At 34.5% G+C, this 57,671-nt stretch carries 57 protein-coding genes (2 of these 57 running past the window's edge); 41 read left to right on the top strand and 16 right to left on the bottom strand.

Annotated elements, in window-relative coordinates; all coding sequences use genetic code 11:
* The 5 genes from N4T20_RS02930 to N4T20_RS02910 all read right to left on the bottom strand — a co-directional run.
* A protein-coding gene (locus N4T20_RS02930) for a hypothetical protein (protein WP_260671631.1) crosses the window boundary here: on the bottom strand, positions 1–1,101 show its 5' portion. The gene continues 2,334 nt to the left of window position 1, outside the view; 1,101 of the gene's 3,435 nt are visible here — the first part of the coding sequence; the start codon lies at positions 1,099–1,101; its stop codon lies beyond the left edge, outside the window.
* 128 nt (positions 1,102–1,229) lie between these two features.
* Positions 1,230–1,463 (bottom strand): DUF2007 domain-containing protein, encoded by a 234-nt coding sequence (locus tag N4T20_RS02925; protein WP_260671630.1) that lies wholly within the window; start codon positions 1,461–1,463, stop codon positions 1,230–1,232.
* 82 nt (positions 1,464–1,545) lie between these two features.
* Complete coding sequence (locus tag N4T20_RS02920) at positions 1,546–2,091, bottom strand: hypothetical protein (RefSeq protein ID WP_260671629.1); 546 nt, start codon at positions 2,089–2,091, stop codon at positions 1,546–1,548.
* A 140-nt stretch (positions 2,092–2,231) separates the two neighbouring features.
* On the bottom strand, positions 2,232–3,200 hold the full coding sequence (locus N4T20_RS02915; RefSeq protein ID WP_260671628.1) for a DUF6438 domain-containing protein: 969 nt from the start codon (positions 3,198–3,200) through the stop codon (positions 2,232–2,234).
* An 11-nt stretch (positions 3,201–3,211) separates the two neighbouring features.
* Entirely contained in the window at positions 3,212–4,609 is a 1,398-nt protein-coding gene (locus tag N4T20_RS02910; protein ID WP_260671627.1) for a hypothetical protein, read from the bottom strand.
* Positions 4,610–4,823: 214 nt separating this feature from the next.
* Between N4T20_RS02910 and N4T20_RS02905 the strand changes: the two genes are divergently transcribed.
* Entirely contained in the window at positions 4,824–5,180 is a 357-nt protein-coding gene (locus N4T20_RS02905; RefSeq protein WP_260671626.1) for a helix-turn-helix transcriptional regulator, read from the top strand.
* Positions 5,181–5,514: 334 nt separating this feature from the next.
* Here the strand turns inward: N4T20_RS02905 and N4T20_RS02900 are convergent, their stop codons facing one another.
* Positions 5,515–6,774, bottom strand: coding sequence for an aspartate kinase (locus N4T20_RS02900; RefSeq protein WP_260671625.1), 1,260 nt, complete (start codon positions 6,772–6,774; stop codon positions 5,515–5,517).
* Between the two features lie 131 nt (positions 6,775–6,905).
* A complete protein-coding gene (locus tag N4T20_RS02895) occupies positions 6,906–7,394 on the bottom strand; it encodes a GNAT family N-acetyltransferase (protein ID WP_260671624.1) in 489 nt (162 codons plus the stop codon).
* 171 nt (positions 7,395–7,565) lie between these two features.
* Between N4T20_RS02895 and fbp the strand changes: the two genes are divergently transcribed.
* Both fbp and N4T20_RS02885 read left to right on the top strand, forming a co-directional pair.
* Positions 7,566–8,573, top strand: coding sequence for a class 1 fructose-bisphosphatase (fbp, locus tag N4T20_RS02890; RefSeq protein WP_260671623.1), 1,008 nt, complete (start codon positions 7,566–7,568; stop codon positions 8,571–8,573).
* 212 nt (positions 8,574–8,785) lie between these two features.
* Positions 8,786–9,199: a hypothetical protein gene (locus tag N4T20_RS02885; RefSeq protein ID WP_260671622.1), complete on the top strand. Its 414-nt coding sequence runs from the start codon at positions 8,786–8,788 to the stop codon at positions 9,197–9,199.
* A 109-nt stretch (positions 9,200–9,308) separates the two neighbouring features.
* Here the strand turns inward: N4T20_RS02885 and N4T20_RS02880 are convergent, their stop codons facing one another.
* Positions 9,309–9,740 carry a TerB family tellurite resistance protein gene (locus tag N4T20_RS02880; protein ID WP_095928262.1) on the bottom strand — a complete coding sequence of 144 codons (432 nt, stop codon included), beginning with the start codon at positions 9,738–9,740 and terminating at the stop codon, positions 9,309–9,311.
* Between the two features lie 166 nt (positions 9,741–9,906).
* On the opposite strand from N4T20_RS02880, the gene N4T20_RS02875 reads away from it, so the two are divergent.
* The 5 genes from N4T20_RS02875 (at position 9,907) to N4T20_RS02855 (ending at position 13,305) form a co-directional block, all read left to right on the top strand.
* Positions 9,907–10,500 carry a HupE/UreJ family protein gene (locus N4T20_RS02875; protein WP_260671621.1) on the top strand — a complete coding sequence of 198 codons (594 nt, stop codon included), beginning with the start codon at positions 9,907–9,909 and terminating at the stop codon, positions 10,498–10,500.
* 5 nt (positions 10,501–10,505) lie between these two features.
* On the top strand, positions 10,506–10,937 hold the full coding sequence (locus tag N4T20_RS02870) for a deoxycytidylate deaminase (RefSeq protein WP_260671620.1): 432 nt from the start codon (positions 10,506–10,508) through the stop codon (positions 10,935–10,937).
* Positions 10,937–12,514 carry a S41 family peptidase gene (locus N4T20_RS02865; protein WP_260671619.1) on the top strand — a complete coding sequence of 526 codons (1,578 nt, stop codon included), beginning with the start codon at positions 10,937–10,939 and terminating at the stop codon, positions 12,512–12,514. Before N4T20_RS02870 ends, N4T20_RS02865 begins: the two co-directional genes overlap by 1 nt.
* A 16-nt stretch (positions 12,515–12,530) precedes the next feature.
* On the top strand, positions 12,531–12,896 hold the full coding sequence (locus tag N4T20_RS02860) for a nuclear transport factor 2 family protein (RefSeq protein ID WP_260671618.1): 366 nt from the start codon (positions 12,531–12,533) through the stop codon (positions 12,894–12,896).
* A gap of 91 nt (positions 12,897–12,987) precedes the next feature.
* On the top strand, positions 12,988–13,305 hold the full coding sequence (locus N4T20_RS02855; protein ID WP_260671617.1) for a hypothetical protein: 318 nt from the start codon (positions 12,988–12,990) through the stop codon (positions 13,303–13,305).
* Between the two features lie 117 nt (positions 13,306–13,422).
* Here the strand turns inward: N4T20_RS02855 and N4T20_RS02850 are convergent, their stop codons facing one another.
* The 3 genes from N4T20_RS02850 to N4T20_RS02840 form a co-directional block, all read right to left on the bottom strand.
* On the bottom strand, positions 13,423–14,025 hold the full coding sequence (locus N4T20_RS02850) for an FAD-dependent oxidoreductase (RefSeq protein WP_260673089.1): 603 nt from the start codon (positions 14,023–14,025) through the stop codon (positions 13,423–13,425).
* Position 14,026: 1 nt separating this feature from the next.
* Positions 14,027–14,230, bottom strand: a complete 204-nt coding sequence (locus tag N4T20_RS02845; RefSeq protein ID WP_008465053.1) for a hypothetical protein — start codon at positions 14,228–14,230, stop codon at positions 14,027–14,029.
* 107 nt (positions 14,231–14,337) lie between these two features.
* Positions 14,338–14,916: a MarC family protein gene (locus N4T20_RS02840; RefSeq protein ID WP_260671616.1), complete on the bottom strand. Its 579-nt coding sequence runs from the start codon at positions 14,914–14,916 to the stop codon at positions 14,338–14,340.
* A 291-nt stretch (positions 14,917–15,207) separates the two neighbouring features.
* Here N4T20_RS02840 and N4T20_RS02835 point away from each other — a divergent pair, with 291 nt between their 5' ends.
* The 23 genes from N4T20_RS02835 (at position 15,208) to N4T20_RS02725 (ending at position 41,039) form a co-directional block, all read left to right on the top strand.
* On the top strand, positions 15,208–15,990 hold the full coding sequence (locus N4T20_RS02835) for a hypothetical protein (protein WP_260671615.1): 783 nt from the start codon (positions 15,208–15,210) through the stop codon (positions 15,988–15,990).
* Between the two features lie 86 nt (positions 15,991–16,076).
* Positions 16,077–16,646 carry a DUF3109 family protein gene (locus N4T20_RS02830; RefSeq protein WP_260671614.1) on the top strand — a complete coding sequence of 190 codons (570 nt, stop codon included), beginning with the start codon at positions 16,077–16,079 and terminating at the stop codon, positions 16,644–16,646.
* A 337-nt stretch (positions 16,647–16,983) separates the two neighbouring features.
* Entirely contained in the window at positions 16,984–17,961 is a 978-nt protein-coding gene (locus N4T20_RS02825; protein ID WP_198855471.1) for a ribonucleotide-diphosphate reductase subunit beta, read from the top strand.
* 263 nt (positions 17,962–18,224) lie between these two features.
* Entirely contained in the window at positions 18,225–20,618 is a 2,394-nt protein-coding gene (locus tag N4T20_RS02820; protein WP_260671613.1) for a ribonucleoside-diphosphate reductase subunit alpha, read from the top strand.
* 118 nt (positions 20,619–20,736) lie between these two features.
* Positions 20,737–21,114 (top strand): hypothetical protein, encoded by a 378-nt coding sequence (locus tag N4T20_RS02815; protein WP_260671612.1) that lies wholly within the window; start codon positions 20,737–20,739, stop codon positions 21,112–21,114.
* A 195-nt stretch (positions 21,115–21,309) separates the two neighbouring features.
* The gene (locus N4T20_RS02810; RefSeq protein WP_260671611.1) at positions 21,310–21,534 is read left to right on the top strand and encodes a hypothetical protein; all 225 of its coding nucleotides are present in this window, start codon (positions 21,310–21,312) and stop codon (positions 21,532–21,534) included.
* 179 nt (positions 21,535–21,713) lie between these two features.
* Positions 21,714–23,111 (top strand): DUF1800 domain-containing protein, encoded by a 1,398-nt coding sequence (locus N4T20_RS02805; protein WP_260671610.1) that lies wholly within the window; start codon positions 21,714–21,716, stop codon positions 23,109–23,111.
* Positions 23,112–23,122: 11 nt separating this feature from the next.
* Positions 23,123–24,286: a DUF1501 domain-containing protein gene (locus tag N4T20_RS02800; protein WP_260671609.1), complete on the top strand. Its 1,164-nt coding sequence runs from the start codon at positions 23,123–23,125 to the stop codon at positions 24,284–24,286.
* Between the two features lie 57 nt (positions 24,287–24,343).
* Complete coding sequence (locus N4T20_RS02795; protein WP_260671608.1) at positions 24,344–24,550, top strand: addiction module protein; 207 nt, start codon at positions 24,344–24,346, stop codon at positions 24,548–24,550.
* Between the two features lies 1 nt (position 24,551).
* A complete protein-coding gene (locus N4T20_RS02790; protein ID WP_260671607.1) occupies positions 24,552–24,851 on the top strand; it encodes a type II toxin-antitoxin system RelE/ParE family toxin in 300 nt (99 codons plus the stop codon).
* A 416-nt stretch (positions 24,852–25,267) separates the two neighbouring features.
* Complete coding sequence (locus N4T20_RS02785) at positions 25,268–26,095, top strand: prephenate dehydratase (protein WP_260671606.1); 828 nt, start codon at positions 25,268–25,270, stop codon at positions 26,093–26,095.
* A 178-nt stretch (positions 26,096–26,273) separates the two neighbouring features.
* A complete protein-coding gene (locus tag N4T20_RS02780) occupies positions 26,274–27,419 on the top strand; it encodes a pyridoxal phosphate-dependent aminotransferase (protein WP_260671605.1) in 1,146 nt (381 codons plus the stop codon).
* A gap of 92 nt (positions 27,420–27,511) precedes the next feature.
* The gene (locus N4T20_RS02775; RefSeq protein ID WP_260671604.1) at positions 27,512–28,372 is read left to right on the top strand and encodes a prephenate dehydrogenase; all 861 of its coding nucleotides are present in this window, start codon (positions 27,512–27,514) and stop codon (positions 28,370–28,372) included.
* A gap of 11 nt (positions 28,373–28,383) precedes the next feature.
* Positions 28,384–29,466 (top strand): bifunctional 3-deoxy-7-phosphoheptulonate synthase/chorismate mutase type II, encoded by a 1,083-nt coding sequence (locus N4T20_RS02770; protein WP_260671603.1) that lies wholly within the window; start codon positions 28,384–28,386, stop codon positions 29,464–29,466.
* A gap of 257 nt (positions 29,467–29,723) precedes the next feature.
* Positions 29,724–30,701: a ribosome small subunit-dependent GTPase A gene (gene rsgA / locus N4T20_RS02765; protein ID WP_260671602.1), complete on the top strand. Its 978-nt coding sequence runs from the start codon at positions 29,724–29,726 to the stop codon at positions 30,699–30,701.
* A 141-nt stretch (positions 30,702–30,842) separates the two neighbouring features.
* The gene (dtd, locus tag N4T20_RS02760; protein ID WP_260671601.1) at positions 30,843–31,295 is read left to right on the top strand and encodes a D-aminoacyl-tRNA deacylase; all 453 of its coding nucleotides are present in this window, start codon (positions 30,843–30,845) and stop codon (positions 31,293–31,295) included.
* Between the two features lie 64 nt (positions 31,296–31,359).
* Positions 31,360–33,267, top strand: a complete 1,908-nt coding sequence (locus N4T20_RS02755; protein WP_260671600.1) for a DUF3857 domain-containing protein — start codon at positions 31,360–31,362, stop codon at positions 33,265–33,267.
* Between the two features lie 34 nt (positions 33,268–33,301).
* Positions 33,302–35,317: a DUF3857 domain-containing protein gene (locus tag N4T20_RS02750; RefSeq protein WP_260671599.1), complete on the top strand. Its 2,016-nt coding sequence runs from the start codon at positions 33,302–33,304 to the stop codon at positions 35,315–35,317.
* A gap of 196 nt (positions 35,318–35,513) precedes the next feature.
* A complete protein-coding gene (locus tag N4T20_RS02745) occupies positions 35,514–35,840 on the top strand; it encodes a nucleotide pyrophosphohydrolase (protein WP_012022600.1) in 327 nt (108 codons plus the stop codon).
* Positions 35,841–35,974: 134 nt separating this feature from the next.
* A complete protein-coding gene (gene aroA / locus N4T20_RS02740) occupies positions 35,975–37,204 on the top strand; it encodes a 3-phosphoshikimate 1-carboxyvinyltransferase (protein WP_260671598.1) in 1,230 nt (409 codons plus the stop codon).
* 365 nt (positions 37,205–37,569) lie between these two features.
* Entirely contained in the window at positions 37,570–38,619 is a 1,050-nt protein-coding gene (gene queA / locus N4T20_RS02735; protein WP_008465005.1) for a tRNA preQ1(34) S-adenosylmethionine ribosyltransferase-isomerase QueA, read from the top strand.
* A gap of 450 nt (positions 38,620–39,069) precedes the next feature.
* Positions 39,070–40,344 carry a kynureninase gene (gene kynU / locus N4T20_RS02730; protein WP_260671597.1) on the top strand — a complete coding sequence of 425 codons (1,275 nt, stop codon included), beginning with the start codon at positions 39,070–39,072 and terminating at the stop codon, positions 40,342–40,344.
* A gap of 269 nt (positions 40,345–40,613) precedes the next feature.
* On the top strand, positions 40,614–41,039 hold the full coding sequence (locus N4T20_RS02725) for a YMGG-like glycine zipper-containing protein (RefSeq protein WP_260671596.1): 426 nt from the start codon (positions 40,614–40,616) through the stop codon (positions 41,037–41,039).
* Between the two features lie 55 nt (positions 41,040–41,094).
* Here N4T20_RS02725 and N4T20_RS02720 read toward each other — a convergent pair whose 3' ends face one another.
* On the bottom strand, positions 41,095–42,891 hold the full coding sequence (locus tag N4T20_RS02720; protein WP_260671595.1) for a hypothetical protein: 1,797 nt from the start codon (positions 42,889–42,891) through the stop codon (positions 41,095–41,097).
* A 677-nt stretch (positions 42,892–43,568) separates the two neighbouring features.
* Positions 43,569–45,125, bottom strand: coding sequence for a hypothetical protein (locus tag N4T20_RS02715; protein ID WP_260671594.1), 1,557 nt, complete (start codon positions 45,123–45,125; stop codon positions 43,569–43,571).
* Positions 45,126–45,231: 106 nt separating this feature from the next.
* Here N4T20_RS02715 and N4T20_RS02710 point away from each other — a divergent pair, with 106 nt between their 5' ends.
* Positions 45,232–47,622 carry a penicillin acylase family protein gene (locus tag N4T20_RS02710; protein ID WP_260671593.1) on the top strand — a complete coding sequence of 797 codons (2,391 nt, stop codon included), beginning with the start codon at positions 45,232–45,234 and terminating at the stop codon, positions 47,620–47,622.
* 157 nt (positions 47,623–47,779) lie between these two features.
* Here the strand turns inward: N4T20_RS02710 and N4T20_RS02705 are convergent, their stop codons facing one another.
* From N4T20_RS02705 to N4T20_RS02695, 3 genes are all read right to left on the bottom strand, one after another.
* Positions 47,780–48,220: a hypothetical protein gene (locus N4T20_RS02705; RefSeq protein ID WP_260671592.1), complete on the bottom strand. Its 441-nt coding sequence runs from the start codon at positions 48,218–48,220 to the stop codon at positions 47,780–47,782.
* A 161-nt stretch (positions 48,221–48,381) separates the two neighbouring features.
* Positions 48,382–49,830, bottom strand: a complete 1,449-nt coding sequence (locus tag N4T20_RS02700) for a serine hydrolase (RefSeq protein ID WP_260671591.1) — start codon at positions 49,828–49,830, stop codon at positions 48,382–48,384.
* A gap of 779 nt (positions 49,831–50,609) precedes the next feature.
* Positions 50,610–51,308, bottom strand: coding sequence for a helix-turn-helix domain-containing protein (locus N4T20_RS02695; RefSeq protein ID WP_260671590.1), 699 nt, complete (start codon positions 51,306–51,308; stop codon positions 50,610–50,612).
* A 114-nt stretch (positions 51,309–51,422) separates the two neighbouring features.
* Between N4T20_RS02695 and N4T20_RS02690 the strand changes: the two genes are divergently transcribed.
* The 9 genes from N4T20_RS02690 to N4T20_RS02650 all read left to right on the top strand — a co-directional run.
* A complete protein-coding gene (locus N4T20_RS02690) occupies positions 51,423–51,611 on the top strand; it encodes a hypothetical protein (protein ID WP_260671589.1) in 189 nt (62 codons plus the stop codon).
* Positions 51,612–51,646: 35 nt separating this feature from the next.
* Positions 51,647–53,779 carry a hypothetical protein gene (locus N4T20_RS02685; RefSeq protein WP_260671588.1) on the top strand — a complete coding sequence of 711 codons (2,133 nt, stop codon included), beginning with the start codon at positions 51,647–51,649 and terminating at the stop codon, positions 53,777–53,779.
* Entirely contained in the window at positions 53,776–54,714 is a 939-nt protein-coding gene (locus tag N4T20_RS02680) for an ATP-binding protein (RefSeq protein WP_260671587.1), read from the top strand. Before N4T20_RS02685 ends, N4T20_RS02680 begins: the two co-directional genes overlap by 4 nt.
* 1 nt (position 54,715) lies before the next feature.
* On the top strand, positions 54,716–55,357 hold the full coding sequence (locus tag N4T20_RS02675; protein ID WP_260671586.1) for a bifunctional adenosylcobinamide kinase/adenosylcobinamide-phosphate guanylyltransferase: 642 nt from the start codon (positions 54,716–54,718) through the stop codon (positions 55,355–55,357).
* A gap of 3 nt (positions 55,358–55,360) precedes the next feature.
* Positions 55,361–55,714 (top strand): hypothetical protein, encoded by a 354-nt coding sequence (locus N4T20_RS02670; RefSeq protein ID WP_260671585.1) that lies wholly within the window; start codon positions 55,361–55,363, stop codon positions 55,712–55,714.
* A gap of 13 nt (positions 55,715–55,727) precedes the next feature.
* A complete protein-coding gene (locus N4T20_RS02665) occupies positions 55,728–56,024 on the top strand; it encodes a hypothetical protein (protein ID WP_260671584.1) in 297 nt (98 codons plus the stop codon).
* Between the two features lie 207 nt (positions 56,025–56,231).
* The gene (locus N4T20_RS02660) at positions 56,232–56,921 is read left to right on the top strand and encodes a DUF3164 family protein (RefSeq protein ID WP_260671583.1); all 690 of its coding nucleotides are present in this window, start codon (positions 56,232–56,234) and stop codon (positions 56,919–56,921) included.
* Positions 56,922–57,239: 318 nt separating this feature from the next.
* On the top strand, positions 57,240–57,602 hold the full coding sequence (locus N4T20_RS02655) for a hypothetical protein (protein WP_260671582.1): 363 nt from the start codon (positions 57,240–57,242) through the stop codon (positions 57,600–57,602).
* Positions 57,589–57,671: the beginning of a hypothetical protein gene (locus N4T20_RS02650; RefSeq protein ID WP_260671581.1), read on the top strand. It continues 262 nt past the right edge of the window; only the first 83 of its 345 coding nucleotides appear in the window; its start codon is at positions 57,589–57,591; its stop codon lies off the right edge, out of view. Before N4T20_RS02655 ends, N4T20_RS02650 begins: the two co-directional genes overlap by 14 nt.

Genomic DNA, 57,671 nt, shown 5'->3' with positions numbered 1-57,671 from the left:
ACCGCCAAAACTCCAGTTTTTGTTTTCGTGCGTTGCTCCCGCATACGTTACAAGACGATTGTAATTTCGTTCTGAATATTGGTATTCTACATTAATACGCATTTCTGAAGTGATGGTGAAAAGCGAAGTAAAAACAATTTCTCCTGCATTATAGTCAATCACATAATCATTGTTTTCGCCTCTTTTTAGCAAAACGCCGTTTACATAAACTCGTTCTGAACCCGAAATCACGAGAACATACAACTCGCCATTTTGACCTTTCAATTTGTACGGACCTTGATTGCCTTCTTGACCTGTAAAGGTACTTTTGGCATATTGGCCTTTTACAAAAGCGACTGAAGCAAAAACATTTGTTTTGCTTTTTCCGGTGTCAAAATCAAAGTTGGCAGAAAGTCCTTGAACCTTTTTGTTGAAGCCCAAAAATTGGGTTTTTCTATTTTCTAAAAAAACATCGCCTGCACGAATGTTCCAATCATCACTAAAAAGTTCTATGAAAATATTATCAAACTGATCGAGTTTTTGCGAATAGCCACCATCTTGCAGCGGAATATTATTGTCTTGAAGAGAAGCTCTTAAGCTTACTTTGTCTGAAAGTTTTCCTGTAATCTGTAAATCTAAATTGGAGTTTAAAACCGTGCTCTGGTTATTGCCGACCGTAACGCCTCGGGTAATGCTTCCAGAAGTTTCAAGACCATCAAAAGGCGTTGCTTTTTTGGCGTTTGAAGCGTTATCTATTCGGTACAATTTGTCTGTTCCAACATCACCGCTCACAATCTGATCCGATTTGTAAAGACTATATTCTCTCGTTAAGAGATCTGGATAATTGAGATAATTGACAATTAAAGTATCTGAAACCGATTGGAAATTTTCATTTAGAAGAAGAAAACCTTTTTGAAAATCAACCTTGTAAGAAGTCGAATCGATTGGTTCATTTCTAGTATTCAGAATTTGGAAAAAACCAGAGTTGATGGCCACTTTTTCGAGATGGATAGTGTCTTTTGAAACGATTACTTTTTTGGTTTTGTACAGCGATTCGGTCTCCTGAGCCTGAAGCGCAGAAAACCAGAAGAAAACCGTCAAAAACAGTAATTTTTTCAACATAAATACTTTAACTCTAAAAAGTCAAAAGTAGTATTTATAATCAAGAAATCGTGAGGCTTTTGTTTATAGGAAAACAGATAGATTATTTTCCATTTCAAAAGGTTTGTATTGTAGGATTTAGATTGAAATTACACATTAAAATCGTATTCTCCTTCATTGCAAGCGTCAATTATTTTTTTGCTTTTTGCCAAATTTTCTTCAAGTACTTTTAAAATTGCAGCGCCATTGCCTCCAGCAGAAACAGACCACGGCTGGATATTTGACATATATTCATTGGCGGTAAAAACTGAAATGCCGTTATTCTCTAATAAATTTTTAATATTCATCGCTTCCATATAAGAGCCTTTAAAAATTTCAATCATGACTTTGTGTGTTTTGATGGGATGTATTAGAACTTCACATTGTCTTTTTGCCTATATGAAGCCTTGGTTTTGGCTAAACTGATTAATTGTATAAATAAGGATTCGACCATTCAGACATTACAGTCCATTTACTTTTTACTTTTTCCATTATTACAATAGTTATTCTTGCTCCTGACATAAATAATGCTTCTGCTGTAAAAACAAGATATTTTTTGTTTTGATAATAAATAGGCTCAGAAAATGCATATACTCTGCCGTGGTATTTATACGTAAGATATTCTTGATTCTTAACCGTATTCATACTTTCTAAAAGAACCTTTTTATATTTAAAATCATTAGTCTCCCAAAAAGCGTTACTGCACCACCAGACTCTTTCACTTGGTGTGCAAGTATTTTTGTATTTCTTCTTCATTTTTTCAAAATCTCTCCAATTAAATAATTTAGTGTATGCTTTGCAATTATTCACTGGATCATTAATCATTTTGACATTTGACTCGAAGATGGTTAAAGTTTCATTAGAATTTATTTTTTCCTTTGCAACATATATTGTTTGTGCGGTGTCTTTTACAATTGTTTCAAAATAAGTGTTGAGGGCTTCGTATTTATCCTTTTTTTTCTGTGCAGACAAAGAGGCTGAAAAATTTACTGTTAGCAGTAATATGAGTGAGCAAAAAAAGTAGTTTTTCATCTTTTCTAAAGCTTAGTTGTATTTTTTTCTGCTATTTTCTAAAACTTATAAAATCTTGATACATTTTAAATGTAAAAAAGCTATTCCCAATTTGTTGCACTTGCAATTTTAAATAAATTAGAATAGATCAAACGTAAACCAAAGGTGCCTTGCATTCCATAATCTCTAATTTCTTTAACACTCCCATCGGAAAAAGTTATTTTTAGAATAGTAGTTTGGCTATCTGTCCAATCGACATCATAATTATTATTAAGTTCTTTTACTTTAATGTATTCTAATATTTTGACAAGTTCTGTAAAATAAGATAAGGCAATTTTTTTTGTTGAACTTCCTTCAAAATTCATAAAACTTTTCCCTTTAAAATCTGCTTGCCCATCTTGGTTAATTTTTAAGTCATAGGAAGGACAATCTCCAAAACAACCATTTGTATTTATTTCTATGGATATAACATCATATCGAAGTTTATTGCCAGTATTTATCTCAATAAAGTCATTAAATTTATAAGTTAGAGTGTCAATTTGCATGACTCTTGGTAAATCGGTGAACCCATTATTCGGAATTGATTTTGAATGTAAGAAATGCAGTTCGTTACTATTTCCAATTTTAAACGGTTTAATGAATTCACAGTCATCTATTGATCCTGTTGAGAATCCAAATAATTTAAAGACATTACTGCCCATATCCATAATTGCATAAGGATAGTAATTATTATACCAATATGCGTGAAAGATTAAATCTGTTTTGCCATCATTATTCAAGTCTTTTTTTTCCCAATTTAAAACATTCCATTTTTTGAATATACCATTGCAATTTAAATCGTTAGCTATTGAATCTGTGGATTTAATTCTCATATTTCCAGCCCTATAGCTTTTAAATTTTGGATTGACTGTTTTGGCAAATTCAATTACATCAGCAGTTGTCTCTAAACTGTCTATTTTATTACTTAGAATGTTTAAATCTTCTTTTTTTGCAACTTCGTTATGATCATTTTTTTTAAATAATGAGCAACTCATGAAACCGAAAAGTAACGCAATACAAATATTTTTCATTTTCTTGTGATTTAATTACATGATTTCCCTACTGGCTTTTGTTCATATGGAGTTCCTTGCGCTATTGCATGACCAGTAGCTTCGGCATTGGTTCTATTGATAATCCTAATGTTATCAGCACTTCCCGAAGGAAATGTAGCATCAAATATTGGGGCATCTTTTAAAGTTCCCCATGCCAAATCTTTATAAACCTGATAGGGCACGGTAGAATTGTCATCATATTCCTGTAATGCACCTGCCATAGCATTAACATATTTGTCAGCCATTTCTTTATGCTGTGCATCTTGTTTGTCTTTACTAGCTGAATGCTCCTTTTTTACATATACTTCAAATAATTCTGGGAAAGAAGCTAGTGTTGTTGATTGAGTACTGTTGTAATCGTCAACAATGCTCAAAAAAAAGGCATGAATTACTTCATGAATTAAAACTGTAGCCTTGTAAAGCTTTGTTCCATCGGTAGATTTGTCTCTGTCAATCCTAATTTCATAATTATATGTAGAAAGTTTTTGTGTTTCAGCGTAACCTTTCCCAACTGTAGATTTCATCACCATATTTACATTATAAATACTACTTGCGCCTAAGATTCGCAGTATTTCTGCGATGTCATAATTTGTTCCGCTTTTTAATTGTTCCATAACAGCTTTTGGGCAAGGATCAAGTTTTGAATCGTCTATTTTTTTCTCAATATTATTTTCGACTGTATTTGGGGTTCTGGTACTGCCGTCACCACCGCTGCCACCATGTGGGCCTCCATAATCATCTGAATCTCCTGATCCGTAACATCCAATCATCGTTATAGGAGTAAAGCGTTTGTTTCCTTCACTGCCCGTATACCAGCCTAGAAAAAGGCACGTGCTATATGGCGCTTTTGCTGTTACATTATTCTTAGTTGGTTTTAGTAATTCTTTTCCTTTTTCATATTCTCTTGGTAGTGCCACTTCATTTTTAGAATTGACCACCATAATAGTACCGTTAAATTTTTTATCTACCGTATAAAAGTTGATTTCTTTATTGGTGTTGTCAAAATTTTGGTCTTTTGTAAAGAAAATTACATCCGAAACTTTGAAGCTGCCGTTGGCTTCGGGTCTAAAAACCAGCCTGTGGAAGGACTTCGCTTCTAGGTCGTCATTCATTTTTAACGTTAAATTGTCTTCTAAAATAAGCGGTACCTCCACCACTTTACCTTTTGCCCCATCAGTCACGATTGCATTGTTCCAGTCGATTTGTTTGGAATGCTCTAATATTGATGATTGGGTTTCAGTATTTTCTAGCCATTTTTTTGCTTCAAAAACTGTCTTTTCTTGGCTAATTGTTTGGTCTTCGGCAACATTTTCTTTCTCACAGCCTGTAAAGGCAATAATAATGAAAAACAACAAGGTTTTTGCACTTCGGGTAAGTTTAAGGTTCATTTTTTGGTAAGGTTTATTGGTGAAATTTGTTTGCAAGAGTTTTTATAGACAGTATAAATATTTGAATGCCAGGTCTAAAAATCATAATCTTGCTGTTTATATAAAATTAGGAACAATGCTAAATGATGCTTAGTCGAAAATCGGTTATTAAAAACCTAAATTCGAATAATTGTAAATAAATTCTTATATTTGAATTTATTTTAAGACATTGATTATGAATAAAATTGTGGGAGAAAATCTAAAGACCTTAAGAAAATCAAAGAGTATGTCACAAGAAAAGGCTGCAGATTGTTTAAATATTTCACAATCGGCTTATGCAAGAATGGAGCGTGGAGAAAGCACTTCTTGGGCTATTCATTTTAATAAAATCTGCCAAATGTTTGAAGTTAGTCCACAAGAGTTAGTGAAAAAAGGATTGGGTGATTTTGCTTATGATAGCTTAATAAATACAGAAAGACTATCAGAAATTTCGATGCTGAGCGCTTATAGAAAAATCATAAAGCAATATGAGGTGCAGATTAAAGATTTGAAAACTATTATTAAACACTTGAAGAAGGGGAGAAATTTGTAATTAATTTTTTCCTTTTTTCAGTTGCGTATACGTTATAAGGACACCGATTGTAGAGAGAAAAGGACCGATTACTAATCTAAAATCTGAAAAAGAAATATCTTTTATATCTTTTCTGAGTAATGGACTTAAAGTTATACAGAGGTATAATACACCTAGGATTATTAAAACAATTAAAAAGCTCTTTTTGCTCATTTTAAGTTCTTTATAAAGAAGAGTAAATGTAATCAAAAAACAGATAAAATAGAGAAAATTCTTTTGCAATAAAAAGGCTTCACAATTAAGTGAAGCCCTTTCAATAATTTTTGAATTAATGATTACCTTTTATAAAGCAATATTAGTTTAATTCTTTAGTGACAATCTGCATGGTTTCGCGGCTAACTTGTTTCAATAAAACTTCTTTATTAGCCTCAACAGTCTGCGCTGCTTCTTCGGTAAAGTGACGGATTGTATATAAGGTTACATTTTCGCTGTATTCTACTTTGAATTTTTTAGAGAGAATAGCGTTCAGTTCTGGGAAATTCCCAAATTTATCTTCCACGCATACAGAGAAACTAATTGCTGAGTTCTGAATCAAGTTTACTTTGATTTTGAATTCGTGGAATAAACCGAAAATCTCACTGATGTTTTCCTCCATGATGAAAGAGAAATCAATGGATGAAAGTGAAATTAAAAGCTGTTCTCTTTTTACGATAAAACATGGATATTGCGGTTCCAGATCTACTCCTTTAGAAACGCAAGTCCCTTTTAATAACGGATTGATAAAAGATTTTACATACAAGGGAATTTCTTTTTTCTGCAGTGGCTGCAGTGTTTTTGGGTGAATAACCGTTGCTCCGTAAAATGCCAATTCGATAGCCTCGCGGTACGAAATTTGGTTTAACAGACTCGCATTTTCAAAATAACGAGGATCGGCATTCATAACTCCAGGAACATCTTTCCAAATGGTTACGCTTTCGGCATTTAAGCAGTAGGCAAAAATTCCAGCAGTATAATCAGAACCTTCACGGCCTAAAGTCGTAGTGAAATTATTTTCGTCTGCGCCTAAGAAACCTTGTGTGATGTTTAATTGTTTTCTAGGTACATTTTTGCTGATGTTTTGCTGTGTAGTTTCCCAATCAACTTCTGCATCTCTATAGTTTGCATTGGTTTTGATGAAATTGCGAACGTCAAGCCATTGTGTCTGAATTCCTCTGAAATTCATGTAGTGGCTTAAGATATTTGTAGAAATCAATTCTCCAAAGCTTACCACTTGGTCGTAAACAAAGTTGTAATTTGGAGATTTATTATGGGCCAAGAAATATTCTAACTCAGCAAACTGAGCATTTACAGCTGCAAAAACGTCATGATTCTCATCTTCAAATAAATCCAATAAGATTTGATTGTGGTATTTTTTAATTTCCTGAACAGAAGAATTTAGTTCTGCCGATTTCTCGAAGTAATTCTTAATTACAACCTCAAGAGCATTTGTTGTTTTTCCCATAGCCGACACCACAAGAATTACATCTTCATAACCCACTTTTTGTAAAACGTCGTATACGTTTTTAATTCCATCTGCATCTTTTACCGATGCACCACCAAATTTAAATACTCTCATTTTTAATTTTAGATTTTTAGATTTTAGATTCCAGATTCAAACCGAAACCTAGTATTTTATTTGTTGCCACGAATTTCACAAATTAGCACGGATTAATTAGTGGAAATTAGTGCAATTTGTGGCAAGACTTTTTATAATTTCTCTAAGAACGAATTAACTCCAGCTTCATCCATTTGCACAACTTGCCAGTCTTCTAGAATTTTTGCGCCAGAATTTTTGTAAAAATTCACCGCTGGGGTATTCCAAGCCAAAACATTCCATTCTACTCTGCGCACGCCGTCTCTTTTTCCTTGTTTCATGATTTCAGCATAAAGAGCAGAACCTAAACCAGTGCCGCGCATTTTTTCTTTTACAATCAAATCTTCAAGGTGAATTGTTTTTCCTTTCCAGGTAGAATAGCGATAATAGTATAATGCAATTCCAACAATTTCCTTCTGTTTTTCTTCGTTTTCAATCTCTGCTACAAAAACGTTAAATAATGGTTTTTCACCAAAACCGTCACGCACCAAATCTTCCTCTGTAATGACAACCGCATCGGGCTCTTTTTCGAATATAGCCAGCTCCTGAATAAGCCCCAGCACCGATTTCATGTCTTCAGGATTTCCTTTTCTAATATTCATGTATTCTTATTTTTAAGTATTTATTATCTAAAAAAGCTTCATTTTAGCTAGTGCTTTTTGCAGATTATTAGCAAATATACAATAGTAGCAAACTAACAACATAATTTTTAAATCATTCTCACAAAATAAGCGATATTTGTGACTTAAAAATAAAACTATAACGATTTAGAAATGGAAGAACGCAATAAAACACTGGGAGAGTTTATTATTGAGAACCAAAAAGCATTTCAGTATTCGTCGGGAGAACTCTCGCGAATTATCAACTCTATTCGATTGGCGGCAAAAGTGGTCAATCATAAAGTTAACCAAGCAGGTTTGGTAGATATTGTGGGCGCGGCAGGCGAACAGAATATCCAAGGAGAAGACCAGCAAAAATTAGATGTCTATGCCAACGAAGTATTTATCCAGACGTTAATAAACCGTGAGATTGTCTGTGGTATTGCTTCTGAAGAAAACGACGATTTTATTACTGTTCAGGGGAGCGACAACAGTCATAATAATAAGTACGTGATCTTAATGGATCCGCTAGACGGATCTTCAAACATTGATGTAAATGTTTCTGTCGGAACTATTTTTTCTGTTTTCAGAAGAGTAACTCCAATAGGAACTCCGGTAACTAGCGAGGATTTTTTACAGCCGGGAATCAATCAAGTTGCAGCAGGATATGTAATTTATGGAACTTCAACGATGCTGGTTTACACAACAGGACATGGCGTAAATGGTTTTACATTGAACCCGGCGATAGGTACATTTTATCTTTCGCATCCAAACATGAAATTTCCAGAAAACGGAAATATTTATTCAGTAAACGAAGGAAACTATGTGCATTTTCCGCAGGGAGTAAAAAACTACATTAAATATTGTCAGCGCGAAGAAGGAGACAGACCGTATACTTCAAGATATATTGGAAGTTTGGTAGCCGATTTTCATCGAAATATGATAAAAGGAGGAATTTATATTTATCCGACAAGTTCAAAAGCGCCAAAAGGAAAATTGCGTTTGCTGTACGAATGCAATCCGATGGCGTTTTTGGCAGAGCAGGCAGGAGGAAAAGCAACAGACGGTTTTGGCAGAATTCTAGAAATTAAGCCAACCGAACTGCACCAAAGAGTGCCTTTCTTTTGCGGAAGCTATAATATGGTAGAAAAAGCAGAGGAATTTATGGCTGAAGCGAATTAAGTTTTTTGTTTCAAGTTTCAAATTTATTTTTGACTATAAAGCAGGCCCGATAGGTTTTTAAAACTTGTCGGGCTTTTGTTTTAAGAAAATTTTTAAAATAAGACGCAACCATCTTTGAATCTATCAATCTTTAAAATAAACGTTTATGAGAAATTATGGATTAATTTTTTTGTAAATGATTTAAAACTAATCAAACCCCAAAACACATTATGATGAAAAAAAAAATATTGATGATCTTGTTCGGAATGTTTTCCGTTTTGTTTGTTTCCTGCAGTAGCGATGACATTAAAGACTATCCACTTGGACCATCTGGAGACGAGATTAAACTTTCTAAAAAGGAAGCTTCTTTCACCTCAGAAGCCAACACGATAACAATTACGGCAGAGTATAAAACATGGTGGGTAAATGGTTTTGCAATAGACAAAGTGAGAATTGATAAAGGAAATGTAGATTTGCTAGCCGAAAATTTTATTTTTAAGAATGACGATTTTGAGGTCGAAAAGAAAAATGGAAACACGCTCATCATCAAAATGAACAAAAATACAACCAATAAAGACAGGCTTCTTACGATTGGACTTCAAGCTGGAAATTATTTTGAGAGCATCAATATCACACAGTCAAAATAGGATAAAAAATAAAACCCGATAAATTCAATTATCGGGTTTATTCTTAATTTTCATTTGCAGTCAAGTCTCAGTATGAAAACACTGGATACTAAAAACTGAACACTGAATACTATTTATGCATATGCTGCATTTCGTAGATAAATGTATCTGCATCTACTTTTTTGTCCACTAGTGACAATGCTTTTGCAATAATGTAGTCTACGTTGCTTGGCGTAAATCCAAGAGCCACACTTATCTTTTTTAGAAGTACTTCTTGTTTGTCTTCAAGATGATGATCAACATGAACCATTCGTGTTAGATCATACAGACGTTCTAAACGCTGAACATATGAATACGGCGGATTAATAGGATACTTTAATGGATCGCTAAGAATTTCTTCGTATTCTGATTCTGTAATTTCTAAACGAGAAGCAAGTTTGTCTAAAAAGGCTTTTTCTTCTGGATACACAACCCCGTCAGCTAGCGCGACACGAACAATAGCAGAAAAGTGCCCTTTGTTTCTTTGCTTGAATTCGCTATCAAATAATTCTGAAAATGACATAATGATAAAGTTTTATTATAACAAATATAATCCTATTTTTAAATTATTGATTTTAAATTTCTCCTAAAATTTAACTTTTTTGCCACAGGATTTAACCGCTTGAATCTTTAAGTTTGAAAATTAATCGTAAGTTTACAACCCCTAATTATTTAATTGCAATACACCTATGTCACAATTTTGGATTTATTTTCAAATAGGATTAAAACACGTTTTAGATATCAATGCTTACGATCACGTTCTTTTTTTAATCGCCTTAACCGTTCCGTATCTTTTTAAAGACTGGAAAAGAATTTTCTTATTGGTTTCTCTTTTTACAATTGGCCATACTTTGGCTTTAATTCTTTCAGTTTATGGAATTATAGCCATAAAAGTAGATGTTGTAGAATTCCTGATTCCGATTACGATTTTGATTACAGCTCTTTATCATTTGTTTACGGCTGGAAAGACCTCAAAAAATGATGGCGTAAATCTAGTATTTTTCATAACTTTATTCTTTGGAATTATTCATGGACTAGGTTTTTCTAATTATTTCAAAACAATTTTAGGAGGTTCTGCAACCTCAAAATTGTTGCCTTTAGGAGAGTTTGCCTTAGGAATAGAAGCTGCTCAGCTGGTGGTGGTTTTTGTTGTTCTGGTAATTTCATATATAGTGCAGACTGTTTTCCGTTTTTCAAAACGAGACTGGGCGCTTGTAATGTCGGCTTTCATCATTGGAGTTGTAATTCCGATGATTATTGAAAGTCCAATTTGGAACAGATAAATTAAATGGAAGTAAAAAAACTGAATAAATACGATAAAGCATATCTGCGAATTGCAAAAGAGTGGAGCCTGCTTTCTTATTGTAAACGAAAACAAGTTGGTGCCATTATTGTAAAAGACAGAATGATCATTTCTGATGGCTACAACGGAACGCCTTCGGGATTTGAAAACTGCTGCGAAGATGAAGACGGGTTAACGCGCTGGGATGTTTTGCACGCCGAAGCAAACGCTATCCTAAAAGTAGCCCGATCAACACAATCGTGCGAAGGAGCAACGTTGTATATCACGCTTTCGCCTTGCAAAGAATGCAGCAAATTAATACATCAGTCTGGAATAAAAAGAGTGGTGTATAAAGATGGGTATCGTGATGATTCGGGAATTCAATTTTTAATAAAAGCAGGCGTAGAAGTACAACATATTCCTGTTTTGGAAGAGTAATGAAATTTAATTCAAAATATTTGCCAATTGTAATAGGCGCAACTTTTGCCCTTGGAATAATTGCCGGAAGCCTCATGAATGCTCCCGCAAGTGACCAGCTTTTGGCCAAAAATTACTCGAAAACCAAACTCAATAAACTGATTGATTTTATCAATACAGAATATGTTGACAGCGTCAATACCGATTCGATTGTAAATCTTACGGTCGATAATATACTTTCCAAATTAGATCCGCATTCGGTTTATATTCCGCCAAGCGAACAAGCTGAGGTGGCCGAAAGCATGAAAGGTGATTTCGTAGGAATCGGAATCAATTTTTATATGTATAAAGATTCAGTGGCGATTATAAAACCAGTTGAAAATGGACCTTCGGCAAAAGCTGGATTAAAATCTGGAGACCGCATTTTATTTGCTGGAAAAACGAAGCTGTACGGAAGAAAACTGCCTTCAGACAGTTTGTTTTCTAAACTGAAAGGACTTCAAGGTTCAGAAATCGAACTGACTGTCTTTAGAAAATCAGAACAGAAAAAACTAAAATTTAAAGTAAAACGAGACATCATTCCAATCAAAAGCGTTGATGCTTCTTTGTTAATTGGAAATAAAGTGGGTTACATCAAAATAAATCGTTTTGCGGAAACTACATTTAATGAATTCAAAACAGGTTTAACAAGATTAAAACAAAAAGGAATTCAGTCGCTTGTAATTGATCTTCGTGATAATGGCGGCGGATATATGGAAGAGGCGATCGCCATTGCCGATGAGTTTTTAAAAGACAAGCAGTTAATCGTTTTCACTAAAAGCAAAAACGGTTCTACCGAAAAAACATACGCTACAAAAGCTGGAAGTTTTGAAACTGGAAAAGTATATGTTTTAATTAATGAAAATAGTGCTTCTGCGAGCGAAATTTTAGCTGGAGCCATTCAGGATAATGATCGCGGGACGATTGTTGGGCGCCGTTCTTTTGGAAAAGGTCTGGTTCAAAGAGAGATGGATTTTAACGACGGATCTGCCGTGAGATTGACCGTAGCGCGCTATTATACGCCTACAGGAAGATCGATCCAAAAACCGTATAAAAAAGGAAACGAAGAGTATTTTAAAGAATCTGAATCTAGAATTGCTACTGGAGAGCTTTATGCGAAAGACAGCATAAAAGTGGCCGATTCTTTAAAATTCAAAACTCCGAAAGGAAAAATCGTGTATGGCGGCGGTGGAATTGTTCCAGATGTTTTTGTTCCGATGGAAGCAGAGCACGGGAATGAAAATGTTGCTTATCTGCTGCAGACAGGAATTGTTGGCCATTTTGTCTTTGAAGAATTGGACAAAGACAGAAATGCTTTTGCAGGTTCTAATTTTGCCGATTTCTTGGCTAAAATGAAAAATTCAGATGTGTATTTCAAAAAATTTAAGAATTACATTCTGATGACAGGTTTAGATTTGAAATTAGACAAAACAAAAGCGCTTGTAAACCGCCATATTACGGCTGAATTTGCCCGACAGCTGTATGGAGAATTGTATTATTATGATGTGATCTTGAAGGATGACGCCATGATTAAAAGTATTCTCAATCCGAAGAAATAACTTCAATCTTTATATCATGAAAATAGAAACCGTTGTTGATGCAGAAATTGAACTTCTAACTGCAATTAAAAAATCGGATGTTATGGCTTTGGAAACAATCCTTCATGATGATTTATTGTTTAATATGCCTGACGGACAAACTATAACAAAAGATTTTGATCTAGAAACGTACCGTTCGGGAAAAATTAAAATAGATTCGCTGGAAGCGTCAGATCAAATTGTTAATGTAATTGATGATTCTGCTGTGGTTACGGTTACAGTTGCCTTAAAAGGGGCTTACGACAATCATCCGATCAACGGGGTTTTCAAATATATAAGAGTCTGGAAAAAGTCGGGCAAGAATCTAAAAGTTATAGCAGGAAGCTGTGTTCAGTTAGCATAAAGTTTGATGCAATAAAAATAATACTAACTTAAAACCTAGTACGGCAATCAGAATAAAAATCTGGCTTACTTTGCGGTTTAAACTAAATTATATGAAGAATCTAAAAAGAATAAGTTTTTTAGTACTCCTAATGACTTTTGTAATTTCTTGCACAACGATGAAAAATGATGCTAACGCAGTAGTTTCAGGTAAAGTTGACAGTATAGAAGGAGGTAAAGATGGTTACACAGCCAAAATTACAACAGATGCCAAAGAAGTATACTTTGCAACAATTAGTATTGTAAACGTAGGAGGGCCCCAAAACTACAAACAATTAAAAATTGGTGATGTAGTATCGGTAAAAGGGGAAAAATGGAAAACAGAGGACGAAAACCATATCAAAGTCACAGAAATTGTTTCGGTTAAGTAAAGAACCAAACATTTAAAAAATAAACCATATAAGTGATATAAGTTCATTAAATCTATGCGTAAAGCATATATGTACTTATATCACTTATATGGTTTAATGATTTTATAAGGTTTTTTATCAAATGCTATCGTGAGCGTGAGTCTGCACGCCGTTATTCCATAAAGTAAGAATGTCTGTTGCTACAGCAGCGCCGCTTCCGGCAGCAATTGCCAATTGGCTTCTCCAGCCTGCTAAAGTTCCGATTGCATATATGCCATCAGCGACTTTATGATCTTCGTTTTTCAGCTGAATGCGCTGTTTTTCTGGAAGCGCTTTTTTGTGCGGTTCAACAAATTGCATTAAACCTTCAATGTCAAAAGTATTGGCAGAACCAATTCCGACTACGATATTTTTTGTTTGGTATGAATTCTTATTGGTTATTACAGTAAAATTAGGATAATCGCCCTCGATTTTCATTACTTTTTCATTTGGAATCTGAGTAATGTGCGGGTAAGTCGCCGCTAAATCCTGTGTGCTTTCAGTTAAAAGTTCAGAACCTAATTTTCCTGGCGTAATTCCGTAAGCGTTATAAAATATGGCCTCTTGTAAAGAAGAATTTTTCTGATGAGTAAAAATTCCGATTTTTTTGTCAGTAACAAAAGTTTTGTTTTTTGCGGATCCTAAAACTAGAGCACAAGATATGCCCGATACTCCTCCGCCGATAATTAAAACATCAAACATATTATCTGTTGTCATTCATTTTTTCTTCAATTCTCTTTGAAATTCTAAAAATCAAAAGAATCAAAACAGCGCAAAATGAAGCGGCGATTCCAATAAAAGCTACCATACTATCTCCTTGAAAAGGGTTTTTAAAGTCTAATAGCGTAATATTAAAAACGATTAAAGCTAATGCCAAAAGCACTAAGATTGAAGTGAAAATTTTCATAAGGTTGTCTTTGTTTTTGTCTAAAATAATAAAGTAGAACTTTATGGGGAAATTGCCTTAAAGTTGTATTTTAGAAATTTTACGGGGTAAATTTATAAAAATAAATTTTAGACAAACAAACCTTTAACATTAGCAGCGAATAATTTAACAGCAATTGCTAAAAGTATTACTCCAAATGTCTTGCGAACCACTCCGAGACCGTTTTCTCCCAGTAGGTTTTCTATTTTCTTAGAAGACTTTAAAACGATGTAAACCAGTACGATATTAAGTATTATAGCAATGATGATATTGATAGTGTGAAACTGAGATCGAAGCGATAATAAAGTGGTCATAGTTCCTGCTCCAGCGATTAAAGGGAAAGCCAGCGGTACAATAGAAGCAGATCCGGGTTCTTCATCGCGATAAATTCTGATGCCTAAAATCATTTCTAAAGCCAAGAAGAACAAAACAAATGATCCTGCAACGGCAAACGAATGAACATCAATACCGATAAGATTCAATAAACCTTCTCCAACAAAAAGAAAAACAATCATAATGGCACCTGCAACAATAGAAGCTTTTTCAGATTCGATGTGGCCCACTTTGGCTCTTAAATTCACAATAATTGGAATCGAACCAACAATATCAATTACGGCAAAAAGCACCATACTAACGGTAATGATTTCTTTAAAATCGATTTCTAGCATATCGTTTTTGGTTTTAGGGGTTAAAAAACTGCTGCAAAAGTAGTTAATAAAGTTAGGTGTTTTTTCGTTACAATGCATTTTTGTTATAAAAACACGTATTGTATGCATGAAATGTGATATTTGTAACATTAAAGCATTAAGATTATTGATTTAAGAGAAAAAGCACCGTTTATTTTTAAACTTAATTTATTTGTATTCTTCATTTTACGAAGTTCGTGAAATCAAACGTTAAAAAATATAACTTACTGAAAATCAATTATTAAATTTGTTGTAGTCTAAAAAGGAATGATTATGAAAAGGAAGATGTTTGTTATCGTTTTCTTGTGTCTGTTGTTTTCTTTCAATAGTTCACAAGCCCAAATCTGGCAGCAAATTAAAAAAGCAGCGCAACAAAAAGGCCAAAATAGTAGCGGAACTGCTGATCAAAATGTAAGTATGGAAAATGCCGTTTTAAGTTATGGAAAAAACAAGGTTGATCCTTCGGCAGTTCCAGATTCTTATTCTTTTAGTTGGAAATATATTATGGAGATTAAAACGGATGACGGTAAGACGATGAATGCAAATTATTTTCTGGAGCCCAATGCGCCTTATTTTGCAATGAACATCGATCAGGGAAAAGGACAAAACATGATGATGATTATGGATTCTAAAAACAATATAACGGTGACAGGCTTTGGCGATGGCAAAAATAAAATGGCTTCAGCTTCAAAAATGCCAGATTACCAAGGAATCGCAAAAACAGAAGGACAAAAGTCAAAATACACCATTAAGACATTGCCGAATAAAACCTTTTTGGGATACAATTGCAAAGGAATTCAAATGACAAATGAGCAGCATGACATTATTTGCTATTATACAAGCGAAGCAAAAGTGAGTTTTGGGGATATGTTTAAAAACCAAAAAGGCTGGAAAATGCCAGACGAACTCATGAATTACTTTAAACCAGAAGAACGCACTTTGCTGATGGATATGACCATGAAGGATCTAAAAAGCAGCAAAGTGACAACAATGAAATGTGTCAGTTTAGAAAAGAGCGCTTTTACTTTCAATAAATCAGATTATAAGTTCATGTGATAGGCGTTTGCAAGTCAGGTTATTTAGACTAAGAACATATATTAAGGGCTGTTTTTATTTCCTGAATCTTTAACTACCTTTGCAAAATGTTTCAATTAGGAAAAACCATAGTATCAGAGGATATTCTCGAAAAAGAATTTGTTTGTAATTTGTCTGCCTGCAAGGGAGCTTGCTGTGTTGACGGAGATGCCGGCGCGCCTTTAAACGAAGCCGAAACTAAAATCTTAGAAGAAATTTATCCGAAAGTAAAACCTTTTTTAAGAAAAGAAGGAATTGCTGCAATCGAAGCGCAAGGAACCTGGGTAAAAGGAACCGATGGCGATCTCGAAACGCCGCTTATTGACAATAAAGATTGTGCTTACGTAATTTTTGACGGAAAAACAGCGCTTTGCGGAATTGAGCAGGCTTACAATGAAGGAATTGTCGATTGGAAAAAACCGGTTTCGTGCCATTTGTATCCAATTCGAGTAAAAGACTTTACAGAATTTGCTGCTGTCAATTACGATAAATGGGACATTTGCGATGATGCCTGTTCGTTAGGGAAAGAGCTAGAAGTTCCGGTATACAAATTTGTAAAAGAAGCGTTGATAAGACGTTTTGGCGAAGATTGGTATTTGGAGCTCGAAAAGGTAGCAGAAGAACTTAAAAATTCATAAATAACAAGCCTATTTTTATAGGCTTTTTTTGTGTTCTTTTTCGACTCAAAAAAATAAAGTTTTGTCTCGAAAAAAACTTTCTAAAAGAATTTAAAATTTCTTGCTTTTTATATTTAAAAGTCTATATTTTACAGGGCTTTTGGGAGTAATTATGAGTTTTAAATGTTTCATTTACAGTAAATTAATTATTGTATGAAAAATTTCTCAAAAAACGATCGTTGTTAAAAACTACGTCAGATTGTGAATAAGTTTGGCTTTTATTTTTGGGCTTAAATGACAATCTTTGTAGTCTATTGAATTAGCAAAAATTCGGTATAAAAATTAAATAAAAATTGTCATGTCTCAAGTAGAACCAATCTTACAAGAAAATAAAAATCGTTTCGTTATTTTTCCTATCAAACATCATGATATTTGGGAATGGTATAAAAAAATGGAGGCTAGTTTCTGGACTGCCGAAGAAATCGATTTGCACCAAGACTTGACAGATTGGAATAACAAACTTAATGACGACGAAAGATATTTCATTAAACATATTTTAGCATTTTTTGCTGCTTCTGACGGAATCGTAAATGAAAATCTGGCTGAGAACTTTGTAAACGAAGTTCAATATGCCGAAGCGAAGTTTTTCTATGGTTTCCAGATTATGATGGAAAACATTCACAGCGAAACGTATTCTTTATTAATTGACACTTACGTTAAAGATGAAGCTGAAAAAACAGAATTGTTTAATGCGTTAGAAGTTTTTCCTGCTATTGCAAAAAAAGGAGAATGGGCTTTAAAATGGATCGAGTCAGATTCATTTGCTGAAAGGCTAATTGCTTTTGCTGCAGTTGAAGGGATTTTCTTCTCTGGTGCCTTCTGTTCAATTTATTGGTTGAAAAAACGTGGTTTAATGCCTGGTTTAACTTTCTCTAATGAATTAATTTCTCGTGATGAAGGCGTACATTGTGATTTTGCGGTTCACTTGCATAATCACCATTTGGTAAACAAAGTGCCAAAAGAAAGAATCAAAGAAATTATTGTCGATGCCTTAGATATCGAAAGACAGTTTGTAACAGAATCGCTTCCGGTAAGTTTAATTGGTATGAACGCTACTCTAATGACACAGTACTTAGAGTTCGTTGCCGATAGATTATTGGTAGAATTAGGTTGCGAGCGTGTTTACGGATCAGCAAACCCATTCGATTTCATGGACATGATTTCTCTTCAAGGAAAAACTAATTTCTTTGAAAAACGTGTTGCAGAGTATCAAAAGTCAGGTGTGATGAACAATGACAGCGATGCCCAGAAAATTTCATTTGATGCAGATTTTTAGACAACAAAAATACTTTTAGGGTCTATCTCCAAGAGACGCTAAAAAAAAGATTACAGATTATTTTTAAGGTTGAGCCTCTTTCCCCAAGTCGCAGGTTCAATAGCAATTTTTGACGCATTTAAATTCGGTTTTCGAATTTGAAACGAGTAACTATTGAGAATTTGGTAATTCTCTAAAATTAATTTTAAAACACGCAATGTTTAAGTGCTGGAGTCCGTTCTCTAGTTACTTTCATTTTTTCAATAACCATAAAAGGTAAGCTTATGTATGTAGTAAAAAGAGATGGCCACAGAGAGCCCGTAATGTTTGATAAGATTACAGAAAGAATCAAAAAATTGTGTTACGGCTTAAACGAGCTTGTAGATCCAGTTAAGGTAGCTATGAGAGTTATCGAAGGATTGTATGATGGAGTTTCGACTTCTGAATTGGATAATCTTGCGGCAGAAACTGCTGCTTCTATGACTATTGCGCATCCTGATTATGCTCAATTGGCGGCTCGTGTAGCAATTTCTAACCTGCATTCAAATACCAAAAAATCTTTCTCAGAAACGATGAAAGATATGTATCACTACGTAAACCCAAGAAATGGTCAAGATGCGCCATTAATTGCTGACGATGTTTACAAAGTGATTCAGGAAAATGCTGCCTTTTTAGATTCTCACATCATTTATACTAGAGATTTTAATTACGACTATTTTGGTTTTAAAACTTTAGAGCGTTCTTATCTTCTTAAAATCAACGGAAAAATTGTTGAGCGTCCGCAGCATATGTTAATGCGTGTTTCTGTGGGTATTCACTTAGACGATTTGAAATCGGTTATTGAAACTTACGATTTAATGTCTAAAAAGTTCTTTACGCACGCAACGCCAACATTGTTCAATGCAGGAACTCCAAAGCCGCAAATGTCGTCTTGTTTCCTTTTGGCAATGCAGGAAGACAGCATCGATGGTATTTATGATACATTAAAACAAACAGCAAAAATTTCTCAATCAGCTGGAGGAATCGGACTTTCTATTCATAACGTTCGTGCAACAGGATCTTATATTCGCGGCACAAACGGAACTTCAAACGGAATTGTTCCGATGTTGAGAGTTTTCAACGATACGGCTCGTTATGTAGATCAAGGCGGTGGAAAACGTAAAGGAAGTTTTGCGATCTACATCGAAACTTGGCACGCTGACATCTTCGATTTCTTAGATTTAAAGAAAAATACAGGAAAAGAAGAAATGCGTGCAAGAGATTTGTTCTTCGCAATGTGGACTTCAGATTTATTCATGAAACGTGTGCAGGAAGATGCATCATGGACTTTAATGTGTCCAAACGAATGTCCTGGTTTGTATGATGTTTATGGAGAAGAATTCGAAGCATTGTACACTGATTATGAATTTCAAGGAAAAGGTAGAAAAACAATCCGTGCTCGTGAATTATGGGAGAAAATCCTGGAATCTCAAATAGAGACTGGAACGCCATATATGCTGTACAAAGATGCGGCAAACCGTAAATCGAATCATAAGAATTTAGGAACTATCCGTTCTTCTAACTTGTGTACAGAGATTATGGAGTTTACTTCTAAAGATGAAATTGCAGTTTGTAACTTGGCTTCTATTTCGTTGCCAATGTTTATTGATAACGGGCAATTTGATCACCAAGCGCTTTACAATGTTACCAAACGTGTAACTCGTAACTTGAACAAAGTAATTGACAGAAATTACTATCCAGTACAAGAAGCTGAAAATTCAAATATGCGTCACCGTCCAGTTGGTTTAGGTGTGCAAGGTTTGGCAGATGCTTTCATCATGTTACGTATGCCGTTTACAAGCGATGAAGCTAAAAAATTGAACCAAGAAATTTTTGAAACATTATACTTCGCTGCTGTAACCGCTTCTATGGAAATGGCAAAAGAAGAAGGACCATATTCAACTTTTGAAGGTTCTCCAATGTCACAAGGAGAATTCCAATACAATATGTGGGGATTAAAAGATGAAGAATTGTCTGGCCGTTGGGATTGGGCTTCATTAAGAAAAGAAGTGGTAGAGCATGGAGTTCGTAACTCATTATTAGTTGCGCCAATGCCAACAGCTTCTACTTCTCAAATCTTAGGAAACAACGAAGCTTTTGAGCCATATACTTCAAACATCTACACACGTCGCGTATTGTCGGGAGAGTTTATCGTGGTAAACAAACACTTGCTAGAAGACTTAGTAAAACTTGGTTTATGGAACGAAGATTTGAAACAGGAAATTATGCGTCATAACGGTTCTGTTCAAAACATCGATAAGATTCCGCAAGAGTTAAAAGACCTTTACAAAACGGTTTGGGAAATGTCGATGAAAGATATTATCGATATGTCTCGCCAAAGAGGATATTTTATTGACCAGTCTCAATCGCTAAACTTGTTCATGCAAGATGCCAACTATTCTAAACTAACGTCAATGCACTTCTACGCTTGGCAGTCTGGTTTAAAAACAGGAATGTACTACTTAAGAACAAAAGCGGCTGTAGATGCAATTAAATTCACATTAAACAACGATAAAAAAGAACAAACAGCTCCGTCATTAGTTCAGGAAACCGAATCAATCAGTGTTGAGGATTACAAAGCAATGCTTTTAAAAGCACAAGCCGCAGATCCTGAAGATTGTGAAATGTGTGGGTCTTAATAATTTTAGATTGTAGATCTAAGATTTTAGATTTTTAAAATATTTATATAGAAAGCAGTTATTGTCATGATAGCTGCTTTTTTTTGTTTATTTGTTATTCAATATGTGATAAGTTATTATGAATAAAACTCTAATCTTAGTTCTCTTTTTAGTTAATTCTGTCTTTGCTCAGAAGAGAGATGTTGTTTATAGGATTGCCTATGATTCTTATCCTACAGTTGGGTATTTTTATGGAGTAAGTGTCTTGTATTTGCGAGATGATTATAGCTATAGACTTTCAGATCAAAAGTATAATTCTAGAAAGATGGCTAGAAAAAATGTATTAAGGAGCTCTATTGATGAATACGGTAAATGGAAAATGTCTGGAGATACTTTATTGCTTTATGATAATAATAGGCAACAAATGAAGTTTGTCAAAGTCAATAATAAAAAAATAGCTTTTTTAATTGATGATATTGAAAGATCTGGTCATTGCTGGAAAAAAGTAAAATATTGATATTTGGAATGGATTTAAATATTATTGAGTACAAAAAAGAATATTATGAATTAGATCATGATTTTATTGTAATTCCATGTATTGAAATTAGGTCTTTATAAACAAAAAGACCAGGAATTAAGAGATTGTAAATACATTTTATATGTTAATCAAAAAAGGAGTTTGTAGATTGATTTTTAATATTTAATTAAAGATATGACAAAAGTAATTTTAGAAAGTTGGAGAGAAGGACTTCAAAAAATATCTCTTAGTAAATTGCAGAATGAAAAGTTAGGAATGTCATTGATGGATTCGAAAAAAAATGTAGATATGCTTTTAGATAATCATAGTATTGTTTTTGAAATTGAAGACGAAATTATTGCTCAAGAATTTTTAGTTGAAGCAAATAGACTCGGTGTAAATTGTAAAATTCTCGAATAGACAGAATGGATTAAATAAAATCATAATTTTAAAAACGACACTATCCCCAAAAAATCCTCGTTCTAAATATTACCAAAGACTTTTAAAACTTAGCGCCTCAGAATCTTAGCGACTTAGCATCTTTTAAATTAAACCTTTAGAAGAAACAAAAGTCTTATTCATAAATAATTCCTGTAATTATGAAAAAAAGCAGTCTTTGGTCCTTACGATTAGGTTTCTCAGGAAAAGAAGCCGATGAAATCGAGAAATTAGGAATTGAAAAATTTCTTAAAAAATCTTATGCTTCAAAGGTTGATAAACAACTCCCCGCTTTTTTAGAAGACGATCCTAAAACTTTAATCGAACTTAAAGAGCTAAAAGAATCCATAAAAAATGCTGATTCAGAAGCCAAGAAAAAAGTTCTCAAAAGAGAAGTGTATTCGGCTATTGAATTCAGGAAATGGTGGATTGATAAAATGCGGACAGATGAATTTCCGCTGCGAGAAAACATGGTCTGTTTTTGGCACAATCACTTCGTATCGACTACGCAAAAAGTAAAAGTCAATTACTGGATTTATCAGCACAATATGATTTTGCGCGAAAATGCTTTTGGCAATTTTAAGGATTTGACCAAGCAAATTCTAAAATCGAATGCAATGATTAAATACTTGGATAATGTCGATAATAAAAAAGGCAAATTCAACGAAAATCTAAGTCGAGAATTACTGGAATTATTTACAATCGGGATCGGAAATTATTCTGAAAGCGATATTAAGAACGGTGCTAGGGCTTTGGCCGGATTAAATTATGGCGATGATGGCGCAGTTTACAGGAAATTTGCCGAAGACAATACCGATAAAACGTACTTCGGGAAAACCGGAAACTGGAAAGCAGATGATTTGGTAGATATTATTTTTGAACAGAAAAACATCCCGTACCTCATTACCCGTAAAATTCTGAAATGGTTTGTGTATGATAATCCGCCTGAAGATTTGGTGGTTCGCTATGGAGATTACTTTCGAAAGAAAAACTTCGAAATTGAACCTCTGCTGACCAAAATTTTCACAGAAGAATATGCTAAAGAAAATGCTGGAAACAAAATCAAAGATCCGTTGGTTTACCTTATTCAGCTAATTGATGAATTGGAAATCAAAGATTTTGACAATGCTATGATAGCACTTTTTCTAAGACAGCAGGGAATGGATTTGTACAATCAGGTGAATGTAAAGGGCTGGGATGGAGGGAATTCTTGGCTGACATCGCAGATTTATCTCCAGAGAAACAATACAGCCGATTTATTATGCAGTGGAAAAAGCCTGAATCGAAAGGTTTTGAAAACGATGATGGATGGAGTTGAAAAAGAAAAATCGGAATACGAAAAAGTTGCCGTAAAAGTAGCTTTTGATTCAGATGGAAATAATAAAACCATTATTTCAGAATTGTCAGATCGATTGTTGTTTAACGTCAGTGATTCTGCTCAAAAAGATATGGAAAACCTTTTGAAGTACGATTTTGATCCCAAAGATCCGCATGCCGATTTTGCTGTAGCCAGACTTTTTAATTACATCACAAAACTTCCAGAGTATCAATTAATTTAAAAACAGTAATCATGAACAGAAGAAATTTTCTAACACTGACAGGAACTTTTACAGGCGGATTACTGGTGCTTCCTGATTTTTTGCACGCTTTTGGTTCTCAAAACAATTTGGTCGTGGGAGAGCAATGCATTGTTTTTGTACAGCTGAATGGTGGAAACGACGGGCTGAATACTTTTATTCCCTATGATGATCCTTTATATTATGATTTGCGAACGAAGATTGCTTTAAATAAAGATTTGGTTGTCGGAAAAAATAAAGGAATGGCATTTCATCCTTCGTTAAAAGATTTTGCTCAAATGCAGCAAAACGGAGATTTAACTGTAATTCAGAATGTCGGTTATCCAGAACCCATCCGTTCGCATTTTAGAAGTCAAGAAATTTGGCAGACGGCAACCGATTCTAATAAATATGTAAATGAAGGCTGGATCGGAAGATTTCTCGATTTGCAATGCAACGGACATCAGGCAACAGCAGGAATAAATTTAGATTCGATCGATAATCTAGCTTTAAAAGGCGTTGAACCAAATTTTATAACCGTAAAAGACCCAGATCGATTTAAAGTAAAATCTAAGGAAGAAGATGTGACTTTGTCTAAAAATCCGCATTTAGATTTTGTTCGAAAAATTGCCAATTCAGTTACTGAAGGTTCAGATGAAATCCAGAAAGCTTTGGCAAAATCCAAAACAGAAATCAGTTATCCTAAAACTGAATTGTCTAAAAATTTAGAATGGATTGCGAGATTAATAAAAGGAAACCTAAATTCAAAAGTCTATTACACATCCTTAAACGGATTTGATACGCACGACAATCAGCTTTCAATTCACGAGCGAAAACTAACCGATTTAAACGACGCACTTTATAGTTTTTATTCCGATTTAAAACAATCGCAATTATTGCAGAATGTCACAATCGTAGTTTTCTCAGAATTTGGACGAAGAGTAAAAGACAACGGCAACGGAACCGATCACGGAACCGCAGCCCCAATGTTTATAATCGGAGGGAATAATAAAGGAAACATTTTAGGTAAAAATCCAAATCTAGCAGACTTAGATAACGGCGATTTAAAATATGAAATTGATTTTAGAAGCGTCTACGCCTCTTTGCTAAAAGAAAAAATGAATTTCGATTATGCTAAAATTGGGATTACGAATAGACCGGTTTCTGGTTTGTTCTGAATTAAATAATTACTGGCTAAATTTGCTTAAATTTGTATTCAACTTAATAATAAAAAAATGCAAATCAAAAATTTATCTAAATATAGCAATGCTGAAAAAATTGTTTTGGCAGAGCAGTTATGGGACAGTGTTTCTAAAAATGATTTAGAAATTTCTGATGAAGTAAAAAAAGAATTAGATATTCGCATACAAAATTTAGAAGAAGGAAAAACTGAACTATATTCTTGGGAAGAAGTTAAAGCTCATTTAAAATCTTTAAGATAAAGTGTATAAACTTCGTTTTGTAAAAGAAGCATTATTTGATATTGAAGATATTGTTTTATGGTATGAAGAACAACGAATTGGTCTTTCATATGATTTTGAACTTTGTTTAGAAGCAGGAATAGATGCAATCTCACGAAATCCAAATGCTTTCCAAAAGAAATATAAAAATGTAAAAATTCTATTTATTTCAAGATTTCCTTATGGAATTCATTATAGATTCGAAAAAGAGGAAATAATTGTTCTCGGGATTTTTCATTCTTCTCGTTCTCCGAAAAATTGGTCTAAAAGATTAGGTTTGTGAATTAAATTTGAATTATTAACTACAATGATTAACGCTAATTTGTGAATTCGTGGCGAAAAAACCTTAAAATCTTAGCAGCTTAGAACCTTAAAATCTAAAAATTGCCATTGTATATATCTCATTTTAAGCTGATTTTTTTATATTATCTTACAAAACCTGCTAAATTTGTTAAGAAATCCTTTTTTGTTTCATAAAATGCAATCTTTTTTTTGGTGCACTAAAAATAATTTATACATTCGCAAAGAATTTAAAACAAAACACAAACAAAATGGCAAGTAACCGTTTTTATTTTAGCAACAATTTTTATTTCTTCTTTAGTAGAAGTCAGGATTGTGCTATGGTTATTTGAGAAAAATTTTAAGACAAATAAAACTAATATACAATCCTGATGCAAATCAGGATTTTTTTTTGACTATATGACAACGAAAATTGCAATACAAGGTATTAAAGGATCATTTCATCATCAGGTCGTAAAGGAGTATTTCTCTGAAAATGTGGATATTGATGAATGTTTATCTTTTGAAGAATTGATCGACAGCCTTATTGCCGGAAAATCTGATCAGGCTGTTATGGCGATTGAGAACTCGATTGCAGGGCCGATTATTCCGAATTATGCATTGATTGACAAGAATAATCTACACATAATTGGAGAACATTATTTAAATATTCAGCAGAATTTAATGGCTTTAAAAGGTCAGAAAATTGAAGATATCAGAGAAGTTCACTCGCACCCGATGGCACTTTTGCAATGCATGGATTTCTTGAAACAATATCCAAACATCAAATTGGTTGAGGATAAAGATACGGCCGAAACAGCAAGAAGAATTCAAGAAAAACAATTGACTGGAATTGCAGCAATTGCGAGTGAAACGGCAGCTGAAATGTATGATCTTGATATTATTGCATCATCGATTCAAACGATTAAAAATAATATGACGCGTTTTGTGATTATTAAAAAACAGAATTCATTTCTGCCAGAAAGCGAAATCAACAGAGCCTCTGTGAAATTTGAATTAGATCATAAAAGAGGAAGCTTAGCGGCGGTTTTGAATGTAATGAGCGACTGCAAACTGAATTTGACAAAAATCCAGTCGCTTCCAAAAATTGAAACGCCTTGGAAATATTCATTCTTCGTAGATGTAACATTCGAGAAGTACGAAGATTTTGCAAAAGCGAAAGTGTTGTTAAACATTATGGCAGAATATTTTAAAGTGTTGGGAGAATATAAAAATACGAAGCCTTAAAAAGGGAAAATCCAATTGTCAGGCTGAGCGGAGTCGAAGCCCCACTCCAATTGGAAAGCCCTTCTCCCGAAAACTCGGGACCAAATTCCAATTGTCAGGCTGAGCGGAGTCGAAGCCCACAAAGTTAGAAAGATTAAAAAAGCGTAAAGCTTATAGCCTAAAGCAAAAAATAAAAAAAATGATTACAACAGCAAAACGATTAGACACAGTTGAAGAATACTACTTCTCATCAAAACTAAGAGAAGTTCGTCAGTTGATGTCTGAAGGAAAACCGATCATCAATATGGGAATTGGAAGCCCTGATTTGAGTCCGTCTAAAGCAGTAATTGAAGCAGTCGCTGCAGCAATTCAAGACGAAAATGGGCATGGCTATCAAAGCTATCAGGGATTGCCAGAAATGAGACAGGCGATGGCCGATTTTTATCGTGATCAATTTGGTGTTGAAGTGAATCCAAATAATGAGATTTTGCCTCTTATGGGTTCAAAAGAAGGAATTATGCACATTTCGTTAGCATTTTTAAATGAAGGCGATCACGTTTTGATTCCGAATCCAGGTTATCCAACTTATACTTCGGTAACCAATTTGGTTCAGGCAGTTCCGATTTATTATGATTTGAAAGAAGAAAATGGGTGGGAACCAGATTTTGAAGCTCTTGAAAAATTAGACCTTTCGAAAGTAAAAATTATGTGGCTTGGCTATCCGCATATGCCGACAGGAGCGAGAGGAAGTTTAGCGTTATTTGAAAAATTGGTGGCTTTTGCTAAAAAACACAACATATTATTAATCAACGACAATCCATATAGTTTTGTTTTGAATGATAATCCGATGAGTTTATTGCAGGTTGAAGGAGCAAAAGAGGTGGCTTTAGAATTGAATTCATTAAGTAAAACATTCAATATGGCAGGCTGGAGAGTCGGAATGGTTTTAGGAAATCCTGAAATTATCGATGCGGTTCTAAAAGTAAAAAGCAACATGGACAGCGGTATGTATTACGGAATTCAGAAAGGTGCAATCGCCGCTTTAAAATGTGATAAATCCTGGTTCGAAGACCAAAACAAAATTTACAGACGCCGTAGAGAATTAACGGAGAAATTAGCTGAAAAGCTTAATTGTAAAGTGTATAAAGAAGGAGTTGGGCTTTTTGTCTGGGCAAAACTTCCAGAAGGAATCGAATCAGCAGAGAAGTTCATTGACGAAATATTATATGAGAAACATATCTTCATCACTCCGGGAACAATCTTCGGAAGCAACGGTGAAGGTTATATCAGATTCTCATTGTGTGTAAAAGAAGAAAAAGTACAGGAAGCTATTGACCGATTTTAGAAGTCATTGCGAGGGACGAAGCAATCTCAGTTGCTGAGTCAATTGTTAGTGTGATTGCTTCGTTCCTCGCAATGACAAAACAGAAAAAAATTATGAAAGTATACGTAATAGGAATAGGATTAATAGGGGGTTCGATGGTATTAGACATCAAAGGACGTTATCCTGATGCGACTATTTTGGGAATCGACAATAGCGAAAAGCATTTGCAGGAAGCAATTGATCTCGGAGTTATTGACGAAGCGGGAAGCTTTGAAGATTTACAAAAGGCCGATTTTGTAATCGTTTCGGTTCCAGTCGATGTAGCGTTGACGGTTTTGCCTAAAGTTTTGGATGCGGTAGGAGATAAAACAATTGTTTTTGAAGTAGGATCTACTAAAAAACCGATTTGCGAAGCAGTAGCCAACCATCCAAAAAGAAGAAATTTTATTGCCACGCACCCAATTGCAGGAACAGAATTTTCTGGACCATCGGCTGCAATAAGAGGTTTGTTTCAGGGAAAAACAAACATTATATGCGAGGTCGAAAAGACTGCTTTTAAATTACAGGAAAAAGCATTGAATCTTTTTACTTCAATCGGGATGAGGATTCGATATATGGATCCGACTTCTCACGATAAACACATTGCTTACGTTTCGCATTTATCGCACATTAGTTCGTTTATGCTAGGAAAAACAGTAATGAACAAGGAAAAGGACGAGCAGGATATTTTTGATATGGCGGGAAGCGGATTTGAAAGTACCGTTCGTTTAGCAAAAAGTTCGCCAGCAATGTGGACACCGATTTTTAAGCAAAACAAAGAATACGTTCTGGAAACATTAGAAGAATATATTTCAAATCTCAGTCGGTTTAGGGATTTGTTGAAAGAAGAAGATTATAATGCCATTTTTCATGAAATGGAAAGCACAAATAAAATTAAGGAAATACTAAACGGATTAACAACAACTAAAAAGTAAATTAGAATAAAATGGAAAATAAAAAAGAAATGAGAAAGTGGTTAGAAGATTTCAATTTAAATCATCCACTTGTGATAGCTGGACCTTGTAGTGCAGAAACGGAAGATCAGGTTTTGAAAATTGCTCACGAATTAAAAGATTCAAAAGTAAGCGTATTCAGAGCTGGAATCTGGAAACCAAGAACGCGTCCGGGAGGATTTGAAGGTGTTGGTGAAATTGGTTTGAAATGGTTGCAAAAAGCAAAAGCTGAAACTGGTTTGTTAATGGGAACTGAAGTTGCAACTGCAGCTCACTGTAAACTGGCTTTAGAACACGATATCGACGTATTATGGGTTGGTGCACGTACAACGGCAAACCCTTTCGCAGTTCAGGAAATTGCTGATACTTTAAAAGGAACTGATAAAATCGTTTTGGTTAAAAACCCTGTAAACCCAGATTTAGCTTTATGGTTAGGTGGTGTTGAGCGTTTACACATGGCAGGAATCGAGAAGTTAGGAGTTATCCACAGAGGTTTCTCTACTTACGAAAAAACAAAATACAGAAACATTCCAGAATGGCAGATTGCTATCGAATTGCAAAACAAATTCCCTGATTTACCATTAATCATCGATCCATCTCATATTACAGGAGATCGTAAAATGATTTTCGAAGTGACTCAAGAGGCGTTAGATTTGAACTACGATGGTATGATTATCGAAACGCACATCGATCCGGACAACGCTTGGTCTGATGCTGCTCAACAAGTTACTCCTGATGCTTTGAAACAAATCATTAAAGATTTGACTATCAGAAAAACAGATGATACTACAGATGAGTACAGCCAAAAAATGAAAAAACTAAGAGCTAACATCGACGTTTTGGATGGTAACTTATTAGAATTGTTAGGAAAACGTATGAAAGTGGCTGACGAAATTGGTCAGGTGAAAAAAGATGCAAACGTGGCGATTCTTCAAAACAACCGTTGGAACGAAATTTTAGGGAAAATGATTTTGGAAGGTGAGAAAAAAGGTCTTACTGAAGAGTTTGTTTTGAGAATGTTCAAAGCAATTCACCAAGAAAGTATTGGTCACCAGGAGAAAATTTTCAACGCATAATTTTCTTTAAATCCTATAAGTGATATAAGATAATTTTAGTTTTTTAAACTTTGTTTTTAAATTTTCTTATAGCGCAGCATTAAAAATAGATTGTTTTTTAAAAATCTCCATCGCTTTTTTAAGAAGTGGTGGGGATTTTTTTTTGATTTTAAATGCCGAAATCAATGGGTTTCAATTGTAAAACAGTAATTTTGTGCTTTAATATTTTTTAGTTTTAAGCGCAATCTAAAATCTAAAATCTAAAATCTATAATTTGAATGACAGGAACCGTTTATAAATCTACAGGAAGCTGGTATACCGTAAAATCTGAAAAAGGAGATTTTGTGGAATGCCGTATGAAAGGGAAATTTAGAATTAAAGGTATAAAAAGTACAAACCCAATTGCTGTAGGCGATATTGTTGATTATGAATTGGAGGAAACTTCAGATGCTGTAACGGGAACCATTCATAATATTCACGAAAGAAAAAATTATATCGTTCGTAAATCGGTTAACTTGTCTAAACAGATTCATATTATTGCTTCCAATATTGATCAGGTTTTTCTATTGATTACAATTGATAATCCGCCGACAACGACAAGTTTTATCGACCGTTTTCTGGTTACAGCCGAAGCTTACGGAATTGAAGCGATTCTTGTTTTTAATAAAATAGATACTTTAACAGAACAAACTTTAGACGATCAGCTTTATTTACAGCATATTTATCAGGAAATAGGGTATAAATGTCTCCGAATTTCATCTACAGAAAATAAAGGAATTGACAAGCTGAAAGAAATGATGATCGGAAAAGTAAGTATGTTTTCTGGACATTCCGGCGTGGGAAAATCAACTTTGGTAAATGCTTTAGAACCAAGCCTTCATTTAAAAACTTCCGTAATTTCGGAGCAAAGCAAACAAGGGCAGCATACTACGACTTTTGCCGAAATGTATGATTTGTCTTTTGATGCGAGAATCATCGATACACCAGGAATCAAAGGTTTCGGAATCGTAGACATGGAACCAACAGAAATCACCGATTACTTTCCCGAGTTTTTCAGATTGAAAGATCAATGCAAATTCAATAATTGTCTGCATAAAGAGGAACCGCATTGTGCCATAAAAGCAGCTTTAGAAAAAGACGAAATTGCTTGGTCGAGATACAATAGCTACCTTAAAATCCTCGAAGGCGACGAAGAACATTATCGTACGGATACGTATGGGGAAGATCGCGCTGCGAGTGATGAAACGAGGAAATAAATAAATTCCAATTTTTATCCCGAAGCCTCGGGACCAAATTCCAACCCAATTGTATTGTAGAGATGCACTGCAGTGCATCTAACGGTAGCATCTAAAATCTGTCTAATTCGTGTAATCCGTGTCTAAAAATAAAAGTAAAAAATGAAAGTTGTTATTCAAAGAGTTTCAGAAGCATCCGTAACAGTTGAGGGTCAAAAAACGGCCGATATTCAAAAAGGATTATTGGTTTTAGTCGGAATAGAAGATGCCGATATTCAGGAAGACATTGACTGGCTTGCTGGAAAAATCATTAAAATGAGAATCTTTGGAGACGAAAATGATGTCATGAACTGCTCGGTTCAAGATATTGATGGAGATATTATTGTTGTAAGTCAGTTTACACTTCATGCATCAACCAAAAAAGGAAATCGCCCTTCTTATATAAAAGCAGCCAAACCAGACTTTGCTATTCCGATGTATGAGAATTTTGTTCAAGCCATAGAAAAAGAGTTTGGGAAGAAGGTTCAAACCGGAATTTTTGGCGCAGATATGAAAGTCAGTCTCTTAAATGACGGACCTGTTACAATCATTATGGATAGCAAAAACAGGGAGTAAAATATTATTAAACATTTGTTAAGGATTTCCGAAAATAATATATATTTGACGAAAATCCCTACTAATGAAAAACCTTTTTTGCGCGTTATTTTTTATATTATTTACTGCTGGTTCTTTTGCTCAAAAGAACGATTATTCTACCCTCAAAATTTCTGACAGTCTTAAAGAAAATGCTAATGCTGTTGTTCGATTAGACCAGATGGATATTGTCATTGCTTCGCAAAGAAGTATGAATATTAAAACTCAAAGAGTTGTCTCTGTATTAAATGAAAAAGGCTTAAAAGATATTGATGCCTTTAGCCATTATGATAAAACAACTTCGATAAAGAATATTGAAGCTATCGTTTATGATGCTTTTGGAAATGAAATAAAAAAGATCAAAAGAAAAGATTTTAAAGATCAGAGTGCTGTGAGCGGTAGCACCCTTTTTTCGGATAATCGAGTACTTTATTTAGATTACACGCCAATTTCATATCCATTTACAATTGCGTTTACTTGCGAAACTGAAACTTCAAATACGGCTTTTATACCGAAATGGTATTTTATTGGCGATTACAACTTAAGCGTAGAAAAATGCATTTTGAATGTTACTTTCCCAAAAGGATTGGGCTTTAAGAAGAAAGAGTTCCGATTTGATAATTTCAACATAAAAAAAACAGCCGATACAGATACCGGTTTAAGTTACGTTGCGACAAATATCGTTGCGCAAAAACACGAAGACCTGAGTCCTCCTCCTCCTGATCTTTTTCCTAAAGTTATGATGGGATTAGAAAACTTCCACTTAGAAGGTGTTGATGGAAATGCTACTACTTGGGAAGCATTTGGGAAATGGTATGGAGATAAAATTTTGACAGGGACTACGGTTTTGCCAGAAGAAACTAAAGCAAAAATAAAAGCTCTTGTGGGAGATGAAAAAGATCCTGTAAAAAAAGCCAAAATTATTTACGATTATGTGCAGAAAAAATCTAGATACGTAAATATTGCCGTTGGTATCGGCGGTTGGAAGCCTATGCTGGCTAATGATGTCGATCGGTTAGGATATGGAGATTGCAAAGCATTGTCCAATTATACAAAAGCACTTTTGCAAATTGTAGACGTTCCGTCATACAATACTATTTTATATGGAGATCGCTATAAAGAAGATATTCAGTCTGATTTTGTTTCGATGCAAGGCAACCACATGATTCTTGCAATTCCTAATAAAGACAATTACATCTGGCTAGAATGCACAAGTCAGGATGATCCGTTTGGATATCAGGGAACTTTTACTGACGATCGCGATGTCTTGGTTGTAAAGCCAGAAGGAGGCGAGATTGTCCGCACTAAAATCTATGAAGATAGAGGAAACACTCAAGACGCTAAGGGAGTCTACACAATAGATGGTGCTGGAAATTTTTCGGGCGCATTGAAGATTGCTTCGCAAGGAAGCCAGTATGCTGCTAAATCGCGTGTTGAGTTTATGCAGCCAAACGAAAAAGAAGAGCACTACAAAGACTACTGGGATAATATCAATAACTTAAAATTGGGCAAAATTACTTTTGCCAACGATAAAGAGAACATTCGTTTTACTGAAGATGTTCAGTTAAGCGCTTTAAATTATGGAACCATTTCGGGCAATAAAATGATTTTTGTAGTTGATGCTTTTAATCAGTATACAGGAAATGTAAAACGAATGCGAAACCGCAAAAATCCTTTTCAAATTCAGCGCGGTTATCTCGATACAGACGAAATTGAGATTAATCTTCCAGAAGGTTTCACTATAGAATTTCTGCCTGCAAATTATGAACTAAAAGGGAAATTTGGAGAATACAAAACAGAAATCATCAAAAAAGACAATAATAAGCTAACCTATAAAAGATCCATGTTTGTAAACAAAGGAAAATATTCTAACAAAGAATATGACGAGTACCGCCTGTTTATGGAACAAGTTTCGAGAAACGATAATGCCAAAATAATATTGACCAAGAACTAACCTTTATAAACCCAAAATAAATCAAAAATTACCAATGAAAATTATTAAACTATCACTACTGTTTGTGATTTTATTAATCACTCCCAAAGCAGTTTCACAGGAGTTCAAATTAGGAAAAGTGTCTATTGCAGAATTAGAACAAAAGTCGCATCCAAAAGATTCGACGGCCGTGGCAGCTATTTTGTATAAAAGAGGGACAGCAAGAGTTGAATATGATCCTAATGATGGTTTTGTCACATTCACTAATGTGGAAACTAGAATTAAAATCTATAAAAAAGAAGGATACGATTGGGCCAACCAAGCAGTATGGTATCAAAATAACAGTAATTTAAAAGAAAAAGTATTTTTTGAGGATGCCGTTACTTATAATTTAGTGAATGGTAAAATTGAGAAAACAAAGCTGAAAAGTGACGGCGTTTTTGATGAAGTCTTGAGTAAATTTGTAGGTCAGAAGAAAATGACAATGCCAAATGTAAAAGAAGGGTCTGTAATAGAGTTTCGATATACTATAAAATGTCCGAATCCTAGAATTATCAGAGAATGGGCTTTTCAATCCAGCATTCCTGTAAATTATTCTGAATTCTCAACTTATATTCCTGAATATTATGTTTTTAATTCAAGACAAAAAGGGTATGTTTTTCCAAAAGTTACCACAGTAAAAAATCCAAAATCGATAACTTTTAATGTTAAAGAAAGAAACTTTGGGCCAGGTTCTGCACCTACTTCTTTTTCAACAGAGAAACATGATTATATGGAAAATCAAACCACTTTTATTGCTGTAGATTTACCGGCAATGAAAGATGAAGCTTATGTAAATAATATCGAAAACTATATGTCAGCGGTTTCTCATGAGCTATCATTAACAAAGTTTCCAAATTCTCCAATGAAAGAATATTCTTCAGATTGGAATTCTGTTGTAAGAACAATTTATGAATACGACGATTTTGGCCCTGAATTAAATAAAACTGGCTATTTTGAAGAAGATTTGAAAAAGCTGCTTGCAGACACTAAAACACCTGAGGAAAAAATTTGGGCTATTTTTAATCATGTAAAAACAAACATGAAATGGAACAGTTACACAGGTTATTCCTGCGACAACGGCGTAAAAAAAGCGTATAAAGAAAAAACAGGCAACATTGCAGATATTAATCTAATGCTTACTGCAATGCTGCGTTATTCAGGATTGACAGCAAATCCAGTTTTAGTAAGTACGCGTTCAAACGGAATTGCTCTTTTTCCAAACAGAACGGCATTTAATTATGTAATTGCTGCAGTTGAAACGCCAAACGGAAATATTTTATTAGATGCAACTGACAAATATTCGGTTCCAAATATTTTACCGCTAAGAGTTTTAAACTGGTCAGGAAGATTGATCAGAAAAGACGGGTCATCGCAAGAAATTAATTTAATGCCAGAAAAAACTTCAGCCGATAATGTTTTTATGAATTACAGTATTGACAGCACTGGAAAAATTACGGGTAAAACAAGAAGACAGTGCGTTGATTATAATGCAATGATCACACGAAGCAATATCGAAAGCTTAAAAGAAGAAGAATATTTAGAAAAACTGGAAAACCAAAATAATAAAATAGAAATTAGCGAGTACTCCAAAACGAATGAAAAAGATCTGCTTCTTCCTATTATAGAAACGTATTCTTTTACAGGAAATAATCTTTGCGAGCTGATTGGCGATAAAATATACGTAAGCCCGATGCTGTTTTTTACCAACGATAAAAACCCTTTTAAACAAGAAGTGCGAGAATATCCAGTTGATTTTAGCTATCCTTTTGCAGATAAGTATAATATCACGATTAAAATCCCAGAAGGGTTTGCAGTTGAAACATTGCCAGCTCCTGCTGCAATGACAATGGAAGAGAATCTTGGCGCTTTTAAATTTAATATCGTAGCCAATGGAGATACTTTACAATTGTCTATTTTGCATCAGATAAATGAAGCGATTGTTTCTGCTGAGAAATATGATATGCTAAAAGAATATTATAAGCTGATGGTTGCAAAACAAACAGAGAAAATCGTTTTAAAGCGTATTTAATATCATGTCGAGATTTTTCTCTCTTCATTGCTTTTTCTGGAGCGCAATAACAATTCAAAAACAAAATTCAAATTGGCAGCCAAAAAGAAATCAACAATAGTATTTTTGCAGCTGAGGAGTACGGAACGATAAAAGAGTTTTCTCAGAAAATGATCGTAAGCCAAAATGAAAAATAAATATTAAAAAGATATAGAAGATGGATTTGAAAAATGCACAATTGGATGTTGATACTTGGATAAAAGAGCACGGTGTTCGCTATTTTAACGAATTGACCAATATGGCGCAGCTGACTGAAGAAGTTGGTGAAGTTGCCAGAATTATTGCGCGCCGTTACGGAGAACAGTCTGAAAAAGAAAGCGATAAAAACAAAGACTTAGGAGAAGAATTGGCAGATGTTGTTTTTGTGGTGCTTTGTCTGGCCAATCAGACCGGAATTGATTTGCAGGCTGCTTTCGATAAAAAAATGGATCTAAAATCGGTTAGAGATAAAGATCGTCACAAAAACAATGATAAATTGAAATAATTGTGAAATATCACTCATAAGTTTTGAATTATGAGTTTTGAATTTTGAATTATGAATGGGGAGTGGTAAATTGCAGGGCTGAATTATGTTTCTAATCATTCATAATTCAAAATTCACAACTTACAATTAAAAAAATGAATTTAAAATTAAGCACGAATTCAATATTTACTATTGATGATTCGCAACTAAATATCACTGGATCTAAAAGTGAAACCAATCGTTTATTGCTATTAAAGGCATTATTCCCAAATATTACTCTAGCCAACACTTCTAACTCAGACGATAGCGAAGTAATGCAGAAAGCTTTAGCGGGAAATGATGAAATTGTAGACATACATCACGCAGGAACAGCAATGCGTTTTTTGACTGCTTATTTTTCGGTTAACGAAGGCAGAGAAGTAGTTTTGACCGGTTCTAGCAGAATGCAGGAACGCCCGATTAAGATTTTGGTTGAGGCTCTGGCACAGTTGGGAGTTGAGATTTCATACGAAAAACAGGAAGGATATCCACCAATTCGAATTAAAGGAAAAAAAGTTACCGCTTCAAAAGTAACTTTAGCGGCAAATGTGAGCAGCCAATATATTTCGGCGCTTTTATTGGTGGCTTCAAAATTAGACAATGGTTTAGAACTTACTTTAGAAGGAGAAATCACTTCGATTCCATATATCAAAATGACTTTAGCTTTGCTTAATGATCTTGATATAAAAACCAGTTTTGAAGGAAACGTAATCAAAGTTTTTCCTAAGGAAGCAGTAGAATCAAAAGAAATGGTCGTAGAATCCGATTGGAGTTCTGCCTCCTATTTCTTCAGTCTTGTAGCGCTATCAGATGCGGCAAAAATTACGCTAAGCAGCTACAAAGAAAACAGTCTTCAGGGAGATTCTGAGCTAGTTTCTCTTTATGAAAAAATGGGTGTGAAAACAACTTTCCAAAACAATAAAATGACCTTGGAAAAAGTTTCTGGATTTAACTATCAAGATGTAAATTTCGAATTAAATAATACTCCAGATATTGCTCAGACTATTGTAGTAACTTGTTTAGGTCTCGGAATTGGATGCCACTTAACAGGTCTTCATACTTTAAAAATAAAAGAAACAGACCGTTTGGAAGCACTTAAAACTGAGCTGACCAAATTGGGCGCGAATATTTCAGTAACCAATGACAGCTTGACTTTAGTGAAGTCTGATGATATAAAACATGATATTCATGTTGCAACCTACAATGATCACCGTATGGCAATGGCATTTGCTCCATTGGCTATCAAAGTGCCAATCATTATTGATGATGCAGAAGTAGTTTCTAAATCGTATCCAGATTTTTGGAACGATTTGAAAGCTTTAAATTTTCAAATTTCAGAACTGTAAAATTTTTTGAACCATATAAGTGATATAAGGTCATTTAAATAAAGGCTTAAAGTAAAGCTTAATCAATTGAGCCTCTGGTTTTAACCAGAGGTTTTTTTATGCGTATCTAAAAGCAAACCTGACAGGTTTTTTAAACCTGTCAGGTTTAAATAGTATGTAAAATTCCAGTTAATATGAACTTATATCACTTATATGGTTCAAAAAAACATTTTTAATGGTTCTAGAAACCTCACAAAATCAAGGACTTTTGAAAATAAAAGCCAAAACACTTGACAACGGCTATCTCACAATCGTATATTTGCAACCGATTTAAAATTTTAGATAAACAAATCTAAAAGCTACACTCTAAAATCAACAATTCAAATATGAAATTATCACACTTCAATTTCAACTTACCGAAAGAACTTTTGGCTGAATTTCCAGCAGAAAACAGAGACGAATCTCGCTTAATGGTAATTGACCGTAAAAAAAACACTATCGAACATAAAATGTTTAAAGACGTGATCAACTATTTTGATGACGGAGACGTTTTAATTTTAAATAATACAAAAGTTTTCCCTGCACGTTTGTACGGAAACAAAGAAAAAACTGGAGCTAGAATTGAAGTTTTCTTGTTAAGAGAATTAAATTCTGAGCAAAGACTTTGGGATGTCCTAGTTGATCCAGCTAGAAAAATCCGTATTGGTAACAAACTTTATTTTGGTGACGACGATTCGTTAGTTGCTGAGGTAATCGACAATACAACTTCTCGCGGAAGAACTTTACGTTTCTTATATGACGGTTCTTACGAAGAATTCAGAAATAAATTGACTGAACTTGGAGAAACTCCAATTCCGAAATACATCAACAGAGATGTTACTCCAGAAGATGCTGAAAGATACCAAACAATCTACGCAAAAGAAGAAGGAGCTGTAGCGGCGCCAACTGCTGGTTTACACTTCTCAAAACACCTTTTGAAAAAATTAGAAATCAAAGGAGTGAATTTTGCTGAGGTAACTTTACACGTAGGTTTAGGAACTTTTAACCCAGTTGAGGTTGAGGATTTATCTAAGCACAAAATGGATTCTGAGGAATTGATCATTACGCAAAAAGCTTGTGATATTGTAAACGAAGGAAAAGCAAAGAAAAAACGTATCTGTGCCGTAGGAACAACTTCTATGCGTGCAATTGAAAGTTCAGTTTCTTCTGCAAATACTTTAAACCCTTACGAAGGTTGGACAAATAAATTTATTTTCCCTCCTCACGATTTCAGTATTGCAAACTGTATGATTACGAATTTCCACACGCCAAAATCAACATTATTAATGATGATTTCTGCTTTCTGTGGTCACGATTTAATGAAAAAAGCATACGAAGAAGCAATCAAAGAAGGATACAAATTCTATTCTTACGGAGATGCGATGTTAATTCTTTAATCGGAATTAATTTTCAATATAAGAACCCGACAGTTTTTTATAATCTGTCGGGTTTTCTGTTTTTTAATGGTTTCGAGTTTCAAGTTTCATGTTTCATGTTTCTAGTTTCAGGTTTCATGTTTCATGTTTCAAGTTTCAGGTTTAACATTCGTTGCGAAATTTTACCGCAAAGTCCGCAAGGATTTTCCACTCAATTTGTTTTTGCCAAATTAAAAAGAACGCAAAGCTTTGCGAGCTTAGCGTTTAAACATAAAACTTAAAAAAGACTTTGCGTACTTTACGGTAAAAACACACAAAGCATATCAACATGAAACTTTAAACTTTAAACATGAAACCTGAAACTAGAAACATGAAACTTGAAACCTGAAACTTGAAACATGAAACTTGCCCCCCTCGAAACAAAACAAAACAAACAATTTTTGTTATTTTAGCATCCAAAACAAAAACAAAATGACTTTTCAAAATACACGCGAATTTGCACGAGAGCTAGATTCGAAAGACGCATTAAACCATTATCAGGATCAGTTTATTTTTCCTAAAGTAAATGACAAGCGAGTAATTTATTTCACCGGAAATTCTTTGGGGCTGCAGCCAAAACGTACCAAAGCTTATATTGATGAAGTAATGAACGATTGGGCAGAACTGGCAGTTGAAGGTCATTTTTATGCTGAAAAACCTTGGTGGGATTATCAGGAAAGATTTGCAGAACCGTTGAGTAAGATTGTTGGAGCGCTTCCGTCAGAAGTTACGGTGATGAATACTTTGACGGTAAATCTTCACTTATTGATGGTTTCTTTTTATCAGCCGACCAAAACACGTTATAAAATTATCTGCGAAGAAAAAGCTTTTCCGTCAGATCAATATATGTTTCAAAGCCAAGTGAACTTTCACGGATACAAACCTGAAGATGCGATTGTAGAAATTAAACGCAGAGAAGGAGAACACAATATTCGTTTGGAAGATGTTTTAGCAAAAATTGATGAAGTTGGCGATGAACTGGCTTTGGTTTTAATTGGCGGAGTAAATTATTATACAGGACAAGTTTTTGATATTAAAACCATAACTGCAGCTGGACAAAAAGTTGGAGCAAAAGTGGGTTGGGATTTGGCACACGCTGCTGGAAATATCAAATTAGAACTTCACGATTGGAATGTAGATTTTGCTGCTTGGTGCAGTTATAAATATATGAATTCAGGTCCAGGAAACGCTTCAGGATGTTTCGTTCACCAAAAACATCACAATTCAAATTTGCCAAGATTTGCGGGCTGGTGGGGACACAATAAAGAGCGCCGTTTTAAAATGGAACCAAACTTTGATCCTGTTCATGGAGCAGACGGATGGCAGATTAGCAATCTTCCTGTTTTATCGTTAGCGCCATACTTAGCCTCGGTAGAAATGTTTGCTGAGGTTGGAATGGACGCTCTAATTGCAAAACGTGATCATATCACTTCTTACCTTGAATTTATTCTTCATGAAATTGATAAGGAAGTAGAAAGCACTTTCGAAATCATCACGCCTTCAGATCCAAAAGAAAGAGCTTCGCAGTTATCGGTGTTTTTACACGGAGAAGGAAGAGCATTATTTGATTATTTAATGAAAAACGGAGTCATTACAGATTGGCGCGAACCTAATGTTATTCGTCTTGCTCCAGTTCCTTTGTATTGTTCTTATGAAGATATGTATGACTTCGGACAAATTCTTAAAAAAGGGATTTTAGGAAAGTAAGAGTAATTGCTCAAAGTCGCAAAGACGCAAAGTTTTTTAAATTATTATATGAATTGCTTCCTGCTTTATTACTTATCAATTTTATCTCTAGTTTAAAGCTAGAGGCAACTTAAAATTAAACTTTGCATCTTTGCGAGATTTTTAGAAGTAAAATGTTAGTGAGAGAATATTCCTTAGCGTAATCTTATAAATTTTATAAAAAATTCTGTAACAACCGTTATAACAGATATTGCTTATTTTGTATTGTATAATTTAAAAAAGTTACAATCATGAAAGGCTTATATATTTTATTGACCGTGATATTTTTAACTTCTTGTCAACAACAAAACAAAGAAGATATTAATAAAGCCAAACAAGCCAGCATTGATTCAATGAAAGTTGAGATTAACAAACAGCGCGTTATCGATTCGATGAAGACTGAAATGGCTAAGATAAATGAACAGAAGATCGAAGCTCAAAAAGAAAAAGTTGTTGTAGTGCATCAGCAAGATGCGACAGCCGCCACACCAGCCAAAAAGAAAGGTTGGAGTGCAACTGCTAAGGGCGCAGTAATTGGTGCGGGAGTTGGTGCTGCAACTGGAGCAATTGTCAGTAAGAAAAAAGGTGAGGGCGCCATTATTGGAGGTTTAGCTGGAGCAGCAGTCGGAACAGGAACTGGAGCTGTTATTGACAGTAAAAACAAAAAGAAAGAATAGTTTTTCTATAAATAAAAATAAACCCCAAATTAGGTGATAATTTGGGGTTTCATTTTTAAACCGACTCTGAAACGGGAATTTTTATACCAACTAATTCTGATTTACAAGAATCGAGTTGATCAAGATGACCCTTAAAGATCGATGTCGATTCAAATAAATTTTTATAATACTCAATTCCATCCAACAGATTAGATTTAAAAGTATTCCATTTTTTAATCTGAGCAGCAGTAAGTTCTCCAGAAATAGATTGGATTTCATTTCTAAAATACGCAACGTACATTTTGAGCTCTTTTATAAACAAGTTTGGACGTTCGGTTCTGATAATCGATTTTCCTTGATAAATATGTTGGATCATATCTTTTAAAGAAACTTCCTGATCAAAATAAGCCAAATTTGGACCTGGGCAAATTACAACCCCTTGTGCCTGGCCTTTTATTTTAATGTCATTTTCCAGATAAGAAGCATTGGCCAAACCAACGCATAAACATGATTTTTCGGTGATTTTGATTTTACTTTTTTCAAACGCATCGTCAGAAATCGTGTCTCTTTTACTTTCTAATTCTTCCAGTTTTATATCTTGATATTTTTTTGACGCAGTACAAATTCCGTGCGGATCATATTCTTTGCTTAAAGCTAAAAATTTCTTCGGGCAAGAACTTCCAGCTTTATTTTCCTGAATTCGTTTTTGCTTTAAAAATTCATTTGTTGTTCCCTTTAAAGTATTAAAAGGAACTCCCAAAGGCGAAATGTTGCTCAAGTAGAAATCGTCTTCTTTAGCATTCATCAATAAATTGCGTGTTTCTTTATCTACAGAAGTGGCTTCGGGAACTAGCAAAAAAGGTGAACCCCAGCCTATAGAATCTACATGGTATTCTTCTAATAAAAATTCATGTTCTTGTGCTGTTCCAACTCCGCCTTGAACTGTAATTTTTAATTCTAGAGGATTCTCAGGAAAATGCTGATTTTTTGCCTGTAAGGCTTTAATCATTAAATCGTGGGCCGATTGTACCAATTGTTCTTTTTTTTGCTTGAATTCTTCTAAAATGGTGCCCAATAAGAGTCCGTCAGTTGCAAAAGCGTGCCCTCCGCAGTTTAATCCAGATTCAATTCGGTATTCGGAAACCCATAAACCTTTTTTAGCCAAAAAATTTCCTTGAATCATTGCCGACCTAAAATCACTTACTTTCAAAATGATTTTCTTTTTCAGCTCGTTATTTTCATTTGGGAAAAAATCTTTGAAATTTTCGAAGTAACCAAACAATCTCGGATTCATTCCGGCAGAAAGAACCACAGAAGATTCCAGATTACTGTTGGCAAAACCTCTTAAAGCGGCATGAGCATCATTAAATTCAATCGGAAGCTGTTCGTTTTTGGCAAAATTATCTTTGTCTAATTTCGTCATGATGTTCACATCAATTTCTCCCGGAAAAAGATGCGATTCAATATAATGCTGAATGTTTTCTTTAAAAGCAATTCCGTCGTCGAGTATATTCTGAAATCCTTTTTTTATGTCAGAAGTATTCGGGAGCATTGACATGAAATTTTCTAATGCCGTTTTGCTTTCAGCCAATTCTGTTTTAAAATTTTCGAACTTTTCTTTTACAATCTTATCAACTAAATTTAAATAAGAGGTAATTCTTTCGGCACGGTAATCATGAAATTTTTGCGTAATTTCTTCGTATGGGATATTGAATTTTGTGCTGTAAAAATTACGCATCTTCTCAATCAGATCATCATCGGCAAGAGCAATCACAGATGAAATCCCGTACTGCGCTACTCGGATCGGGCTATCAATTGTATAAGCAAGTCCCATTACCGGAATATGAAAAGTATGCAGGTTATTTTTTGTCATTTTTATTCAGATTAAAATAGAGACAAATGAAAAAAAATAAATTTTGATAAAACCTGACAAATATCAGGTTTAGAGGTTGGTTGCCACGAATTGCAAAAATTAACACGAGTTGATTTTTTAAATGTTCCCAATTATAATATAGCCCGCGGTTTCAACCGCGTGGGACGTATTTTTGGAAAACATTTTGTGCAAATGCGTTGTGAATATGCGTTGCGAATACGCGTTGTGTACCTGCGGTTGAAACCGCAGGCTATATTTGCCAATAGGATTTTATATTAAAATCATCTATAAATATTTTTTAAATGTTCCCAATCATAATATAGCCCTCGGTTTCAACCGCGTGGGACGTATTTTTGGAAAACGTTTTGTGTAAATGCGTTGTGTACCTGCGGTTGAAACCGCAGGCTATATTTGCCAATAGGATTTTATATCAAAATCTTCTATAAATATTTTTTAAATGTTCCCAATCATAATATAGCCCGCGGTTTCAACCGAGTGGGACGTATTTTTGGAAAACGTTTTGTGTAAATGCGTTGTGAATATGCGTTGCGAATGCGCGTTGTGTACCTGCGGTTGAAACCGCAGGCTATGTTTAAAATTGAAATCTTTACAGATTGGTTGCCATTAATTCAGGAACTTTCTTAAATTAAATTCGTGAATTCGTGGCAGAAAAAAAATTAAATCAAAATCTTCTTCAAAGACTCTGCTATGCTTCTCCACAATAGGTTATAGAACGATCTGTCTTGAAGCCGTTCTACTTCAACTTCGGCGGTTTTGGCTTTGTCCTTCGAATCGTTTTTGACTAATAAATTTGCAATTGCGGTTTTGAGTTTGGCTTCTTTTTCAGGTTTTTTCTTCTGGTACAATTTTACTTTTAGATCGTCGTAATCTAAAGAAGCATTTCCTTTTGACCCATTATCGTTTCCGTAGAAATTGAAACGGTATTTATGAAAAGTGCCGGTAAAAGTTGTGTTAATATACGGTTTTGTAAATCTTGTCATTCCTGTGACATCAAAATTTGAGATCACGCCTTGAATGTGAAATCCGTCGCTCTTATCCAAAACATTAAAACTCCAATCAACATCAAGAGGAGAGTTTTTCATAAAAATACATTTGACTTTGATTTTTACATCGTCTGTTTTGGTTAGACCAAAACCGCTTTTTAAATTGGTCGCCTGCATATTGAAACGGTCAAAAGTCAATACTCCAGGACCGTCAGAAAAATCGAGTTCTTCTTCGTACACCAATTTCGATTTTAAAACCTGCAGCGTATCAATTTGAAGAGGGAATTTTAGATTTCGCAGCAAATGACTGTACAGGTATTTTTTGCTCAAATCATCTTTCAGCATTTTTCCGCGATAAATATTGGCATCAAAATGATTAATAACCAGCGAATTTGCCTTAAAATAAAAGCGGTCATTTTTAAAACCCCAATCCATTTTTTCAACTTGGGCAGAGTCAAACTTCAAATTGTAAATGTCCTTTTCTTTTTCAAGACGTTTTAGAAATTCTCGTCGTTCAAATTGAGGGAGATTGGAGAAATTATTAATCTTTAAGAAATTTTTTTCGGTGCTTATTTTTCCAATATTGATATCATAAAAACCATTTGGCCTATAAAACAAGCTGTCGCAGACCAAAGCATAATTTTTATATTGAAGCGGAATTTTTTCTTTTAAGGTAGCGTCGGTAATTAAAATGCCTTCCAGTTTTAAAAGGATTTTTTTGATGCTGAAAATAGGTTTTTTGCTATCTAAGGAAACAACATCGACTGTTCCGTTGTTCAGATAAATATTCGAAACAGCAATAATTTTACGAAACGGTTCTATGATTTCGGTTTTAATGCTTTTGCTGTTATTTAGCAGTTTTTCTCCTTTTTTGTATAAAATGACGCGAGGTTTATTGATGATGATGCTTTCAGCCTGAATAATATCGCGAAACGCCAAATCCCAAATATTGAAATGCTTAATTGTAATCGATTCAATTTTGGTAAAAAGTCCATTTTTACTGTCTTTTGGCTCATTTTTAGGGCTTACCAGCAAAGTTTGAGCGTTAATATTTCGAGAAAAGAGAGAGACTTCGATTTTTTCGTAGTTAATGTTGTAGGCAGTTTTATTTTTCTCGTGAATAATGATTGGAAGCTGCTTTTTAATCCAGTAATTCAGCGCGATATTGGCAAGAATTACAATTGCAAGAAAAGAAATTGCTACAATCGCTATTTTTTTATAGATGGACATTTATAGTATTAATTTTAAATACATAAATTTAGAGTTTTAAAGAGAATTGCCTTTTATAAAATTTTATAGAAAAGTTACATCATTTTAAATTTCATCTTTTTAGAACATGAGAATAATTAAAAAAATCCTGCTGACTGTATTGGTTCTTATTGTAATTCTTGCAATTGGTTTATGCGCTTATATTTTTCATCTCAAGCCGAAATATGAAGGATCATTAGAATTAAAAAATCTTGAAAAAGAAACTACAGTTTATTTTGATGATTTTGGCGTGCCGCATATTTATGCTGACTCCGAAAAAGATGCTATGACAGCCCTTGGTTATGTGCACGCACAGGAAAGATTATGGCAGATGGAATTGTTGCGCCGAATTGCTCCAGGACGTCTCTCCGAAATTTTTGGGGGCGTCGCGCTTAAAAATGACAAGTTTTTTGCTGGAATAGGAATTGAAGAAGCTTCCGCTAAAGCTATCGCAAAATTGGATAAAAACAGCGAAAGCTATAAACTGACTCAGGCTTATCTGGATGGCATTAACCAATATTTGGAAGAAGGAGTGACACCAATAGAATTTACTTTGGTTGGTGTAAAAAAACAGCAGTTTACCATAAAAGACGTTTACAATATTTTTGGCTATATGTCTTTTAGCTTTGCTATGGCTCAGAAAACAGATCCATTAGTGACCGACATTAAAAATAAATTCGGAACTGCTTATTTGAAAGATTTAGGCATTGAAGGAGAATTTAATAACACAAAAATTAAAATCTCAAAAGAGAAAACAGAAGAGTATGCCGAGATTTCTAAATCTATAACTGCTATGTTGGATCAATCTCCGATTCCGCCATTTGTTGGAAGCAACAGCTGGGTTGTTGGTCCGCATAAATCGAAAACGGGTAAAGTTATTTTTGCAAATGACCCTCACATTGGATTCTCGCAGCCAGGAACTTGGTACGAGGCGCATTTGGTAACTCCGCAACATGAACTGTACGGCTGCTATTTGGCAGGAACGCCATTTCCGCTTTTGGCTCACAATAGAGATTATGCTTATGGTCTGACGATGTTTGAAAATGATGACATCGACTTTTATCAGGAAAAAAATAAAGCTGGCGACGCTTCTCAATATCAGACTCCGACAGGTTTTGACAAATATGAAATCAGAAAAAAAACGATAAAGGTTAAAGATTCTTCAGATGTTGTTTTGACTGTAAAAATTACGCGTCATGGTCCCGTTATGAATGATTTTATGGAGCGTTTAGAAAAGAAAAACCCGATTGCAATGTCGTGGACGTACACAAGAGAACCTATCCAGATTTTAGATGCGGCTTATGGTCTTTCACATGCTAAAAACACTACTGATTTTAAAAAATCTGTCAGCTTAATTGCCGCTCCAGGACTGAATGTAATGTACGGAGATGCTAAAGGAAATGTGGCTTGGTGGGCGAGCGGAAAATTGTACAGGCACAATGAAGGCATCAACACCCACTTGATTTTAGACGGTTCTAGCGGAAAGGATGATATTGCTAAATTTTTAGATTTTGAAGAAAATCCATCAGCTGAAAATCCAGAGTGGGGATATGTTTACTCTGCCAATAATCAGCCAGAGGCTATAGACAATGGTTTTTTATACCCAGGATATTATCTGCCAGAAGATCGAGCAAAAAGAATTTCGGGAATTTTAGATGGAAAATCAGATTGGGATAAAGTAGCCATCAGTAAAATGATTTATGATAATACTTCTGATGTTGCCGTAGAAACTTCTAAAAATCTAATAGCAAGTTTAGATCAAAAATCGCTTTCTAATAGGCAAAAAGAAGTTTTAAAAGTTTTACAGTCTTGGAAAGGGACAACCAATTTAGAAGACGTTGGACCAACGATTTACAACAAATGGATTTATTTGTACTTGAAAAACACATTTGAAGACGAAATGGGCAAAGATAACTTCAATCTGTTTTTGGGAATTTCTCTTGGAAAACAAGTTATAGCCAACCAGATAAAAAACGAAAATTCGGTTTGGTGGGATAATATCAAAACAAAAAATGTAAAAGAAACCAGAACAGCTATTGTTACAAAATCTTTTAATGATGCGGTTATTGCTTTGCAAAATCAGCTAGGAGAAAATATTTCAGAATGGAATTGGGGGAAAGTGCATACCGTAGAACACGAGCATCCGCTTGGGAAAGTTGCAGCGCTTCGCGGATTGTTTAATGTTGGGCCTTTCAATTCTCCTGGTTCAAATGAAGTAATCAATAATTTATTCTTCGGGTTTAACGATGATGGCAAATATTATGTCAAAGGCGGACCATCAACACGAAGAATTATCGATTTTGCCGATGTAGAAAACAGCTGGAGCATTTTGCCAACAGGCCAATCAGGAAACCCTTTAAGCAAACATTACGCAGATCAGGCCGAAATGTACAACGCAGGAAAGTTCAGAAAAATGAAGCTCAACAAAGACGAAATCATAAAAACATCAACAAAACTGGTTTTGAAACCGAAGAAATAGGTTTTTTGTTTCAAGTTTGAAGTTTCAGGTTTCAAGTTTGAAGTTTCAAGTTTGAAGTTTGAAGTTTCAAGTTATAGCCTTTGTCAAAGTTTTAAACTTTGACAAAGGTTTAAAAAAATTTAGAAGCTTAGCTTCTCAGCATCTCAGCAACTTTTTTTCACTTCAAAAGATACTTCCCTTTTACAATATCATTGGCAAAAATGTTCAGATTATTGATGAGCACTTTATTATTGGTCATCACATTTTGGGTTTGATAAGCCGTATCTTTTTCGTACGCTTTTAGCAAAGTTTCCAGTTCAACTTCGTCAAAAACAACAAAACTGTTGTAAATCGCATCTCTAAAATTTTTGTAATTGATGCTTTGAGTAATTTCCATAGCTTTTTGTTCGTTCCAGCCTTCTTTTGCCGAAGCTTCGTTTATTTTAGATAAGCAAAAATCAATCACATAATTTTTATAATGGGCAGCCTCGACAATTTTATCAATTATGATTTTGTTTTGCTGCGTTGGCATCAACGGCTGATTGTTTTGCGATAAAGATTTAGAAGAAATTAAAAGGCATAATAATACCAGTAAACTGTAGCTTTTTGGATTTTTCATAGGGGATTCAATTGTTTTGGATGGAGCTAAAATAATATTTCTAAAAAATAAATTGCCGAGTTTGAATGTCTCAAGTTGTAACAAAAAAGCTTCGAAAAAATAGATTTCAGATCTAGTTTTTCGAAGCCATTTTTAAGCATTTGATTTATAATCGGATGCTTTTATTTTTTTGAAAGTTCTTCCAAAACTTTTTTGCCGTTTTCATTTGTCGGATCCAGTTCAACCGATTTTTTATAGTTGGCCATTGCTAATTTTTTGTCTCCATCTGCTAGATAAGCTTCGCCTAAACTATCGTAAGCATTTCCAGACTGAGGAAAAGAATCTACATTGATTTTGAAAACTTCAATAGCTTCTTTCTTTTTTCCAGTTTGCAATAATTGATAGCCAACTCGGTTCATGTCGCTTTCTTTAATGGCATAAGTTGGATCGCTTTTTAGCTTTTTGTAAGCTTCTGTTCCAGCTGTTGCACCTTTTTCGGCATAAACATCTAACAAGTCAAGAGCCAGTGATTTCTTAGGCTGATTAAAAGGCTGATTGTATAAAATAGCGCGAATTGCCTTGTTCATTTCTCCCAAAACAGTTCCGCCAGTGTTATTTAGCAAAACAACAAGATTCTTATCTGCTGGAATACGCGAAATAATAGTATTAAATCCGTTGATGCCACCGCCATGTTCAACAACAGTCAATTTGTCGTTCCCATTTGGAATTTCGTAAGTTGACCATCCGTATCCGTAAAAACCATCCCAAGCTTTTATGTAAGGCTTAAATAAGGATTCCATGCTTTTCTCAGAAAGCAATTTATTTGTATAAAGCGCCTGATCCCACAAATACAAATCTTCTACAGTAGAATACAAAGATCCAGCAGCGTACGGAATGCTCATATCAATATAGGAGGCGTTGACAATTTTCTTTCCTTCTTTCTCATAACCCGCAGCTCTGTTTTTTAGGACTACTTCGCTATGGTCGTAACCCGTATTAACCATTTTTAAAGGCGTGAAAATTGTTTCCTGCAAATTCTGTTCATACGTTTTGCCAGTAATTTTTTCGATAATGCAGCCTAATAAAAAGTAACCCGAATTGCTATAATTGAATTTTTCGCCTGGCGCAAAATCTAGCGGAAGACTCGAAAATGTTTTTGCAAATGCTTCTGGAGTATAAGGATCTCTTGCTTTATCTTTAAGGAAATTGGGAGCATTAGTATAATTTGGAATTCCAGACGTATGAGTCAATAAGTGGTGAATCGTAATTTTGCTGCCATTTTCTTTTGGATAATCTGGAAGATAAGTAGTAATAGGAACATCAAGTTTAATTTTTCCTTCTTCTGCCAGTTTTACAATCAAAAGAGCCGTAAACTGTTTGCTGATAGAACCCAATCTGAATTTGGTATCAGGCTGATTCGGAATATTCCATTCCATATTGGCAGAACCGAAGCCTTTTTTAAAAATTACTTTTCCGTTTTCGGCCACCAAAGCAGAACCGTTAAATTGCCCGTACTCGTTATACTTGGACAAAAGCTGTTCGATTTGCTGTGCTTTATTTTGAGCAAAAGTGCTAAATGACGAAAACTGAAAGGCAACAAAAAGCGCAATAAGTTTGATTGGTTTTTTCATAATGTATTGATTATGGTTTTAGATTAATGAAATTCGTTTTTTTGATTGATGATTGAAACCTCATAATTGAAATAAAATGATGCTCTAAAATGTTAGACGTTTGATTTGTGATTTGGTTTCAAGATTTTTCCATTTTTTTATTTTTTCTTTAGAATATAAAAAAGCAGAGCACAGACCCGTTACTTTAAAAGTAGGCCTATGCTCATAACTAACAAATATTTTAAATACTAGTAAGCGGTTAAAATTTTACTGATGTATATAGGGCTATAAATGAAATGTACAATAAGCATAATAATAAAAAAGGTCGAAAAGTCCAATAAAATCAGTGCTTAACAGCAAAAAAGGTTGAAAACTGAAAAAAAATAAAATGTCCGCAATATACCTTTTAGTACCATTTTGGTACCATTAAAAACGATCGCAAGTACCACTTTAAAGTGATAAGTACAATTGAAGCGTTATTTCTATATAAAAACGCCTTAAAAGCCGTAAAAATAAGCATTTTACGGCTTTTTTATATACTGCTGTTTGCGTTAGGTCATAAGTTTTAAATGTTTTTAAAATGCATTTAAAAACAATTTAAAAAGAATAGTTTTTTAGTATTGCTTTACTTCTTGCTTTACTTCTTGCTTTACCTCTAATGTGCAAAAAAATAGCTTCAAACACCCCCGATAATTGCATTTTAAACACCAAAAACAGCATTAAAACAGCTGAAATGCCCCCGTTATTTCATATTTTAAAACCCTTGCAGGTGTTTAATGTGTTGATTGTCAATTAATTAATTAGTTATGCAATCGTATTGACGCTCTAACTAATCCAATTGCGGCTATTTGACTTAGTTTTACATCTTTCGGAGTATGGTGCTGATTATGGCTTACAAGTCTTATATACTCGTCTCCCAACTCACTTTGGTGCACAAACTTGACAGTCTTCATTGTACTGAAATCGTCTAACTTAACGGCCACAATATACATTTCTCCAAAAAATATCTGTGCTCTTTCAACAGCAATCCGTTTATAAGCAATCATATCACCAGACTTTAACAATGGATACATACTGTCACCGGATGCGTAAATTGCTCCATCACATGATGGCATGCTTGGTATAGATATATAGTCAATTACCTTTTCTTCATCTACTCCATTGCCGTCCACTAACGGAACTAATCCCATTGTTGCTTCAAGATTAAATACCGGAACCCGTTGCAGTTCATAAATTGGGTCTTTTGTTTTTCGAGAGCTTTCTATTGGCTCAGCGAGAACATTGCTTTCATTTTTGACATTATATCCATTACCTGTTAATAGCCAATTAATATCGACGTTGTTTTCACATTTTGAAAACAAAAGATCGTAATCAATTGAGTTTCTTGCATACCAATTAGACAAAGTACTACGACTAATATTAAGAAAATTCGCTAATTCTGTATCTGTAGCGAAATTTTTTATGTTTTTTAATCTGTTTAAAATCAACGACTTATCCATAATGTTTTAAAAATGTGAACTTTTTTACGTAAAAACGTTTTTTTGTTTTCAATTTGTGTATATATTTGTAAACAACAAAACGTATTACAAATAATAATTAACAATTGTAAAGATATGAAAGAGATATTAATTGCAAGTGAGATGAAGAATAAAATCATAAAAGAATTTAATTCTTCCCGTCCTAGCTTACGATCTGCTTTAAAATTTTATACCAACTCTGATGTTGCCAGGGCGATGCGAAAACGCGCTAAAGAACTCTTAGAGGAAGAGTTGAAAAAAATAAGTGATTTTGATGAGTTATAGAAAACGTCCGAGTCGAACAGAAATAATTATTCACTATGGAAAAGAAAGAAAGCCCATTTGAATACCATAACGACAAACTTGGTGCAAAAATAAAGTTCCTAATTAAGAGTGATAAGCTTGTAAGCTCAGACGAGCAAAGTTTAAAACTAATTTCTTACAGGGCGCTTTATGGCAGAATGAAAAGCAAGACTCAACCTGAACGCGAGTTAAGACGCGCATCATTAGGATTCGATGCACTGGTTGAGTTTGACTCTTTAGTTCAAGAGTGGCGTGATGCATTAGTATTCAAATTCGGAAAGCCCGCCGAAAAAACAAGGGCATCGTTCTTTGAAAAACACTACGTAAGCGATCGTAAAGCTTTTGATTTCTTTGCCGCGCACAGATATGGTGAGGACAACAATAAAAAACTATCGCCAGATACAATTGAACTCTATACTTACAATGCTTCGGTGTTAAACACGATACTGGAAGTACGGCAGAAGCGAAAATTATACGCTAAATCATTAGGGCTTACAGGACAATTTGATATATGGCAAAGTTTGAGTAATGATATAAATGCTTTTCAGCTGGTCAACCACGATTTGCCTACTACAAAAGACAGTTTGAGACATAAAGTAAACCGCTATATAAAAGAGGGTTATTCGTCAATAATCAGCAAAAAGTTTGGCACTAGGAATGCAGCAAAAGTAAAGGACGATCAACAATCAGCACTTATTGAAGTTCTTTTAGGAAAACATCAGAATCTTAACAATGAGCAAATTGTAAGACATTACAATAATGTTGCTGGAGTTTTTGGCTGGAAACTTATAGATGCAGGAGTGATTGCCAATAAGCGAAAAGAGCTCGATTTGTTTGTATTTGCTGGACAACATGGAGAAACGGACCTCATGCATGAAAAACATATGCAAATTAAACGTAGCAAGCCAAGTGCAGCAATGCTTTATTGGACAATGGACGGATGGGATGCTGAGCTTCTTTATCAAAAAACAACAATAGATAGGAACGGTAATTCAGTCACAACGTATCACAATAGGCTTACAGCAGTAATGATAGTTGATCCATTCAATTATTACATAGTAGGTTACGCGATTGGTGAAAAAGAAAGCCCTACCCTAATAAGACAGGCATTAAAGAACGCTCTTAAACATACTGAGGAACTATTTGGCTCAAAATACAAACCGTATGAGTTGCAAACAGATCGCTATCAAATTAAAAATCTTACACCAACATACGAAGCTACGGCATTGCACTTTACACCAGCAAAAGTGAAAAACAAAAAATCTAAAGTTATAGAGCCGTTTTTTGACAAGTTCAATGAAAAGCATTTTCAAGAGCAAATGGTGTTAAACTGGTCTGGTCATAACGTTACTGCGAATATCGAAAACCAAGTAAATGACGATTATCTAGCCAAACATCGCCACCTTTTTCCTGATAAGCATGGATGCATCAAGCAGATTGTAGAAGCAATTGAAAATGAAAGGGCTGAAAAAGTTCACGGATTTGTTGATAGTTTCTTGTCTTTTGAAGAAAAAACAGAAATGTCATTGAACCAATTCTTACGCACTTACGGCCAAATAACTGGACATACCAATAAAATGAAAGGAAACGGCTTAACACCTACAATAGAAGGACAAGAAAGAGCTTACGATACTTTCGATATGAATTTTAGAAAGTATATGCATGAAGATTGGATGGTTTTTTATGATACAGATGATCTAAGTCAAATTTTGGTAAGTAATGCAAAAGGTCGAGACGGCCGCTTAATTGAAGAGATCGGTACGATGGAGTTTATTCTACAAGAAAAATACATCCAGCCAATGGCTTTATACGATCAACAGAAAGGTGACACTCAGCAAAGGCAATTGGTGTACGATTACAATCGTCGTATGAATAATGAGATCATTTTGCGAGGTGCTCAACAACGGGAAGTATTGGAGGATTTATTTGATAGTAATCCACAATTAGACACCCTTAAAAAGCTAATTATTCCTGATAGTCTTGGACAGCATAAAGATCAGAAAGCAACTGAGAGACTTAGAAAAGCAACTGAGCGTATTGCAGTTAAGCAAGAAAAGCGCGAAAAAGTATTAGAAGAATCTAGCTGGCAGGAAGCTCAAACAAATTATTTAAAAGAAAAAGTTAACCTAAACAAATACACTAACCTATGATAACAATAACACAAAAACAGCAGATTACTGAGGCTTTGAACCAATACATCAATTTACATAGTATTTCTGCAAATGAAATCGTAAAGCGTTCAGGTGTTAACGAGAGTTATATCTCAAGTATTAGAAAAGGCGAAACTACTGTGGGTAAATCAGAAATTAAGGATAAATGGTATTTACTGATTGCTGAGTTCATTGGGCACTCTTTAAAAAAGGAGTATTGGAGCATGAAAGAAACGCCTCAGCTTTACAGGATGCTTTCAACTCTAGAGGACGCAAAAGAAAACGGATTAACAAATATTATAATTGGCGAAACGGGTTCTGGTAAAACTTATATTTCTGATATGTTTCTAAAAGCCAATCCTGTTGATACTTTTAAAATAGTTGTTGGTTCTCTTGATACAATTGGCGATTTACTTGATAAGATTATAGATACGTTAAAAATCGCAACGCCGAAAACCAAAAGCAAGAAAATTGGCGAAATAGCTAAAAAGCTAAAACAATTAAGACTTGAAGGATTAAAACCACACCTAATTTTTGATGAGTGTGAGTATATGAAACAGCCCGCGCTTTGTTCTATGAAAGAATTATACGATGCTTTAATTAGAATTTGTGGCATCACACTTATTGGAACAAGCCAGTTAACAGACAATCTTGACAAACTAAGAAAAAAGAACCGTTCAGGAATACCACAATTTTATAGAAGAATCAAATTTGGTATTAGAGAATTGCCTAGCATCGACAGAAGTTTTTCAATGTTTTTAGAACAAATTGAAGATAAGTCACTTATCAGATTTTTAAAACAAAATTGCGATAACTACGGAGAATTGCATGATGTTCTGGTTCCTGCAATGAAAGAAGCCGACAGAACTGGTCAACCACTCACAGAAGACTTTGTAAGAACCATATTAGGAATGCCAAGGTTACTGACTGCATAATATGGAGAAATTTAAAAGAGCTCTGACAGTAGCAAATATACTTTCTACAGTTATACCACTTATCAAATTTACAGGGCGCTTCAATGATGTTTTTGGAAACCCGCAAAAAAAATCCCGTTGGTTTATATGGGGCGACAGTTCCAGCGGTAAAAGTTCTTTTATAATGCAGTTGATTAAAGAGTTTGCTAAAACTGAAAAAACGATTCTTATTTCAAAAGAAGAAGATTTGGATGATGAAAACTTACAAGACAGATTGAAGCTTTTTCAAATGCAGGATGTAGCAAATAATTTTAATGTGATCGATGATAATGTTGAACAGCTTATTAATCGACTTGAACAAAGAAATAGCGCTCAAGTAGTAGTAATAGATTCAGTCTCATACTTTTTTTTGGGATATACATTTGAAGACTACTTGAATTTTAGAAAAAGATTTAAAGAAAAAACATTGGTTTTTATAGGCCACGCTAAAGGGCAAAATCCAAAAACTGATTTTGAAGACAGGATAAAATTTGATGCTACTCAAAAGGTTGTAGTAAGCGGTTATTTGGCTACAAACAAGGGAAGAAAATACGGACCTAACGCAAAACAGTTTGTGGTTTGGCAAAAGGGTTATGAAGATTTACATGGAACACAAAAACATTAAGCTATGAAAACAGTAATTCAAAAGTTAGAGATTACAGAAGACCAACACGAAGCTATCATTTGGACTTTTTACAGCAATTGGTGCGGACACATCACCAACGATCTAAAAGAATTTCAGCAGGTATTGGCAAGCACTCCAATAAATGCATGGTTTAGAATGGAGCTGACAAAATGTGAAGAGAAATTTCACGAAATGACTGATCGATACACAAATTCAAATGTAACTGCACGGGATTATGAAAGATGCTATCATAATTGTCTTATAACCCTTTTTAGCATAAGGCCAGCGGCATTGCTCAATAAAATCAAAAAGACTGAATCAAGACCAAAAGGCATCAGAGTTTTTTCAGTGAACTAACCTCAAATGAAGTATGACGATAGAAGAAACAAACCAACGATTAGAAGACCTGCACAATGTGCTGGCCTACTGCTCAGATCAGCAGAATGAAGGCAAAATATATGTTTTCAAAACAGGCGAAAGAATATGCATTAATCAGGAACGAGGCTCTTTGCTTTCACAGCTTAACCACAATTTTCCAAATGATGTCAGGGATTTTAAAATACCGCCTGCGATAGAAGCCAAAGTAAATGTCGTTCTCGAGAAAATAAAGGCCGTTTCATGGCGGGCTTTCAATCAAAATCAATTTTTACAAGATGGCGAAACATAGAACACCAGAGCAGAACAGGAGATACAAGCTGCATCAAAAAATTAAAGGACGATTTGAGTATTACGGTAAAAAAAGGACGGTTATAGTTCCGCATAACTACAATGCAGACTGCAAATTTTTAGCGGAGCTAAGGGATAAATTCAGATACAACATTCAATATTCAATAATCACAACAGAAACAATCGAAGTAAATAATCCAGAAATATTATGAACACAGAAACACTACCTAAAGACATAACAAAGTATTCAGCAAAGGAGCTGAAAGCAGCATTAGCAGAAATCGAAGCAAAAAAAGAGAAAGATCGTGAGGCATACAAGGACCTCGTAGAACAGGCAGTGCCGAAAGCAATTTTTACGCTCTGTGCAGCTTCGGAAATGATTTCTAACGCCAAAACTCAGGCATTCCAGTTTTTTGAAAACATTTTAAAGCTGAAAGCAGATGTTTACGGAATCAAAGAAAAACAGCAGTCGCATACCTTTTCAACCAAAGGCGGTGAAATCACGATCGGCTACAGAGTTACAGACGGCTGGGACGACACCGTTAGCGCAGGAATCGCGAAAGTTGAAAAGTACATCAGTTCGCTGGCAAAAGACGAATCGACATCTGCCCTTGTAGACATCATTTTCAACCTCTTGAAAAAGGATGCAAAAGGAAATCTTAAAGGCAGCAGAGTTTTGGAACTGCAGAAGCTTACAAAGAAGATAGACGATGAAGATTTTACCGACGGCGTGAGCATCATTTCAGAGGCCTACAAGCCAATTCGTTCGGTCTGGTATATAGAAGCTAATCTGATCGATGAAGACGGCACAAGAACGCCGATTCCCCTTTCAGCCAGTGCAGTTGATTTTTCACAAGGTTACAAATTCGATTTCAACAGTGAACCAGTCAAATCTTAGTACAGTCATAGTATTAGCGATACTGCTAATTATAACCAATTTAAAGGCTATAGCCACTTTTAACGAGTGGCTAAAATTCAGAATCAGAATAATATTTAAACATTGGCAGCATGACCGTAGAAATAATCCCAATAACAGACCACGAACACTATAGTGTAAATGGGCACGAATTGATTAAAGATAGCTCTGGCAATTATAGGTGTATGACAAGAATGTCTGTGAAAGAGCTCATCGCTTTTAATTGCTATAGAAAATTAGTTTTCAATAATCACAGATTTAAAAGACATCCTAAATCAACATTTAAAACACATTAAAATTATGGAAGAGGTTTTAAGAGAAATCAAATTTGAAAGAATTAAGCAGGACAAAAAGTGGGGCGAACAAAATCACCCATGTTTAGACCAAACATTGCTTAATAGGGCTGACGGATGTACACCTGAGAGAATGTGTTTAGAATACGAAATTCCAACAGAAAATCGAGCAAAAGGAATGTTGGAAATTGCATTTGAACAAGGAGCAGGAACCTTTGCTCATATTGCATTAGAAGAATTTGCAGAAGTTGTTTCAGAATTTAACATCTATAAAAGAAGACATGAAATAGTGCAATTGGCAGCGGTTTGTGTTGCTTGGATTCAGAAGATTGATCGTGATTTAAAAAAGACTGAAAATGATACCAACTAAGCCACAGGTCTACAGCGGAACGGGTTCCGCTGTAGACAACTACAACAGGCCAAAACAGCAGCTTCAAAA

It is taken from the genome of Flavobacterium sp. TR2 (assembly GCF_025252405.1).
Classification (GTDB): Bacteria; Bacteroidota; Bacteroidia; order Flavobacteriales; family Flavobacteriaceae; genus Flavobacterium.
This window is presented reverse-complemented; position numbering and strand designations above follow the sequence as displayed.

What these genes read in the sequence shown, in the direction of transcription:
- N4T20_RS02680 (WP_260671587.1), top strand. Translation starts at nt 53,776, where the DNA reads ATGATAACAATAACACAAAAACAGCAGATTACTGAGGCTTTGAACCAA.
- N4T20_RS02775 (WP_260671604.1), top strand. Translation starts at nt 27,512, where the DNA reads ATGAAAGTATACGTAATAGGAATAGGATTAATAGGGGGTTCGATGGTA.
- dtd (WP_260671601.1), top strand. Translation starts at nt 30,843, where the DNA reads ATGAAAGTTGTTATTCAAAGAGTTTCAGAAGCATCCGTAACAGTTGAG.
- N4T20_RS02915 (WP_260671628.1), bottom strand. Translation starts at nt 3,200, where the DNA reads ATGAAAAATATTTGTATTGCGTTACTTTTCGGTTTCATGAGTTGCTCA.
- N4T20_RS02795 (WP_260671608.1), top strand. Translation starts at nt 24,344, where the DNA reads ATGCAAATCAAAAATTTATCTAAATATAGCAATGCTGAAAAAATTGTT.
- N4T20_RS02840 (WP_260671616.1), bottom strand. Translation starts at nt 14,916, where the DNA reads ATGCTAGAAATCGATTTTAAAGAAATCATTACCGTTAGTATGGTGCTT.
- N4T20_RS02860 (WP_260671618.1), top strand. Translation starts at nt 12,531, where the DNA reads ATGAAAATAGAAACCGTTGTTGATGCAGAAATTGAACTTCTAACTGCA.
- N4T20_RS02905 (WP_260671626.1), top strand. Translation starts at nt 4,824, where the DNA reads ATGAATAAAATTGTGGGAGAAAATCTAAAGACCTTAAGAAAATCAAAG.
- N4T20_RS02810 (WP_260671611.1), top strand. Translation starts at nt 21,310, where the DNA reads ATGACAAAAGTAATTTTAGAAAGTTGGAGAGAAGGACTTCAAAAAATA.
- N4T20_RS02895 (WP_260671624.1), bottom strand. Translation starts at nt 7,394, where the DNA reads ATGAATATTAGAAAAGGAAATCCTGAAGACATGAAATCGGTGCTGGGG.
- N4T20_RS02880 (WP_095928262.1), bottom strand. Translation starts at nt 9,740, where the DNA reads ATGTCATTTTCAGAATTATTTGATAGCGAATTCAAGCAAAGAAACAAA.
- N4T20_RS02655 (WP_260671582.1), top strand. Translation starts at nt 57,240, where the DNA reads ATGGAAGAGGTTTTAAGAGAAATCAAATTTGAAAGAATTAAGCAGGAC.
- kynU (WP_260671597.1), top strand. Translation starts at nt 39,070, where the DNA reads ATGACTTTTCAAAATACACGCGAATTTGCACGAGAGCTAGATTCGAAA.
- aroA (WP_260671598.1), top strand. Translation starts at nt 35,975, where the DNA reads ATGAATTTAAAATTAAGCACGAATTCAATATTTACTATTGATGATTCG.
- N4T20_RS02665 (WP_260671584.1), top strand. Translation starts at nt 55,728, where the DNA reads ATGACGATAGAAGAAACAAACCAACGATTAGAAGACCTGCACAATGTG.
- N4T20_RS02820 (WP_260671613.1), top strand. Translation starts at nt 18,225, where the DNA reads ATGTATGTAGTAAAAAGAGATGGCCACAGAGAGCCCGTAATGTTTGAT.
- N4T20_RS02770 (WP_260671603.1), top strand. Translation starts at nt 28,384, where the DNA reads ATGGAAAATAAAAAAGAAATGAGAAAGTGGTTAGAAGATTTCAATTTA.
- N4T20_RS02685 (WP_260671588.1), top strand. Translation starts at nt 51,647, where the DNA reads ATGGAAAAGAAAGAAAGCCCATTTGAATACCATAACGACAAACTTGGT.
- N4T20_RS02870 (WP_260671620.1), top strand. Translation starts at nt 10,506, where the DNA reads ATGGAAGTAAAAAAACTGAATAAATACGATAAAGCATATCTGCGAATT.
- N4T20_RS02875 (WP_260671621.1), top strand. Translation starts at nt 9,907, where the DNA reads ATGTCACAATTTTGGATTTATTTTCAAATAGGATTAAAACACGTTTTA.
- N4T20_RS02755 (WP_260671600.1), top strand. Translation starts at nt 31,360, where the DNA reads ATGAAAAACCTTTTTTGCGCGTTATTTTTTATATTATTTACTGCTGGT.
- fbp (WP_260671623.1), top strand. Translation starts at nt 7,566, where the DNA reads ATGGAAGAACGCAATAAAACACTGGGAGAGTTTATTATTGAGAACCAA.
- N4T20_RS02885 (WP_260671622.1), top strand. Translation starts at nt 8,786, where the DNA reads ATGAAAAAAAAAATATTGATGATCTTGTTCGGAATGTTTTCCGTTTTG.
- N4T20_RS02815 (WP_260671612.1), top strand. Translation starts at nt 20,737, where the DNA reads ATGAATAAAACTCTAATCTTAGTTCTCTTTTTAGTTAATTCTGTCTTT.
- N4T20_RS02910 (WP_260671627.1), bottom strand. Translation starts at nt 4,609, where the DNA reads ATGAACCTTAAACTTACCCGAAGTGCAAAAACCTTGTTGTTTTTCATT.
- N4T20_RS02805 (WP_260671610.1), top strand. Translation starts at nt 21,714, where the DNA reads ATGAAAAAAAGCAGTCTTTGGTCCTTACGATTAGGTTTCTCAGGAAAA.
- N4T20_RS02700 (WP_260671591.1), bottom strand. Translation starts at nt 49,830, where the DNA reads ATGAAAAAACCAATCAAACTTATTGCGCTTTTTGTTGCCTTTCAGTTT.
- N4T20_RS02785 (WP_260671606.1), top strand. Translation starts at nt 25,268, where the DNA reads ATGACAACGAAAATTGCAATACAAGGTATTAAAGGATCATTTCATCAT.
- rsgA (WP_260671602.1), top strand. Translation starts at nt 29,724, where the DNA reads ATGACAGGAACCGTTTATAAATCTACAGGAAGCTGGTATACCGTAAAA.
- N4T20_RS02670 (WP_260671585.1), top strand. Translation starts at nt 55,361, where the DNA reads ATGAAAACAGTAATTCAAAAGTTAGAGATTACAGAAGACCAACACGAA.
- N4T20_RS02865 (WP_260671619.1), top strand. Translation starts at nt 10,937, where the DNA reads ATGAAATTTAATTCAAAATATTTGCCAATTGTAATAGGCGCAACTTTT.
- N4T20_RS02715 (WP_260671594.1), bottom strand. Translation starts at nt 45,125, where the DNA reads ATGTCCATCTATAAAAAAATAGCGATTGTAGCAATTTCTTTTCTTGCA.
- N4T20_RS02850 (WP_260673089.1), bottom strand. Translation starts at nt 14,025, where the DNA reads ATGTTTGATGTTTTAATTATCGGCGGAGGAGTATCGGGCATATCTTGT.
- N4T20_RS02800 (WP_260671609.1), top strand. Translation starts at nt 23,123, where the DNA reads ATGAACAGAAGAAATTTTCTAACACTGACAGGAACTTTTACAGGCGGA.
- N4T20_RS02855 (WP_260671617.1), top strand. Translation starts at nt 12,988, where the DNA reads ATGAAGAATCTAAAAAGAATAAGTTTTTTAGTACTCCTAATGACTTTT.
- N4T20_RS02750 (WP_260671599.1), top strand. Translation starts at nt 33,302, where the DNA reads ATGAAAATTATTAAACTATCACTACTGTTTGTGATTTTATTAATCACT.
- N4T20_RS02780 (WP_260671605.1), top strand. Translation starts at nt 26,274, where the DNA reads ATGATTACAACAGCAAAACGATTAGACACAGTTGAAGAATACTACTTC.
- N4T20_RS02835 (WP_260671615.1), top strand. Translation starts at nt 15,208, where the DNA reads ATGAAAAGGAAGATGTTTGTTATCGTTTTCTTGTGTCTGTTGTTTTCT.
- N4T20_RS02830 (WP_260671614.1), top strand. Translation starts at nt 16,077, where the DNA reads ATGTTTCAATTAGGAAAAACCATAGTATCAGAGGATATTCTCGAAAAA.
- N4T20_RS02900 (WP_260671625.1), bottom strand. Translation starts at nt 6,774, where the DNA reads ATGAGAGTATTTAAATTTGGTGGTGCATCGGTAAAAGATGCAGATGGA.
- queA (WP_008465005.1), top strand. Translation starts at nt 37,570, where the DNA reads ATGAAATTATCACACTTCAATTTCAACTTACCGAAAGAACTTTTGGCT.
- N4T20_RS02690 (WP_260671589.1), top strand. Translation starts at nt 51,423, where the DNA reads ATGAAAGAGATATTAATTGCAAGTGAGATGAAGAATAAAATCATAAAA.
- N4T20_RS02720 (WP_260671595.1), bottom strand. Translation starts at nt 42,891, where the DNA reads ATGACAAAAAATAACCTGCATACTTTTCATATTCCGGTAATGGGACTT.
- N4T20_RS02660 (WP_260671583.1), top strand. Translation starts at nt 56,232, where the DNA reads ATGAACACAGAAACACTACCTAAAGACATAACAAAGTATTCAGCAAAG.
- N4T20_RS02705 (WP_260671592.1), bottom strand. Translation starts at nt 48,220, where the DNA reads ATGAAAAATCCAAAAAGCTACAGTTTACTGGTATTATTATGCCTTTTA.
- N4T20_RS02695 (WP_260671590.1), bottom strand. Translation starts at nt 51,308, where the DNA reads ATGGATAAGTCGTTGATTTTAAACAGATTAAAAAACATAAAAAATTTC.
- N4T20_RS02745 (WP_012022600.1), top strand. Translation starts at nt 35,514, where the DNA reads ATGGATTTGAAAAATGCACAATTGGATGTTGATACTTGGATAAAAGAG.
- N4T20_RS02925 (WP_260671630.1), bottom strand. Translation starts at nt 1,463, where the DNA reads ATGATTGAAATTTTTAAAGGCTCTTATATGGAAGCGATGAATATTAAA.
- N4T20_RS02675 (WP_260671586.1), top strand. Translation starts at nt 54,716, where the DNA reads ATGGAGAAATTTAAAAGAGCTCTGACAGTAGCAAATATACTTTCTACA.
- N4T20_RS02725 (WP_260671596.1), top strand. Translation starts at nt 40,614, where the DNA reads ATGAAAGGCTTATATATTTTATTGACCGTGATATTTTTAACTTCTTGT.
- N4T20_RS02825 (WP_198855471.1), top strand. Translation starts at nt 16,984, where the DNA reads ATGTCTCAAGTAGAACCAATCTTACAAGAAAATAAAAATCGTTTCGTT.
- N4T20_RS02845 (WP_008465053.1), bottom strand. Translation starts at nt 14,230, where the DNA reads ATGAAAATTTTCACTTCAATCTTAGTGCTTTTGGCATTAGCTTTAATC.
- N4T20_RS02710 (WP_260671593.1), top strand. Translation starts at nt 45,232, where the DNA reads ATGAGAATAATTAAAAAAATCCTGCTGACTGTATTGGTTCTTATTGTA.